This is a genomic window from Olleya namhaensis (assembly GCF_900114005.1).
Lineage (GTDB): Bacteria > Bacteroidota > Bacteroidia > Flavobacteriales > Flavobacteriaceae > Olleya > Olleya namhaensis.
The window spans coordinates 173,015-230,685 of sequence record NZ_FORM01000003.1 but is presented as its reverse complement, the minus strand read 5'-3'; the positions used below and the strand labels follow the sequence as shown (position 1 = coordinate 230,685).

Here is a 57,671-nt window from a genome sequence, read left to right as displayed (position 1 = left end):
TTATGGTGCCATCAAGAAAACAGACATACCAAGAACAGACTTTGTTTGTCCTACAACATTAAAATAATATTAAAGTTATTTTTAGTTAGTAAAAGCGCGTATTGCATAATTGTAATACGCGCTTTTTTTGTGTAACATTAGTTACCGTTTAAGATTTCAATTTGTAGTAAATTTATATATTACTTTAATACTTTGGCCTTACGGCGAAACAGTTTTACCAAAATTTAAAATAGAATTAAAAATGAACCGAGCATTTTAGCGAACACATTTTACCGAAATTTAAAATAGAATTAAAAATGAACACTTCAATAGTAGTACAAAACTTAAAATGTGGTGGTTGTGCAAACACTATCACTACAAAATTAGCCGAAATAGAAAACATCTCTGAGATAACAATAGATGTTGACAATAGTGTAGTAGCATTTAATCATAATAATCAAGCAGAAGCTTTAGTAGTAAAAGAGCGACTTAAAGCATTAGGTTACCCTTCAATAGATGATGATAATAATTTAGTATCTAAAGCTAAATCTTTTGTTAGTTGTGCTACTGGAAAGCTTTCACAATAAAAAAAAATCATGAAAAAGGTCTACTTACTTATAATAGTATCGTTGTTTTTGGTTAGCTGCAATAATTCTAAAAATAAAAAACGTTCTGCATTTGACACACAAATGGAGGCTAATAAGCATCCTGGAAAAAAGCTAATGGAGACAAACTGTTACACATGTCATAGTCCAGCAGCAAGTCAATCTGAAAGGATTGGACCGCCAATGATTGCTATCAAAAAGCATTATATAGATAAAAATACAACTAAAGCGCAATTTGTAGAAAATATGCAAGCATGGGTCAAAAATCCCAATGCACAAGACGCTAAAATGTTTGGAGCAGTAAAACGTTTTGGTGTTATGCCAAAGCAAGCATTTCCAGAAGAGACAATTGCTGAAATAGCAGACTATATGTTTGATTATGATATTGATCAACCAGATTGGTTTGAAGCCCATTTTAATGAAGAAAATGGTAACCATAAAGGAAATAGAAACAAAAATAGCGTTAACCAGCAGCAGACTGAAGTGAATTTTAAAGATTTACCATACGCGGAACGTGGATTAAAATATGCCTTAACAACTAAAGCTGTTTTAGGAAAAAACCTAATGGGAACTATCCAGAAAAAAGGGACGTTAGAAGCTTTGGCGTTTTGTAATGAAAAGGCTTATCCTTTAACAGATAGCATGTCTGTAGTACATAATGCAACCATAAAAAGAGTTTCAGACAAACCAAGAAATCAAAATAATTTAGCAAATAATAAAGAATTGACGTATATTAAATCTTTTAAAAACGACATCAAAAATAATACAGAACCAAAACCTATAGTTGATGTTTTAGATAGCAAAGTACTTGTATATTACCCTATAACAACAAACGCAATGTGCTTGCAATGTCATGGTAAACCAAATCAAGATATTAAAAGACCAACATTAAATAGTCTTGCTAATTTGTACCCTGAGGATAAGGCAACAGGTTATTCTATAAATCAGGTTAGAGGTATTTGGAGTGTTAGTTTTGATAAATAAATAAAATTAATAATGAGTAAATTTTCAGAAATAATAAATCAAGATTCACCAGTGTTGGTGGATTTTTATGCCGAGTGGTGTGGGCCTTGTAAAACAATGAGCCCTATTTTAAAAGATGTAAAAGATAATTTAAAAGAACGCGTTTCAATTATAAAAATTGATGTAGATAAAAACCAAGAATTAGCATCTAAATATCAAGTTAGAGGTGTGCCAACGTTATTGTTATTTAAAAATGGAAAACAAGTTTGGAGACAATCAGGTGTGCTACAAAAAAACGAATTGATTGATGTTATTACAGCAACGTATTAATGGATTTAAACGCAGGTTTTTGGGATGATAGATACCAATCTAATGATATTGGTTGGGATTTAGGAACCATTTCTCCGCCATTGCAAGCTTATTTTGATCAGTTAACTAATTTAGATTTAAAAATTTTAATTCCTGGTGGTGGTAATAGTTATGAAGCAGAATACCTTTATAATAAAGGCTTCAAGAATATCTTTGTTGTCGATTTATCTAAAACAGCTTTAGATAACTTAAAAGCTAGAGTGCCCGATTTTCCATCTTCAAATCTAATTTTGGATAATTTTTTTGATTTAAATATGATGTTTGATTTAATTATAGAGCAAACTTTTTTTTGTGCGATAGATCCAAGTTTAAGAAATGCTTACGCTAAAAAAGCTTCTGAGATTTTAAATTCAAAAGGCAGCGTTTCGGGATTACTATTTGATGCTGTGTTAAATACAACGCATCCACCTTTTGGAGGTAGTAAAACGGAGTATTTAGGCTATTTTAAGCCCTATTTTGATATTAAGATTATGGACGAGGCTTATAACTCAATAAAGCCAAGAGCAGGACGAGAATTGTTTTTTATCATTCAAAAAAAAGGATAACTAACAAAGGTTTGATAAAACTGATATTTGTCATATTAAATTTAAAAAGGCAATAGTAATTTTACACTATCAAATAACGACATAAATTTTATACTATGATATCTCAAAACATTGCATTATACAATTGGAACAACGGAGTAATAATGATTGCTATATTCGCGCTTGTTTGCTTAGGACTTATTGGTTTATTAGTAAGTTCAATGACAAACAGTGATAGAGATAAAGAAGAGCCAAAAGAAAGATAATTTAAAACACTACAGATAATAATTTAAAAAGCGCATATTATGCGCTTTTTTTATGCAATAAAGTGTTTGTTTTAGCTATTGTTAACACTTATAATAGGATAGGGAATACGTATGGTTTAAGTCACAAATGTTACAAACCAACTTGCACTTCTAGAGTAATTTTATACTATAAATAATTAAAACTCGATATACTATGAATACTCTAGAAACAACACCACAAGACACATTTGCAATGCCAAGAATTGGTGATAAAGCACCAGAATTTACAGCAGTAACGACGCAAGGAAATATTAATTATCCATCAGATTATAAAGGCAAATGGTCTATATTATTTAGTCATCCCGCAGATTTCACACCTGTTTGTACCTCTGAGTTTATGACATTTGCGCATTTAGAAGAAAAATTTGCAAAAGCAAACTGTAGTCTTATCGGTTTGTCAATTGATGGTCTATACAGTCACATTGCTTGGTTAAGAACTATTAAAGATAAAATTGAATTTAACGGAATGAAAAACATTGAGGTTAAATTTCCTTTAATTGAGGACATCTCGATGGAAGTTGCCAAAAAATATGGAATGATTCAACCCGGAGAAAGCAAAACACAAGCAGTTAGGGCTGTCTTTTTTGTAGATCCAAACGAAACCGTTAGAGCTATCATTTATTATCCATTAAGTTTAGGTCGTAATTTTGATGAACTTTACAGAGCTTTAATAGCTATGCAAACTTCAGATAAGTTTAATGTAGCTACTCCTGCAGATTGGAATCCTGGAGATGATGTAATTGTATCTCCTGCTGGATCATGTGGTGTTGCTGAAGAACGTATGACATCTACAGAAGATTTAGATTGTAAAGACTGGTTTTTCTGTACTAAAAAACTAGATAAAGACTTAGTCTTAGATGCAATCTTAAAAAAATAATTCAAACTAATTATAAATAACAAAAAAGCCTCATTTTTGAGGCTTTTTTGTGATAAAGGTTACACAGCGTTTAAGCGTTGTGTCGTATTTTTATAGTCTAAAAACTAGGATATGGAAGACATGCTCTTTTACGATAGGTTGCAGTTTGCATTTACTATCACATTTCATTATATATTTCCACAATTAACCATGGGATTATCATTATTGATAGTCTTTTTTAAGGGGAAGTATTTAATAAATAACATCGAAAAGTATAACAATGCAGCAAAATTTTTAATGAAAATTTTTGCTATCAATTTTACCATGGGAGTGGTTACCGGTATTCCAATGGAGTTTCAATTTGGTACCAATTGGGCAAAGTTTTCAGAACTCACAGGTGGTATTATCGGTCAGACTTTGGCTATGGAAGGGATGTTTTCTTTCTTTTTAGAATCCTCGTTTTTAGCACTCTTTATTTTTGGTGAAAAACTAATGGGACAAAAACTACACTTTCTAACAGGTTTTCTAGTCTTTTTAGGGTCTTGGGCAAGTGGATGGTTTATTCTAGCTACTAATGCTTGGATGCAACATCCTGTAGGTTATGAGGTTTTAGAAAACGGTAAATTTGTTTTAGAAAACTTTTCAGCACTCTTTACAAATCCTTGGCTATTACCAGCCTTTTTGCACAATCAAATAGCGTCGGTTGTTACGTCTTCGTTTGTTGTAGCAAGTATTGGTGCATTTTATGTATTAAGAAATAAGCAAACGGAATACGGGAAATTATTCTTAAAAACAGGTGTGATTTTCGGATTAATATCTAGTGTATTGGTTGCTTTTCCAACAGGTGATTGGAATGCTAAAAATGTTGCAGAATACCAACCAGCTTCTTTTGCTGCTATGGAAGGGATTTTTGAAACAGAAGAGGCTGGAGCCGAAATTGTTTTAGTTGGACAACCTAATATGGTAGAAAAGAAGCTAGATAATAAAATAGCAGTACCTAATATATTAAGCTTTTTAACCCATCAAGATTGGGATAAACAAATTCCGGGAATGGATCAATTTAAAGAAGAAGAATTGCCAAGTAATATTCCTGCACTTTATTATTCTTATCACATAATGGTTGGATTAGGAACTATTTTTATAGGTGTAATGGCATTGGCACTTTTCTTTTTATGGCGAAAAAAACTATACACATTAAAACCATTATTATGGATCATTATGTTTTTGGTGCCATTTCCTTATATCGCAAATCTTACAGGTTGGTATACTGCAGAACTAGGGCGTCAACCCTATCTAGTGTATGGTTTATTAAAAACTAGGGATGGGATTTCGCCAACAGTATCTTCAGGAAACACGTTATTTACATTGCTTGGTTTTGTTGCTTTATATATGCTTTTAGGCTTGTTATTTCTAGTCTTAGTTGGTAAAACTATTAATCAAGGTCCAAAACCTCAAACACATTAATTATGGAAGTATTTTGGTATATAGCAATCGCTATTGTTTTAGCAGTATTTTTTATTTTAGATGGTTACGACTTTGGTACAGGAATCATTCATTTGTTCTTTGCTAAAAAAGAAAAAGACAAAGAAGTCATCGCAAAATCGGCTGGATTATTTTGGGATTCTAACGAGGTTTGGTTAGTTGCAGCAGGAGGAATGCTTTTTATGGCGTTTCCAACATTTTATGCGTCTGTTTTTAGCGGATTTTATTTGCCATTAATTATAGTGCTTTGGCTAATTATTTTCAGAGCTATTGGTTTAGAGTTTAGAGGTCAATTTAAGTATCAAATGTGGAAAGACATTTGGGACACCTCATTTGGTGTGTCAAGTTTGTTATTAGCCTTGTTTTTTGGTATTGCTTTAGGTAATATTGTTAGAGGTGTAAACTTAGGAGGCGTTGAAAATGGAGTTTCAGCTTACGAAGGACATTATTTTTTCTTACCCTTATGGGATAGTAGTTTTAGTCCATTAAGTGATACGCCTGGAATTATAGATTGGTTTACAATTATTATAGGGTTAGTTTCTGTGATCACCTTAGCTATTCATGGTGCTAATTGGGTGATTTTAAAAACTAATTCTTCAATTAATACAAAACTTAAAGGTGTCATTTTTAAGTTGAATATCGCTCTAGCAATACTAACGGTGTTTTCCTTATTTATATGGCAAATTGTTAACCCTAACTCGCTAGATAACTTTATAAAAAGGCCTTATTTAATAGTCTTTCCTCTTATTTATCTTACAGGATTAATTGGATTGTTTTTTATCAACAAACTAAAGAAAGAAAGTCATGGTTTTATGTTTTCAACCTTATTAATTTTAGGAGGAATTACATCGTCATTGGCGTCATTATTTCCGGTTATATTACCGTCTATCAATAATACGCATGAGCATTTAACAATTTACAATACAGCTACAGAAAGTTATGGTTTGTCAGTCGCTTTTAATTGGGCAATTATTGGTTTTATTCTGATTGTTATTTACTTCATTATTCAAAAAAGACTAATGGCAGGAAAAGTTGATAAAATGGATTACGGACACTAGTGTAAACTTTCTATTATGACAGGGACTTTAATTTCACTAGTTAGTATTCTTATTGGCATTATTGCGGCTAATATCTTTGGTGTTTTTTATAAAAAGTACTCTTTTGGTTTCATAGGAAACACTTTAGTAGGTGTTTTTGGAAGTATTTTTTTAATCAAATCTTTTGGAAGATTAGGTTTTGATCCCTGGTCAATAATGCAAAATGAAAGTTTTAATATAACTTTATTCGTCGTCAATTGTTTTGTCTCTATTTTAGGAGGCGTTTTAGGACTTGTAGTTGCTAAATTAATCTATAAAAAACTGAATAAATAACAATGTATTAATCAGGTATGGTTTTGTTTCCAATCCAATAAAAAAGAGATAGAGAATGTTTAGATAGTTTTAAATAGCTTCTGAAGTTATAATATGTACACCCATAGCAACCATTTTAATCTTAATAGTTTCAAATACTTCTAGATCTAAAGATTTAGCAGCATCTTCAATAAAATAACATTCAAAACCTTCTTGAATAGCATCGCGAATAGAAAAGTAAACACAAATATCAGATGCTAGACCACAAAAATAGAGTTTTTTGGCCTCCTTTTCTTTTAAATAACCTGTTAACCCTGTTGCTTTTAAATGGTTGTTGTCATAAAAGGCGCTATAACTATCAATATTTATATCAGTACCTTTTCTAAAAATAGCTTCGTATTTTGTAGTGTCTAATTCTGGATGTAATTCGGCTCCTTTACTGCCTTGTACGCAATGTTCCGGCCATAAGGTTTGCAATTTCCCGCGCCATTCTATGCTATCAAAATTAGATTTATTATCATGGTTTACAGCAAAGCTAGAATGCGTTTTTGGATGCCAATCTTGCGTAGCTACAATCAAATCGAATTTATCTTGTATGCTATTTATTACGGGAACAATATTATCTCCATCGGGTACAGCAAGAGATCCGCTAGGCATAAAATCGTTTTGTACATCAATAACTAAAAGTGTTTTCATATTTAGATTATTTTTTAATATATAAAGCTAAGACTGACCTAACCATCTGAAGTATTGCTTTAGCTTTTATGTTTGTTAATTAGATCGTTTCGTTCCTTTTTAAGTTGACTACTTAGTCCTATTTTATAGGTGTGTGGATTTTGAAAACGTTTATATTCATCCGGAAGTTGTGCTAAACGCGATTGCGAATATTCTGCAATTTCGGTAACAGTTCTAGCAGGAATTATACGTTTACCATCTTCCATGACTAACTCTAACAAAGGTTCTTTTTTTAGTGCACTAATATCTATTTGCTTGGTAATATCAAAAGGATGTTCCATTTTATCAATCTCACCTTCGGTGTAAATAGCCACAGCATCTGCTCCATAAAACAATCCATCAGCATCAGTCATTCTGTACACTTGCTTTTTAAAAGGCAACGATACTTTTATAATGTTTTCAGAGAGTTTAATTCTTGGATCTCCATTGTATTCAGATAATTTATAAACACCATCTAACGCCGCATCTGGTCTTCCTGTAACCAGATTAGTTCCTACACCAAAAACATCAATAGGCGCATGTTGTTCTTTTAAACTTTTTATAACAAATTCGTCTAACTGATTAGAGACTACTATTTTTACATAACTTAAATCAGCAGCGTCCAAAATGGCTCTTGCTTTTTTAGAAAGATACGCTAAATCTCCACTGTCCAATCGGATTCCGAATAATTTTTCACCTTTGTCTTCCATTTCTTTTGCAACAATAATCGCATTTGGAAGTCCTAATTTTAGGGTATTATAAGTATCAATTAAAAGCACACAGTTTTTAGGTCGTACTTGCGCAAAATCACGAAAAGCGTCTAATTCATTATCATAACTCTGTATAAACGAATGTGCCATTGTTCCTGTTGATGCGATGTTGTAATCTTCTGCAGCTTTCACATTACTAGTACTGTCAAAACCACCAATAGCAGCAGCTCTTGACGCATAATAACCACCTGTAGCATGGGCACGACGTAATCCCATATCTAGTAGTATGGCATCTTTTGCACTATAGCGTATTCTGCTAGCTTTGGTTGCGATTAAGGTTTGAAAATTAAGAATATTTAGTAAAAGGGTTTCTATAATTTGTGCTTCTATAATATTGGCTTCAACCTGTAAAATGGGACGGTTAGGAAAAACAATATCACCTTCTTTACTAGAGCGTATACTACCTTTAAAGCTAAAGTTTTTTAAATACTCTAAAAACTCGTTCTCAAATCCTTTTTGCTTTAAATAAGAAATATCAGATTCTGAGAATTTAAGCGATTCTAGTATATCTAAAACATCTTCTAACCCCGCAAATATGGCATACCCATTATCAAAAGGATTACGACGGTAATAATAGTCAAATACAGCTTTACCATTTGGTTTAGTCACAAAATAGACTTGCGCCATTGTAATTTGATATAGATCCGTATATGCTGCAGTAATGTCCATAAATTTATAAGTTTAGTTTACAAGATATTTAAAATTTGAAAGATTTCCATTCTCAAATTCTAAAGAAATTAATAGTATGTAATAATTAGTCTAGTTGAAATTAAATAATGGTTTTTAAACCGAAATTAATTCCCTTTTAAGCGTTGCCAAAGTTCTGATAATAGCTTTTTACCATCATTAGAATCTTTAGGCGCCTCTATAAATGAAACTTTACCCGTTGGATCAACTTCTAATTTGTATTTAAAAACAAAATTGGTTGATTTTGGTTTTAGGCTTAATAATCCAAAGCGTAAATCGTTAAAGTAAATTGTGTTATTCTCTTTAGTAATAGTATACCAACCTTCACTAATAGCAATCATTTGTTTTACACTTTTATCCTCAACAAGACTACCTAATAAGTCGTGGTTTTTTGGATAGCTTTCAAAAGTGATGGGTTGGCTATCAAAAAACGAATAATTACCAAGTAAATAAGCATCTTCAGTTTGCACATTGGCACTCCAAAGTATCGTGTTTAAAGGTGATGGTCTTGTGTCAATATCTATATAGTCAATGTTTTGTGTTGCTAAAGCAGATTCGAATTTTGTATAAGCAGCCCATTTTAATAATAAAGTTAATGCTAAATAAGAGGTGCTTAAAATCAATCCCATGTTATTATAAAAGCGACGTTTTGCAGTAGTTCGTTTCTGGCGCATTGCCAAAATTAAAAACACTAGAAAAGGCACGGTGTATAATGGATCAACTACAAATATATTTTTGAAGGCTAATCGTAAATCAAAAGGCCAAAACAGTTGTGTTCCCCAAGTCGTATGTGCATCTAAAATAGGGTGTGTTACAAAGGCTAAAAAGAATAGCCAAGTCCAGTTTTTAAAGTTTTTATAGCTTTCGTACCGTGTCACAATCCATGCCAATATGGGCGAGAAAAGTAAAGAAAACACAATGGAATGCGTAAATCCACGATGCACATAAAGTGCAGTGACATTGTCTGTAAAAAAGGATGCTAGGACATCTAAATCAGGAATAGTTCCTGCAATAGCGCCATAAAGCATGGCTTTATTTCCAACTTTTCTGCCTAAAACAGCTTCGCCTACAGCTGCACCTAATACTATTTGTGTTAATGAATCCATATCAAATACAAAAGTAAGGGATACCAATATATTTATTACAATACTTATGTTTTAAGTTACTTTTTGGGCGCTTATTAAAAGGAGATTGTCAGCATTTTTTTTATTTGGTTTAATATAATTGTCTAATAATCAGTATTTTGAATGATAATTGTCAGTGTGTAGACTTTTTATTTATTATAAATTTAGAACTATTAATGATGTCTTGATTGCTATTACTTTTCTTAAGTAACCTATGTTACTGAGTAAAGTAAATTCCTGAACTATTTTTGTACTGTAAATTATTGATAAATGAAAAAACACATATATATAGTCGCTTTACTTTTTGTTTTCAGTATGTCTGTAAAAGCACAAGACTTGGTGCCCATAGCAAAATCTGATGTTTTGTCTAAGGTATCTGAAAATAATACTAGTATAAAAATTTCCGAACAAGATTTTAACGCAGCTAGAGCAGACTACAGACAAACTAATGCTGTGTTTTTGCCAAACATTACAGCAAGTCACACTGCAATGGCGACAACCAATCCTTTAATGGCTTTTGGTTCTAAATTAAATCAAGAGATTTTAACACAGAATGATTTTAGTCCTGCGTTGTTAAACGATCCTTCTCAAATTGAAAACTACGCAACCAAATTCGAAATTCAGCAACCATTAATAAATTTAGATGGTATTTACCAACGTAAAGCAGCCAAATCTAAAATGGAAGCTATGTCTTTAAAAACAGAACGTACACAAGAGTATTTAGTGTTTGAAGTTGATAAAGCCTACATGCAATTGCAGTTAGCATATAAAGCAGTTACTGTTTTAGAAAAAGCGTTAGTAGCTGCAAACGCTAATAAAAAATTAGCAGATGATAGTTTTAAACAAGGGTATTTACAACGCGCAGATGTTTTGAATATGGAAGTACGTGTTACTGAAGTTCAGAATCAGTTGCAAACCGCTAAAAGTAATGTGCAAAATGCGTCTAATTATTTGTCTTTTTTAATGAATGATGATGCTTATGTAGTTTACACACCAACAGATGAATTAACCATTGCCTCTTTTACTTTAGAAGATAAAATGGTGTCTGAAAATCGTTCTGACATTAAAGCCATGCAATTAGCAACCAATGCTTATGAAGCTATGAATAAAGCAGATAAAATGGCATTTTTACCACGTTTAAATGCGTTTGGGAGTTATGAGTTGTATGACGATAAAATTTTTCAAGGTGATGCAAATGGCTACTTATTTGGAGCACAGTTAAGTTGGGATATTTTTAAAGGCTCAAAACGTTTTGGAAAAGTACAAAAAAGTAAAGCCGAATTTGAAAAATCGAAACTAGAATACAAACAATACGTATCACAAAGTAATTTAGAATTAAACAAAGCAAAACGTACGTTTTTAGATGCTGATAATAAGTTGAAATTAACAACTCTAGCATTACAACAATCTGAAGAATCTTTAAGAATTAGAACCAACAGATTTAAAGAAGGTTTAGAGAAAACATCCGATTTACTAATTGCCGAAACACAATACGCACAGAAGCAATTGGAATACTACCAAACTATTTTTGAATACAATTACACACAAGCATATTTGCAATTTTTAACTAAAGAATAAAAAAGATACAAGAATATAGAACTAAGAATCAAGATTGATTTCCGAGAGTTTTTAATTATAAAAATATGTCACACTGAGCTTGTCGAAGTGTCTTAAATAAAAAATAACAACCATGAAAAATATATATACAATCCTAACACTTTCTGTAGCGCTATTAGTAGCAAGTTGTGGTAGCGAAGACAAAAAGCTTGTTGTAGATAATTCGCCAGCAATTAGCGTAAAAACGAGTCAAGTAGCAGCAAATGGGAATAGCCCTTTTTTATCTGTAAGCGGTAAAATACAGGCCACTAATAGTGCCGATTTAAGTACTAGAATGATGGGTTACGTTAATAAAGTACATGTAAACGTAGGAGACAAAGTGCGTAAAGGACAATTATTAGTCTCTATTAATAATAGCGATTTACAAGCTAAAAGAGCGCAAGTAAATGCGGGGATTACAGAAGCAAATGCAGCTTTAAGCAATGCTCAAAAAGATTACAACCGTTTTAAAAATTTATTTGCGGATAATAGTGCGTCTCAAAAAGAGATGGATGATATGACTGCAAATTACGAAATGGCAAAAGCTAGAGTAGAAGGCGCCAATCAAATGAAAAACGAAATTAACGCACAATTTGCTTACAGTAATATTACTGCACCTTTTAGCGGAACAGTAACTAGTAAAAATGTAGAAGCTGGTAACATGGCAAATCCTGGTGTATCATTAATAAGTATAGAAACACCTGGAAATTTTGAAGTGATGGCAATGGTACCGGAAACAGAAATTTCTGCTATAAAAAAAGGAGCTACTGTTGATGTGTTAGTTAAATCAATCAATAAAACCATAAAAGGAAAAGTAAAAGAAGTGAGTACTTCTGCTAAAAATACTGGAGGACAATATTTAGTGAAAATAGATTTAGATAAAACAGAGGCTAATATTTTATCAGGCATGTTTACAACGGTTCAATTTCCTGTAGAAAGAAAAGCAACGTCATCTATGGTTTTAATTCCAACTGAAGCGATTGTAACAAACGGACAATTATCTGGAGTCTATACAGTAAGCCAAAGCAATACAGCATTATTACGTTGGTTGCGTTTAGGTAGAATTTTTGGGGATCAAGTGGAAGTGTTATCTGGTTTAAATGCAGACGAAGCATACATTGTTTCTGCTGAAGGCAAACTGTTTAATGGCGCAAAAATTACAATTCAATAACTAATAAGTTGCGTTAAGGATAGAAACGGCATCCTTTTTTTTACTTAATAAATAAGTAGTCATTACGAGGAGTGCAACGACGTGGTAATCTCCCAATCGATTAAGAGATGGTCACAGTAAATAAAAAATTTACTGTCGTAATGACAGATAAAAAAGATACAGTGGATAGCCTGTTAAAACGCCCAAAATATAAAGATTTCCATTGTCATGGGAATGAAAAAAAGTAATAATTATGAAAGAAGGAATCGCAGGTAAAATTGCCAAAGTCTTTATGCAATCGAAGCTTACAGTGCTTTTGATGATTGTATTTATGGTGGTTGGTGTGTACAGTTCGTTTTTAATTCCGCGTGAAGAAGAACCGCAAATTGATGTGCCTATGGCAGACATTTTTGTAGGGTATCCAGGAGCAAGTCCAACGGAAGTAGAGTCACGTGTGATTAAGCCTTTAGAGCAATTAATTTCGAATATTAAAGGTGTGGAATACGTGTATTCTACGTCTATGAAGGAGCAAGGAATGGTCATCGTACAGTTTTATGTTGGCGAAGATATTGAGCGTTCTTTTGTGAAATTATACAACGAAATTAATAAGCACATGGACCAAATGCCTGAAGGTGTTACGTTTCCGTTAGTAAAAACACGTGCGATTGACGATGTGCCAATGTTGGGTTTAACGTTGTGGAGTGAAAATTATGACGATTACCAGTTAAACCAAATGGCTCAAGAGTTGGAAGCCGAAATTAAGAAGATAAACGATGTGGCTATTACACATAAAATTGGTGGTAGAGATCGCCAATTACGTGTGGTTTTAGATAAAGATAAATTGGCTGCAAGTGGTTTGGATTTCTTGTCGGTTTCGGAAATGATTAAAGCCAATAACAGCCAATTAAGTGCTGGAAGTTTTGATAAGAATGATACTGAGTTTTTAGTAAATACAGGTGCTTTTTTAGCTTCGGTTACTGATGTAGAAAATTTGGTGGTTGGTGTGCAACAGAATCAGCCTATTTATTTAAAGCAAGTCGCAAAAATTATTGATGGACCAGAAGTACCACAAAATTATGTGAGTTTAGGTTACGGAAAAGGAAGTATAAAATCGGCTGATTATAAGTCGGAATATCCTGCAGTAACTATTTCGGTAGCGAAACGTAAAGGTGCAGATGCCATGAAAATTGCTGATGTGATTATTGCTAAAGTAGATCATTTACGTAGTACTTTAATTCCAGATGATGTGCATGTGGAAGTTACTAGAAATTATGGTGAAACAGCGTCGCATAAAGTATCGGAATTACTGTGGCACCTTATTGGGTCTATCTTTGCAGTAACACTTGTAGTGATGCTAGCAATGGGTTGGCGTGGTGGATTGGTCGTGTTTTTATCGGTTCCAATTACGTTTGCTTTAACATTGTTGAGTTACTACATGATGGATTATACGCTAAACCGAATTACCTTATTCGCTTTGGTATTTGTTACAGGTATTGTTGTAGACGATTCCATTATTATTGCCGAAAATATGCACAGGCATTTTAAGATGAAACGTTTGCCTTTTAAACAAGCTGCTTTGTATGCTATAAATGAAGTTGGAAATCCAACCATTTTAGCAACATTTACAGTTATAGCATCTGTTTTACCTATGGCTTTTGTATCTGGATTAATGGGTCCTTATATGGCACCAATGCCAATTGGAGCATCCATTGCTATGATATTATCTTTATTTGTTGCCTTAACTATTACACCTTATTTAGGTTATATTTTCTTAAGAGAAAAAGATAAAAAAGGAGCAGAAGAGAAACTAGAAAAAGCAGTTGAAGACACGCTTATTTATAAGGTTTACAACAAGTTTGAACGTCCTTTATTAGAAAGCAAAGGTAAGCGTTGGTTGTTTTTGGGGATAACGTTTATGGTCTTAATAGCGACAATGGTGTTGTTTTTTACAAAATCGGTTGCTGTAAAAATGTTACCATTTGATAACAAGAATGAGTTCCAAGTAGTTATTGATATGCCTGAAGGCACAACGTTAGAACGAACAGGAGTTGTAGCACAAGAAGTGTCGCAATACTTAGCGACGCGACCAGAAGTGGTTAATTATCAAAATTACGTTGGTACATCTGCACCAATTACGTTTAACGGTTTGGTGCGTCATTACGATTTACGAGGAGGAAGCAATATGGCAGATATCCAAGTGAATTTAATTGATAAAGGCGAACGTGATATTCAAAGTCATGGTATAGCAAAATTAATGCGTCCAGATATTCAGAAAATTGCAGCAAAGTATAACGCTAATATTAAATTGGTAGAAGTACCACCAGGACCTCCAGTATTGTCAACGATTGTTGCAGAAGTGTATGGACCTGATTATAACGAGCAAATTAAAATCGCCAATGGCGTTCAAGAGATTTTAAAAAACACAGATGATGTGGTAGATATTGATTGGATGGTGGAAGCCGATCAAACCGAATATCAATTTAATATAAACAAAGAAAAAGCCATGCTGTATGGTGTTGCGCCACAACAAATTGCGTATACCATGAATATGGCATTGTCTAATAGAGCGATCACAAATTTATATGATGAAGATGCGGTTACTCAAGTAGGTTTGATATTGGCTTTAGATGAAAAAGAGAAATCTACAATTAGTGATATTTCGCAATTAAAAGTAAAATCGAAACAAGGAAATATGGTACCAATTGCAGATTTGGTAACTATTACGGAAACGATAGCTGCAAAAAGTATTTATCGTAAAAACCAGAAACGCGTGGTTTATGTGATGGCAGATATGGCTGGAGAATTAGAAAGTCCTGCTTATGCTATTTTAGGAATGGAAGAAAAGTTAAAAGAGATTCCGTTACCAAAAGGCTACGAGTTAAACGAAATGTATTTAGGTCAACCAGATTTTGAAGTTAATTATACTGTAAAATGGGATGGTGAATGGCAAATTACTTTAGAGGTATTTAGAGATTTAGGTATTGCCTTTTTAGGAGCCATTATTTTAATATACATTTTGATTGTAGGCTGGTTCCAAAACTTTAAAGCACCAATCGTTATGATGGTTGCGATACCATTATCGTTAATCGGAATTATATTAGGACACTGGATTATGGGAGCGTTTTTTACCGCAACGTCGTTTATTGGTATGATTGCTTTAGCAGGAATTATGGTTCGGAATTCGGTATTACTGATTGATTTTATTAATATAAGAACAGCAGAAGGTGTGCCACTAAAACAAGCGTGTATTGAAGCAGGCGCGGTGCGTACAACGCCAATTTTATTAACAGCAGGAACGGTTGTTATTGGAGCATTTGTGATACTTTTTGATCCGATTTTTCAAGGATTGGCGATATCATTAATGGGAGGGACTATTGTGTCTACAGTGTTGACTTTACTGGTTGTGCCTCTTGTTTATTATATGATAGAGAAGCAAAATTATAAATAATGGGTAATTGTGTTGTGAATGATGGGATTCTGAAATGAATTCAGAATGACGTGCGGTTTGCTGATAAGATTGGGTAATAAAAAGAAAGTTGAGTTGTGAATAATTAGGTTTTGAACGAGTTCAGAATGACGTGAATGTTAAGCTATAAATTTAAAAAAAAGAGTAAAGATGTTGAATACATATTTTAGAGTAATTGTTGGTGTAATGGTATTGTTAAGTGTGGTGCTATCTGTTTATGTAAGTCCAAAATGGATGTGGTTTACTGTGTTTATTGGCGTTAACTTAATACAGTCTGCATTTACAAAATGGTGTTTGTTAGAAACAATATTAGTAAAGTTAGGTGTGAGGAAAGAAGGTGCAGGTTGTAGTGTTAAATAACATTAGTTTTATAATAGGTTTATTCCTATAAAATTGGTGTTGTAAAATTCCATAAATTGATTTGTAGCATGTATTTTTGCGCAAATTTAATTTATGGATTTTTTATTTCAACCTTGGCATTGGTTTGTTTCAGGATTTTTAATTGCCTGTACAATGCTATTCTTATTATTAATGGGAAAGAAGTTTGGTATGTCATCAAACTTAAGAACTTTTTGTGCTGCTTGTGGTGCCGGAAAAGTCAATTCGTTTTTTAAATTTGATTGGAAATCGGATGTGTGGAATTTATTAGTCGTGATAGGAGCTATGCTTGGTGGGTTTATAGCATCACATTATTTGTCAGCTACAGATATGCCAGCCATTAGTGATGCTACAAAAGCATCGTTATCTAGTATAAATATTTCAACTGAAAACCAATACTTACCTGTCGAGTTATTTTCTATTTCCGCTTTAAGCGATATAAAAACCATTATAATTTTAGTTGTTGGTGGTATTTTGGTTGGTTTTGGAGCACGATATGCTGGAGGTTGTACTTCTGGTCACGCCATTTCTGGATTAAGTAATTTACAACTTCCGTCTTTAATTGCTGTTATAGGCTTTTTTATTGGTGGATTAGTAATGGTTCATTTATTATTCCCTTTAATTTTTTAATATGAAAAAACTACTTTTTATTTTTATAGGACTTTGTTTTGGGATTATAATGTACAAATCAGAAGCTGCTTCTTGGTTTAGAATTTATGAAATGTTTCGTTTTGAAGCATTTCACATGTATGGTATTATTGGTACAGCTTTAGCGTTTGGTATTTTGTTTGTTCAAATTATAAAAAGGTATAACGTCAAATCGTTTGATGGTAATCCAATTGTAATTGCACCAAAGGAAAAATCGTTTTCTAGATATTTACTTGGAGGTATTATTTTTGGACTTGGTTGGGCACTAGTTGGTGCATGTCCAGGACCAATATTTGTGCTTATAGGTGCGGGTTATCTGCCTATTATTATCGTGTTTTTGTCAGCAGCATTAGGGACATTTTTATATGGTGTTTTAAAGGGTAAATTGCCACATTAATTAAAAATATTTTTCAAACTCTGTAACATTTTTACAAATTATACGTCATATAGGTGTAAATCTAAAAAGCGAATTAAAGTAAAAATGAAAACAGACAGACAATTATTAGTATTAACCCATTTAAGTCAATTGGCATCTTTAGTTATAGGATGTGGTAGCTTAATCTTGCCATTAATAATATGGTTGACCCAAAAAGATAAAGTATACGACATGGATGCACATGGAAAGGCAATCGTTAACTTTCAGTTAAGTATTGTTGTTTTATACTTTGTATGTGTACCTTTAATACTGTTATTTGGATTAGGTTTTTTAGGATGGTTTGTTCTAGGCCTAGTATCTATTATATATCCAGTAATAAATGCTGTTAAAGTTAGTAATGGCGAAAACCCAGAATACCCTTTATCTTTTAATTTTATTAGTTAGTTATATTACTATGATAAAGAGAAAAACGCAACCTGTAAGGGTTGCGTTTTTAGGTTATATACTATGTTGTTTGCGTTTATTGTCTTATAAACTCTAAAGTCGAAAAATTTTCTAAAATTAGATTTCCATTTCCCAAAAATTGCACCGATGTTATGGTTTCTGTGCCATTTTGTTCGGTTATAATTAATTCAGCTTCGTTAAGTGTCCAAGTAAATGGGTTGGCACTAGATATTACTCCTGCTTGGGTGGTTAGTTTTTCTGTTATTAAGCCATTAGCATTATCTTCATAAAAAAACAATTTATATTCTGTAGATGTATCAACTAAGTAGTCACTTCTTAACCATTCTCCAATAATGGAATTGTTACTAGTTGTACTTGTTGTGTTGTTATCGTTTTGACAAGATAACTGTGTTAAACATACTAGAACTAAAAGTATTAGTTTAATGTTACTTTTCATACTTTGGATTAATTGTTTCAATAAAATGTAATTATAATAACTGAGGGAAATTAATAATATTGTTTTAAGCGCTAAAAGTACTAAAATAAGTAGCAATAACACATTGGTTATTTGTCAAAAAAAAAGCAACTCGTTAGAGTTGCCTTTTTTAATATTATTTAAGCGGTAGTTATTAGCTATTTAACATAACTGGCATAACTAACATTGTAACATGTTCTCCTTCTTCTAAATCGTCAATAGGCGTTAAGATACCTGCTCTGTTTGGCATACTTAATTCTAATTGTACATCGTTAGATCCTAGATTGTTTAACATCTCTGTTAAAAAACGCGAGTTAAATCCAATTTGCATGTCATCTCCTTGGTAATCGCAAGTCAAACGCTCTTCAGCTTTGTTAGAGTAGTCAATATCTTCTGCAGATATATTTAATTCTGCTCCAGCAATCTTTAATCTAATTTGGTGCGTTGTTTTGTTAGAGAAAATACTAACACGACGTACAGAGTTTAAAAATTGAGTTCTGTCTATTGTTAATTTATTTGGATTCTCTTTTGGTATTACAGCTTCGTAGTTTGGATATTTACCATCAATTAGACGACAGATTAATACTGTGTTTTCAAAAGTAAATTTCGCATTAGAATCATTATACTCGATAGTGATTTCTTCGTCGCTTGCTCCTAAAATTCCTTTTAATAAGTTTAAAGGTTTTTTAGGCATAATAAATTCTGCAACCTGAGACGCTTGTACATCAGCTCTAGTATACTTTACCAATTTATGAGCATCTGTAGCTACAAACGTTAAACCTTCAGTAGAAAACTGAAAGAAAACACCACTCATTACAGGTCTTAAATCATCATTACCAGCAGCAAAAATAGTTTTGTTAATTGCAGTTGCTAAAATATGACCCGGCATTTTTGTATTACTTGGATCCTCTAGGCTAATTGCTTTTGGAAACTCGTTACCATCCGCATAAGCTAAAGCGTATTTACCATGATTAGAGCTAATCTCTACTGTATTGTTTTCTTCAATTACAAACGTTAACGGTTGTTCTGGAAACGTTTTTAAAGTATCTAAAAGTAAACGTGCAGGAATAGCAACGCTACCTTCGTTATCACTTTCTACATCTAATACTGAAGACATAGTTGTTTCTAAATCACTTGCAGATACGGTTAGTTTTGTTCCGTCTAATTCGAATAAAAAATTATCCAAAATTGGCAGTGTATTCGAGCTGTTAATAACACCTCCTAAAACCTGTAATTGTTTTAGTAAGTAAGTACTTGATACAATAAATTTCATCTATATATGGAAATTAATACTATTAATAATTGGTCTTACAAATATATTGTTAATGTCTTAAATTAAGAAACAAACTTATCAACACTTACTTAGCGTATTTTTTCTTTCTTAAGTAGTTAAATGCAAATCCAAAAACACCTAATAAAACCAATGGTAATAAGATGTTTAAGAGTTGCCATTTTGTTTTTTCGGCACTTATTTTTTCAGGATTTAAAAAGGCAACCGCAATTTCTTTAGACCTAATGTTTATAAGTCCAGTGTCGTCTAAAAGATAATTAGCCACATTTATTAAAAATTCTTTATTCCCAAAAGTCTGCCCTGTATATTTATCAAAACCAAGCTCTTCTGGGCCAGTTCTGCCTACTTCATTTTTAATAATATCACCATCACTAATCACGACCATTTTGGTTGGTACACTTTCATTTTTGGTATTTGGTAGATTTACCGGTTTTACTCTATTATTATAAACAGATGTAAAGGTGCCTTCTAGCAAAACAGCAAGCGTTTGCGGACCTTTATTAAAGCTTTTAGGATCTAATTGGTCGTTTACCATATCCAAGCTTATTTCTCTTGGAGTCCCTTCTAGTTTGCTTAAAGGTGCACTTTGTAGCAATATAGTTTTCTTAGTGCTACTTTTTAAAACATCCATTGGATTTGCAAAGTCAAACTTTAAAAAGTCTAAATTATTTACAATTGGATGCTTCGTGTTTCCTTTTGCAAGCGGAGAATACGTCCAAGGGTAACTTTGAAACTGGCTATCACTACCTTCACCAGAGGCTAAAGTAATAGGAGCAGAGTACATAGAGCTTACAATTAATGGATTAATACGTACGCCATATTTAAAGAAAAAATCAGTTAATTTTAAATCCATTGGGATGGCCACATTTTTACCTAAGTCGTTGTAAAGGCTATCCTTGTCCATAGCGACTTGTTCTAGCAACCATAGGCTTTTTCCGCCATTCATGGTATATTGATCTAAAACAAATTTTTCTTTCTCTGTAAAAGCTTCTGTTGGCTTAGCCGAAATAATTAAATCGTATTCCTGAAGTTTTTTCAAGGTGTTTTCCGCCTGATTAGCAACGCTATCTAACGTAAAAGGGGCAATAAAATAGTAGTCTCTAATAGATTTTACATAATCCGCAATGTATTTGTTTTCTAGTTGTCCGTTACCTTTTAAAACTGCTATTTTACGACGTTTAGGATTAACTAATTTACTAATCCCATCAGCAAAGGCGTATTCTAATTGTTGTACAGAATTTGTAACTAATTGTTGTTGCGTTGCTCCAATGGTGTTTTTTACTAAAGGAATTTTTACGGTTGTATTATTAAAACTGGCTAATGCCCAAGGAAATATAACGGCTTGACTAGATTTTCCGTTTTCCTTTACATTTAATTGCATTGGTGTTAGTCCACGATCATTTAATTGCTGAATGGTTTGATCACGAGTTGCATCATTTTCAATAGGATTAATAAAACTGAAACTGATATTGTTGTTATAAGCCTTAAACTCTTCCAATAATTGTCTGGTCTCTAATTGTAGTTTTCTAAACTCTGAAGGAAATGCTTCCCCTTCTAAAAAGACATCAATTACAATGGGTGCGTCAGCTTTGTCTAATATCGCTAAAGCGGAAGGATTAAGCGTATAACGTTGATCTGTAGTTAAATCGAAGCGTTTATAAACAGTCTGTGAGAGTACGTTTAGTAGTATTAAACCAACGACTATAAGTGCGATATTTTTGATAAGTTTATTCAAATTTTTTCTCAAGTTTATAGGTTTTAACAGCAACTATGGTATCGTTTTTAAATTTAAACTCGACACACTCTTGTTGATTATTAAAAGCACCTGGTTTAAAGCCCATATTATAGTTCCATTGGTCTTTAGAGTTGGCTTTGATGCTATCATCCCAACCAAACCATTCTGCAGTACCAAAATCCGTAATTATCTGTGCTTTAGTTTTTCCAATTAACAGATTGTCTTTATTTAGCTGGTCCATCATTTCAAAACGCAGTTCAGGGTATTCTGCCCAGTTTTCAGCGTTAAAATATTTTTGATGATGGTAGCTAGAAAAGATATTTACTAAAGGGTAAAACATATAAAAATAGAGTAGAGGTGTCGCAATTAAAGTAATAAGTAAGCTTACCCATTTATTATCTCCAATGGTTTTTATAAATAACCAAGCCAAAACAAAAACAACAACAAACGATATAATTAAAGTAATAGTAATAACCATATTATTGTTTTTTGATATTGAATTTGGTTAGCGCAATAAACAGTATAGTTACACTTAAAAAGTAAATAATATCTCTAGTATCCAAAACACCACGACTCATACTTTTATAATGCGCATTCATCCCCAATTGCTCAATCATATTACTGGAAGCCACATCTGCAATCCCTTCAAAACCAATAAAAAAGAATAAGCATAAAAATACGGCAACAATAAAGGCTACAATTTGATTATCGGATAATGTAGATGCAAATACACCAATAGCAGTGTAAGCAGCCACTAAAAATAACAGTCCAAAATAAGACCCTAAAGTGCTTCCAAAATCTATATTTCCTGTTGGATTTCCCAATTGGTATACTGTATAGACGTATAATATTGTTGGTAATAATGCGATAATTATTAATACAAAAGCACCAAAGTATTTGCCTAATACTAACTGTAATGTGCTAATAGGTTTAGTTAAAAGTAACTCTAATGTTCCTTGTTTTTTCTCGTCACTAAAACTACGCATGGTTACCGCAGGAATCAAGAATATTAAAATCCAAGGCGCTAACAAAAAAAACGGAGACAAATCTGCAAATCCATTGTCTAGTATATTAAATTCGCCTTTAAACACCCATAAAAAGAGACCGTTTAATAGCAAAAATATAGCAATCACTAAATAGCCTATTGGCGAAGCGAAAAATGAATTTATTTCTTTTTTAAGTATGGCTAGCATGCTTTTTCTTGGTTTTTGTATTATTTATTACTTAAGTGATGCTAACTTATCAACACTCCAAGCTTCAGGTTTGGCATTAAACAACGGTTTTGTCTTTGCCCAAATACCTTTAAATAGTTCAGAGTTTCGGTAGTTTTCTAAGTCGCTCTCAGCATCCCAATAACTATACGTAAAAAACACATTACTATTGTGTTTGTCGCGATACAATTCTAATAATTGGTTGCCTTCAAAGTTTCTTATTTTAAACTTTATGATTTCAAAATTAGCTAAAAAGGTGTCAATATTTTCTTCAGCAAAACTTAATTTTACAATTCTTACAAACATGATTTTTACCTTTTTCAATTTCCGCTTAAGCGAAATAATTACTCTTTAAAAAAATTAATAGTAACAGTATCTCTTATTCCTAATCCCATTAAGCTACTTGCGCTACCAACGGTTTGGTTGTTGCTTTTATAGATTGCTATTTCTAGGTAGTTAGAGCTGTTAAAAACCACCAGACCACGTCCTTCGTCATTACGTTTGTCTTCGGGCGTTTCAAAATTAACAATATCACTATATTTATTTTGTATTTTTTTAAACTTATAGTTTCTAGCAGAGACCTCATAAGGGCGTCCTTTTTGAAGTGTTTCAAAAAAGTTTTTTCTAATATTAGTCACTACATTACCGTAATTGTCAATATATATAATACTTCCAATAATTTGGGTTTGTTCCTCATTAACGTAAGGGACTAAGTTTTTAATTGGCTTTATATTGCTAATCGCTTTTCCAATAACTTCTAATGTACCACCTCGCGCAATATGACAGGCCACTTTTACAAAAACATCTAATACCGGAAAACTAGTTTCTATCTTGTCGTGTATATTAATTTCGACTAATTTAGAAGGTGCAATTTCATTGGCAATCATACTCATTATTCCATTGTTTGCACAGATAAAATAATGCTCGTCCAATTCTACAGCAATATGTTTGTTTTCAGGGTTTATTTCTGAATCAATTCCAATAACATGAATAGTTCCTTTTGGAAAGCTACTGTATGCATTTTGAATAATGTATGCAGCTTCTGCACTATTAAATGGTGAGACAGAATGAGAGATATCAACAATTCTTACTTCAGGTAATTCACTATAAATAGCTCCTTTTATTGCGCCAGCAAAGTGATCTTTCTCTCCAAAATCTGTGGTAAGCGTTATAATTGGCATGTAGTATTGTTGATATTTTTTTAACCTTAAACACACAAAAATTGTGTAAGTTTGTTAGATACACAAAACTAATAAAATTGTACAGACTAATTTAATAAATCCACGCTTTTGAAAGAAATAATTATTGAACTAGAGGAGATCTCTCCAAAAGAGTTTTTTGGAACAGGAAACGAGAACATAACACTTTTAAAAAAATACTTTCCAAAACTTAAAATAATTGCGCGCGGAAGCAAAATTAAAGCCATTGGTGATGCGGAGCTTTTAGAAGAATTTGATCGTAGAATGACTATGTTGATTAAGCATTTTTCTAAATATAATGCTATTGATGAAAACGTTATTGAACGTGTATTAACCAGTCAAAGTAGTGACGATTATAAGACTTCAGAAAAAAGTGGAGAAGTTTTAGTACATGGTGCTAACGGAAAACCAATTAAAGCTATTACAGCCAACCAACGTAAAATGGTGGAGCTGATGCGTAAAAACGATATGGTTTTTGCTATTGGACCAGCCGGTACAGGAAAAACATATACAGGTGTTGCATTAGCTGTTAAAGCCTTAAAAAATAAAGAAGTTAAACGTATCATATTAACTAGACCTGCAGTAGAAGCAGGAGAAAATTTAGGGTTTTTGCCAGGAGATTTGCAAGAAAAATTAGACCCTTACATGCAGCCTATTTATGATGCTTTGCGAGATATGATACCTGCGGAAAAATTAGCACATTATATAGATAACGGAACCATACAAATTGCACCATTAGCATTTATGCGTGGACGTACATTGGATAACGCATTTGTTATTTTGGACGAAGGTCAAAACACAACACATGCACAAATGAAGATGTTTTTAACCAGAATGGGTAAAAATGCTAAGTTTTTGCTAACCGGTGATCCAGGACAGATAGATTTACCACGTCGTACCATTTCTGGTTTAAAAGAAGCGTTGCTTATTTTAAAAGGGGTAGAAGGTGTTGGAATGGTTTTTCTTGATGATAAAGATGTTGTACGTCATAAATTAGTTAAGAAAATTATTGAAGCATACAAGAACATCGAGAATGTAGATTAGATTTTTAAAAAATATAAAATAAATAAATTACCAGATTAAGTAATGAGTAATACAATAATAGATACCAATTTTAACTTCCCGAATCAGAAAAGCCTTTACAAAGGAAAAGTTAGAGCAGTTTATAATATTAATGACGAAGAATTGGTCATGATTGCAACAGATAGACTTAGTGCGTTTGATGTGGTAATGCCAAAAGGAATTCCGTATAAAGGACAAATCCTTAATCAGATTGCGACTAGCATGATGAAAGCGACTGAAGATTTGGTGCCAAACTGGTTAACGGGTACTCCGGATCCAAACGTTGCTGTTGGGCATTTATGCGAGCCTTTTAAAGTAGAAATGGTAATACGTGGTTACATGTCTGGTCATGCTGCACGCGAGTATAAAGCCGGAAAACGTATGCTTTGTGGCGTTGCAATGCCAGAAGGGATGAAGGAAAACGATAAGTTTCCTGAGCCTATTATTACGCCTGCAACTAAAGCAGAAATGGGTGATCATGATGAAGATATCTCTAGAGAAGAGATTTTGAAAAAAGGAATTGTTAGTGAAGCCGACTATATTGTTTTAGAAGATTATACACGTAAATTATTCCAAAGAGGTACTGAAATAGCTGCTTCACGAGGATTAATTTTAGTAGATACTAAATATGAATTTGGTAAAACTAAAGACGGAAAAATTGTTTTAATTGACGAAATCCATACGCCAGATTCTTCTCGTTATTTTTATGCAGAAGGTTACCAAGAGCGTCAGGATAATAACGAAGCACAAAAACAACTGTCTAAAGAGTTTGTAAGACAATGGTTAATTGCTAATAATTTTCAAGGTTTAGAAGGGCAAACTGTACCTGTTATGTCTGATGCGTATATTGAAACGGTATCAGAACGCTATATTGAATTATACGAAAATATTATGGGGGAACCTTTTGTAAAAGCAGAGGTATCTAACATACAAGAACGTATTGAAGCTAATGTTTTAGCCTATTTGAAATAAGACTTAATTATTTAAGTTTAATAATAGCTGATATCCTTATTTATAAGAAATAAGAATATCAGCTATTTTATTTAAGTCTGGTTCGTTTATTTCTGTTTGTGGAGCTAACGGAAATGTTTGCTGTCCTGGACGACTTACAAAAGCAGCTCTCCAGCCCGCCCAAAGTGCGCCTGCAACATCCCAACCATGTGCAGCAATAAGCATACACTCTTCTGGTTTTACATTCATTTTTGTTGAAGCCCAATTATAAACATCTGTAAAAGGTTTAAATTTTCCCACAGATTCAATGCTTAATAGCGCGTCAAAATAAGAAGTTAAACCAACGTTTTCAAATTTGTTTTTTAAGCTTTCTTTATTAGAGTTAGTTAATGCAACTAAAGTATAACCTTCTTTTTTTAATTCAGCTAAGGCTTCTTTAACTTCTGGATGTGGTGGTAAATTTTGCATCGCATTTACAATAATATCTCGTGCTTTGTCTTCTGGAATAGTAATATCCTGATTGGCAGCTACCATTTGTAATGCAGCAGCACCAATATGTCCAAAAGGCTCATAACGCCCACTAGCAGATACCACTAATGAATACTGTAGCATTGTAGTAAACCATAATGATAACAACGCTTCGTTTCCGCCTAAAGCGTCACCGACTTGTTTTTTCATTATCGTCAAATCTAATAAGGTTTCGTTTACATCAAAAAACAAAACTTTAGGTCTGGTTAAGCTATTCATAACTATTGTTTTTTTAATGCAGTTACTATTTCAGAAACTTCTGCACGTTTGGTATAATCAGCATCTAAAAACGCATATTGTATAATTCCATTTGTATCTATAACGTAGGTTGCTGCTAGTGGTAATTGGTTACTAGCGTCTCCATTTTTTTCATTTAAACCAAAACCATTATTATAAATAGTGGCTACTTCTGGGGTTAATTCAAATACAACACCATAATTTTTACCAATAACATTACCAACATCACTTAATACAGAAAATTCTAAATTGTTTTTTTCAGAAGTATTTAATGAGTTGTCCGGTAATTCTGGTGTTAATGCCAAAAGTGTAGCACCTGCAGTTTTAATTTCAGGTAATTTATCTTGTAAATAGTGTAAAGTAATATTACAATACGGGCACCAACCACCTCTATACCATGTTAACACAACAGGACCATCTTTTAATTGATCATATAAAGATACGGTCTGATTTAGTTGATTTTTTAATGAAAAGTCTAGTGCTTTATCACCAACGTTTAAAGCGGTATCTAGGATTCCTGAATCGGAAACACTAGCAATACCATCAGCGTAAATTTTCTTTTTCTCCTCAGTAAATTTTGAAGCACCGTCTTGACGCTTAACATCTAATAAGGCATCTAAAGTACCTGTGTTTTTTGTGGTATCCATAGTATTGTGATTTTATAATTAAATATTATTGTTCAGCGATTAATTCTGAAAGCACTTGTTTAAAGGTATCCACAGGTTGTGCGCCTGTAACTGCACTTTTTCTATTAAAAACAATAGTTGGCACAGAATTTACGCCCATGTTTTTCCAATAGTCTTGTTTTGTTCTTACTTCTAAGCGTGCGTCTTCATTGTCTAATTTAGCTAAAGCTTCGTCAGCATCTAAACCAATTTCTAACAATGCAGCTCTTAAAACATCATGTTTAGAGACATCTTTTCGATCACTAAAAAACGCTTTAGTAAGTGTCATTTTTAGTTCTGTTTGCTTACCAAAACCTTTAGCATATTCTAATAAAACGTGTGCGTCAAAAGTATTGACCATACGCATATCATCAAAATAATCGAAAGTAAACCCTAATTCCGCCCCAACTTCCGTCATGTGTTGTTTGGACTGATTTTGTTGTTCTATTGTAGAGCCATATTTTTCTGTAATATGTTCGTTTACATTTTGACCTTCGGCAGGCATGTTTGGATTTAACTCAAACGGTTGCCATTCTATTTCTACTTGATCTTCAACACCAAGTTCTTTTATTGCTTTTTCTAAGCGTTTGTATCCAATAGTACACCAAGGACATACAACGTCAGAAACGATATCTATTTTAAGTTTTTTTGTCATAATTAAAAAGTTACTAGGTTACTAATTTGAAGTTGTCCCTCAACGTTACTATAATTTTTGACATCATCAGCAAACGTTTTTGCATGAGGTCCAAAAGCAGCTTGAAAAGCAGCAACATCATCAAATTTTAAATGTGCAATAGCGACATAAGGAGCAGGCTCTCCCGGAACTCTGCTAGCAATACCTAAGTCTAGTTCTAAACCTTTTAAGGCATCACCAAGTGCATTAACAATCATTGGTAAATGACTGTTAGTGTAGTAATCAGAATCAAACGTGACGTCTTTACCGTTTGGGTACATTACAGATACTTTTATCATAATATGTTTTTTATAAAATTAGTAAACCTTCTGTAGAAGTAACAGAAGGTTTACAGCTATTTATTAGTAATAAAAGGGATTACCTTATTTTTTCCAAGTAAAAGCTTTGAAAGCATCATCAACAGGTGTGTTGGCAATGTGGTTTGTATAGTTACTAATTACTTTTTGAGATAACCCTAAAATAATTTCTAATACTTGTTGCTCACCATATCCAGCAGCATAAAAAGTAGTTAAATCGTCTTGCGTTACATTACCACGGTTTCTAACAATTGTTAATGCCATTGTGCGTAAAGCTTCTAGTTTAGGATTTTCTAAAGCTGTTTCGTTACGTAAAGCTTCTGTGATTGCATCATCAACTTTCATCATTTTTGCAATTCCTGTGTGTGCAGGGACACAATAATGACATCCGTGTTCAACATTTATTGCTTGCCATACCACAGTCAATTCTTCTTCATTAAAAGATGTTTGTGTAAATAACTCGTGTAATTGTTGGTATGCGTCTAATAATTGAGGTGCTCCAGCTAATACGCCATGTAACCCAGGAATCATTCCGTAAGCCTTTTGAGACTTTTCTAATAATGGTTTTGCTTGTTCAGGAGCAGAGGCAATGTTGTGAATTTTTAAAGTTGTCATAATTATTTTTATTAATTGTTTGTTAATTTTTCTAAACGTTCGTTTAGTTATTGTTTAAAAAAAATGATTTTAAATTGTTTTAAAAATCATTTCTATATAATCTTCTATTTCTTGTTTTGTATTTACCCTTGACGCAGCAGCTAATCCGTGCTTTGCTAAAAGTAAAAAGTTAGCTTGTTTTAATATTGTTGCTTCGTCTTTACTGCTATCCAATGCTAACTTTTGGATAATAATATCTTTTAGATTAGCCATAAAAGCAGTCATTTGTGCTTTCACTAATTCATCTTCAGTTTCAGAAAACTCATTATACGTATTTGTTACTAAACAGCCTTTTATATTGTCGCTTATAAAACTAGAACTTACAGAATCGTAAAAAAATTGTTTGATGTCTTCAACACCTTGTGTTCCGTTTTTTAACTTTTCTAAAGTCACACTGACTTTTGCTTTGTATTGTTTTAGGCTTTCTAAAAATAAACCATGTTTACTTTCAAAGCTAGAGTAGATGGAAAACTTATTAATGCCCATTGCTTTTTCAAGCATCTGCATAGATGTGTTTTCGTAGCCATTACGCCAAAACAACTGCATTGCTTTGTCAACAACTTCCTCCTCTATATATTGCTTTTTTCTAGCCATTATTTTTAATTACACAACAAAACTAACTAATCGGTTAGATATAATAATACACTTTAACATTTATTTAGTTTTTAGCTTTTTATAAAAGCGTCTTATCTTATTGTAAATATAAGTATTGGTTTTTACGTAATAAAATGAAATAAAGCAAACAACCACTATAAACACTATCGCTCCAAGGATGGCTTGGGTTGGATTTAAACTCTTGTATAAAAAGTGTTTTAAGCTTAAGCCCGTAAAACTACCGTAGATAATCATAAAATGAATCACATAAATAGACAATGTTTTTTGTCCTATTTTAGTAATTATAGCTTGTTTAAGGTACGTTTCAAAAGTGTAGAATATGCCAAAGATCACTAATACATTACCTAATCTACTAAACAAATAATTGTAGTTAGCACTTTTATTAAATAACGGAATATCAAACAGATTATCTATAAGTTTTAAACCCGCACTGGAAAAGAATATTGATGCCAAACCAACAACCAGAAAACCAATAATTTTTAAAGGTTTGTAGTTGTTTTTATGTCCAAACTTGAAAAATAATACCGCAATAAAGCCACCAAAAGCAACAAAGCCAAACCATGGAATAATAGTAAACACAGAGCCATTTTGCTGGCTTATATAATTAACAAAAAGGATTGGTGCATCCGCTAGATTTAAAGTACGGTACAACGGTTCCGAAACAAAAATGCTACACCCTAGAATTAAGAAGAGTAGTGCTAAAACCCATTCGTTTTTAAAACTAATTTTATATAATAAGATTAAAATTAATAGCGATAACCCTATGCATTGCAGGACATCCACTTGTAGGAAATTCATGTTAACTTTACCATACATCAAGCTTAAAAACGAGAATCGTAAGGCATAACCTATTATAATAAGCAATAGCCCGCGATTAATTCCTTTTTTAATTCGCTCGCGTTCTGTGCCTTTTTCTTTAGCTTTTAATAATAAAAACACAAAGACTAATCCTGTAATTGTAAAAAAGGTAGGTGCGGTAATCCCTCTAAAATAGGCCCATACATTGTAAACCGTATTAGAGGTGTCTCTATAAATCGGGTTTAAAAGCGAATCTATAAAATGACCTTGTAGCATCATTAGTATAGCAAAAGCTCTAACAGCATCAAGAAAAAATAGTCTGGTTGGTTTCAAGTAGTAATATTTGTTAGTCATGTAAAGATAATAGTTATATTTAAAGTCTAAAACTTTAGAATAATATGTACGATAAAATAAATGAGTGGGTTGGAGATTTTGCTTCTTTTGTTTGGGGTCTACCTTTACTAATTTTATTAATTGGAGGTGGATTATATCTATTGATATTATCTAAATTTTTACCATTTAGGTATTTGGGACATGCCATACAAGTCCTTCGTGGTAAGTATGATAACCCAGAAGACACTGGAGAAATCACTCATTTTCAAGCCTTGACAACTGCGTTATCCTCGACCATTGGTATGGGGAATATTGCAGGAGTAGCAGTGGCAATTTCTATTGGAGGACCAGGCGCTGTATTTTGGATGTGGATTAGTGCAATAGTAGGGATGTCTACCAAGTTTTTTACCTCAAGTTTAGCTATAATGTATCGTGGTAAGGATAGTGAAGGTAATACCCAAGGTGGTCCAATGTACTTTATAATGGAAGGATTAGGTAAAAACTGGAAACCGTTAGCTATGTTTTTTAGCGCCTGTGGATTAATAGGGGCATTACCCGTTTTTAATGTCAATCAATTAACGCAAGCCATCAACGATATTGTCTTAAAACCTAACGGAATTACTGTAAATTTTACCTCAAATTTAATCATAGGATTGGTATTAGTAACTATTACTTCAGTGGTTATTTTAGGGGGGTTAAACCGAATAAGCAAGGTGGCATCTAAACTAGTACCTAGTATGGTATTACTATATTTTGTATTGATACTTATTATTTTGTTCGCTAATGCGGAAGTCGTGCCAACTTATTTTAAATTGATTTTCACAGATGCTTTTGCAGCAGAAAATTATAAAGGAGATGCTTTTTTAGGAGGTCTTTTAGGTGGATTGATAGTTTTAGGTATCCGACGTGGTGCATTTTCAAACGAAGCAGGTATAGGTACAGCGCCTTTAGCGCATGGTGCAGCAAAAACTAACGAGCCTATTCGCGAAGGTTTAGTAGCCATGTTAGGACCTGCGATAGATACATTAATTGTATGTACACTTACTGCTTTAGCTATTTTAGTAACTGGTGTTTGGGAAACCACAGATGCTAATGGAGTTAGCTTAACAGCAAAAGCATTTAGTAGTGCAATGCCACTTTATGGTAAGTATCTATTGTTAATATGTATTGTTGTGTTTAGTGTATCGTCACTGTTTTCGTATTCTTATTACGGAAGTAAATGTTTATCCTTTTTAATAGGAGATAAAAACAAACACTACTACAATTACTTTTATATAGTCAGTATTATTTTAGGAGCAACAACATCTTTAGCTTTAATGATTAATTTAATTGATGGTGTTTTTGCATTAATGGCAATTCCGACAATGACAGCAACTTTAATCTTATCGCCAAGAGTAATAAAAGCAGCAAAAGATTATTTTAAGAGGATGAAAGAGGCAAAACAAGTTTAAGCTTTATTAACGGACGCCTTAAATTGTTGAGGCGTCATTAGTTCCATTTTTTTAAATTGTCTATTAAAGTAACTGGTATTATTAAAACCAGATTTAAAGGCAATTTCAGACATTCTAAAATCTTTAGATTCTTTAATTAGCTTTTTAGAAAATTTAATCTTTTCAGAATTTATATAATCAATTGGAGAGATGCCTAAGGTGTTTTTAAACTGTTTATGGAAGTGCGATGTGCTCATGTAAGCTTTTTTAGCCAGCAGATCAACACTAATATCTTTATCAGTTAAGTTGTCTTTTATATATTTAATAACGGTGCCTATTCTAGTGTCGTTAAAAACCTGATTAGGATCATTAATAATTAAAGACTTGGCTTTGGTTTGTAATAGCCTAACAATTAATTCCTGAATCATTAAATCCAACAACACATCCTTAGATTTATTATTGTTTGTAAAAGTGTAAGTCAGGCGTTCTATTAAATGATTAACATCTGTGTTATTTATTAAGTGTGATGTGGTTTTATTTAAATCCCAACTGTTATTTTCATTTTCAATAGCCACTTGTTGGTTAAATTTTTCTACAACCTCATCAATTTTAAAAGCATCAATGCCTAAGGCTAAACATTGTGTTGGTTGTTCTTTTGTGGCAATAGGAAAATCAATTACCATTTCTTTATTGGTTGGCATCACTACAGATTCACCTGGAAAAAAATCAAAAGGGTCAAAACCATCTAAATGCATAACTTTCTGTCCAGTTAACATACTTGCAATAATTGGGAAGTTAAACGTCAACGAGACTTTTTCCGCGAAAGCGTGTGTTTCATATATATTAAGCTCTGCATAATCTGCATTATACGTTGTTCTGTTTTCCACTAAGGTGGTCAGTTTTCTGTTGCTTTTATGATTGTTTAATAAGGACTGCATAATCAATACTACAATAAAATTTGAACATAAATTTGTTAATAATAGATATGTTCAAGATTATGATAATTCTGTTCAATAGAATTAGAATATGATAAAATAACTTTATCAAAACTAAAGATAATCTATTTTTTAAACTAATAAATTATCTATTTACTAATTTAACATGAAATTACATGAGTTATTCTAAACCTGAATTTAAAGAGAAATACGGCAATTTTATAAACGGTAAATTTGTAGAACCTTTAGGTGGACAATATTTTGAGAACACCTCTCCAATAGATAATAGTTTAATAGCAAAATATCCGCGTTCTCAGAAAGAGGATGTCGAGCTGGCTTTAGATGCTGCCAATGCTGCCAAAGAAGCTTGGGGAAATACCTCAGCAACGGAGAGAGCCACGTTATTAAATAAAGTAGCCGATATTATTGAAGCCAATTTAGAAGAGTTTGCAGTTATGGAAACCTGCGATAATGGTAAGCCTATCCGTGAAACTTTAAATGCAGATGTCCCTTTAGCAATAGACCATTGGCGTTATTTTGCAGCGTGTATTAGATCTGAAGAAGGAAGTGCAACCGAGTTAGATCAAAATACATTATCCATGAATATTAAGGAGCCTTTAGGTGTTATTGGTCAAATTATACCATGGAATTTTCCGCTATTAATGTTGTCTTGGAAATTACCGCCAGCATTAGTAACAGGTAATTGTGTGGTTTTAAAACCTGCAGAACAAACACCCTCTACAGCAACATTATTAATGGAGAAAATTGCAGATGTCTTCCCTCCAGGTGTTATAAATATAGTGCATGGTTTTGGACCAGAAGCCGGAAAACCATTAGCGTCAAGCGCGAAAGTGGATAAAGTAGCCTTTACAGGGGAAACAACAACAGGGCAATTAATTATGCAATATGCTTCTAAAAACTTGAATCCTGTAACTATGGAATTAGGTGGTAAGTCTCCAAATGTTTTCTTTAACTCTGTTATGGATCATGACGATGCCTTTTTAGATAAAGCTATTGAAGGTGCCGTATTATTTGCTTTTAATCAAGGAGAAGTTTGTACTGCACCTTCTAGAATATTGGTTCAAGAAGATATCTATGAAGCGTTTATGAAACGCGTTGTGGCGCGCACAAATGCCATTATACAAGATAACCCATACGATGTAAATACAATGGTTGGGGCACAAGCTTCTAAAGATCAGCATGAGAAAATACAATCGTATTTTAAAATAGGTAAAGACGAAGGTGCTAAAGTATTATCCGGGGGATCTGCAAATAATCTAAGTGGTAATCTAGCAAATGGGTTTTACATAAAACCAACCTTATTAGAAGGTCATAATAAAATGAGAGTCTTCCAAGAAGAAATTTTTGGACCGGTAGCTTGTGTGACTAAATTTAAAGATGAGGCTGAAGCGATTGAAATTGCTAACGATACGCTTTACGGACTTGGAGCAGGCGTTTGGACTAGAGATGCACACCAATTATATCAAATTCCGCGTGCAATAAAAGCGGGTCGTGTTTGGGTAAACTGTTACCACGCGTATCCTGCGCATGCACCATTTGGAGGTTATAAAAAATCTGGATTTGGTAGAGAAAATCATGTGATGATGCTAAACTACTATCGTCAAACTAAAAACATGTTAATCTCTTATGATAAAAACAAGTTAGGGTTCTTTTAGTAGTTATTTAGAAACGTCTTATTAATAGTACAAAAGGCTGAGTTTAGTTAATTCCGCCTTTTTTAATACATTTAAGTTATGGAAAGAGTAGCAATTACAGAAGCAGCAATAACGGTTTTGGAACAACTAAAAGCAAAACATGGCGATTTAATTTTTCATCAAAGTGGTGGGTGTTGTGACGGGTCTGCGCCTATGGTTTTTGAAAAAGGGGATATGTATCTGGATGAAAGCGATGTGTTGTTAGGGACGCTAAAAGGCGTTAATTTTTATATGAATCAAGATCAATTTGAATATTGGAAGCACACACATCTTACTGTGGACATAACAGAAGGTCGTGGTGCTAGCTTTTCTTTAGAAATCCCTTTAGGACTTCGGTTTTTAATTCATTCTAGATTATTAACTACAGAAGAGGAGGCTTTTTTTAATAGCTGATTTTAAACAGGTATTCCTATTTTAATAATATAAGCTCTAAAAATCAATGATATTGTTGGTTTTAGGGCTTTTTTTTAGGGTAATAATTAATTATTTAACAATTTGGCTTTTATTTTATTGCTAAATTGATATATTTATGCTAAATTAATATACATGACTGTAGATTTATGTCCCAATTGTGGATCAGACCATTACATTAAAAGCGGAATTGTTAACGATAGACAGCGTTATAAGTGTAAAAAATGCAACTATTTTTTCTCTGTTAATAAGATAGGTAAGAAGATAGATGACTACTACGTTAACAAGTCGCTGCAATTATACTTAGAAGGATTGACTTATCGAGAAATCGAACGCATTTTAGGTATCTCTCACGTCAGTATCATGAATTGGGTGAAAAAATACAATATTAAACGCCCTTACAATTCTAATTACCATCCAACCTATAAGATTTTAAACGCTACAGAACTGGGTGTTTATTTTAGTAATGCTCAAAATATTAAAGGCGCAGGTGTTGTTGTTACTGAACTAGGGGATAAATTTATGTTGATTAAATGGGAGCGTTTTAAAGATTAGTATAATAAATTAACAGATAAATATATTAATTTTCTGTTAACACATTGTTTTTAAGAGCTTAGTAGTGCACACAAAACCAATTAACTACTAATTAATCCTTTAAACAATGAAAAAACAAACCCTATTATTGGCAGGACTCTTTATAATGTCCTTTCAATTAATGACCGCTCAAGGCTCTCCCGATTATGATGGAGGTCTTAAGTTTAAGTTTAACGAAGATGGTTCTAAATATCTTCGGCTTATTTCTTGGGCGCAAGTCCAAGCTAACTATAATACAGACGATACATTTGATGCAAACGGAAACGAGAACAGTAAATTAAATTTTAATTTACGTCGTGCTCGTATTTTAATGTTTGCACAAATTAATAAAGACTTTTTAATCGTAACACACTTTGGATTAAACAGTTTAACAAGTTCTACATTAAGTCCAACGGGAAAAGGAGATGGTTCTCAACTCTTTTTTCATGATGTTTGGGCACAATACAATTTAGGTAAAGACCATACTGTTGGTGGTGGTTTACATTATTTTAATGGTATTTCAAGACTAAATAATCAAAGTACACTTAATATGATGACGTTGGATAACAACCGTCAATCTTGGGCAACCATTGGTTTATCCGATCAATTTGCGCGTCATTTAGGTGTTTTTGCAAAAGGTAAATTTGATAAGCTTCAATATCGTGTCGCTATTAATGACGCTGCGGTATCAACATTGGACGGTCGCACAGCAGTTGCTGGTGGAGACGCAGTTTATAATGGTCGTGCTACTTTAGGATCTAAAGATGCGGGTAAAACATACGCAGGTTATTTTGATTATAATTTCTTAGATCAAGAATCTAATTTTCTGCCGTACAAAGTAGGAAGTTATTTAGGAGGAAAAAAGATTTTTAATGTTGGAGCAGGGTTCTTCTTGCATCCAAAAGGATCTGTGATTGATACTGGTACAGCATTAACACCAAACTTAGAAGGTGAAGATGTTTCAATCTTTGCAGTAGATGCTTTTTATGATGCGCCACTTGGTGATAATGGAAGCGCAATAACGGCTTATGCGGTCTATCAAAATAGCGATTACGGTAAAGATTACTTATACAGTGCTTATGGTACTGGAAGTATGATTTATGGCCATGTTGGTTATGTCTTTAAAGGCGATGTTACAAAAACAAGATTTCAACCTTATGTAAGTTACGGTACGCATAGTTATGATGCTGTAGGTGATGACAGATCTATATTAGGTGTTGGTGTTAACGCTTATATGAGTGGACATAATTCAAAATTAACTTTAGAATATAAAAACCAAGAATTTGGGGCTTTGGATGCAAATACTATTTCGCTTCAAGCTATGATTTATCTATAAAAACTAACAACTATGAGTGATAAACAAAAACACGCGTCAGCGTATTGGAAAGAAAATATTAAATATTTGGCAATACTTCTTGTCATATGGTTTGTGGTATCCTTTGGATGTGGCATTTTATTTAGAGAAGAGTTAGATCAATTTAGACTTGGAGGCTTTAAACTCGGTTTTTGGTTTGCCCAACAAGGATCTATATATGTATTCGTGATTTTAATTTTCGTATACGTAAGATTAATGAACAAATTAGATAAAAAATACGGTTTTGACGAGTAGTCTAAACTAATAACTTAAAAAATAAGATATTATGAGTGTACAATTTTGGACATGGTTATTAGTAGGAATTACTTTTGCCTTATATTTTGGAATAGCAATTTGGGCCCGAGCAGGCTCAACTAAAGAGTTTTATGTTGCTGGTGGAGGTGTTTCTCCGTTAGCAAATGGTATGGCTACCGCAGCCGATTGGATGAGTGCAGCCTCCTTTATTAGTATGGCTGGTATTATCTCCTTTTCAGGATATGATGGCTCAGTTTATCTTATGGGATGGACTGGTGGTTATGTACTGTTAGCGTTATTATTAGCACCTTACCTGCGTAAATTTGGTAAGTTTACAGTGCCAGATTTTATTGGAGATAGATATTACTCAAACACAGCAAGAACAGTAGCGGTAATTTGTGCGTTAATTGTATCATTTACATATGTTGCAGGTCAAATGCGTGGTGTAGGTATTGTATTTTCTCAATTTTTACAAGTAGATATTAATATAGGTGTTATCATTGGGATGACGGTTGTTTTAACTTTTGCGTTATTAGGAGGAATGAAAGGAATCACATACACACAAGTCGCACAATATTGTGTCTTGATTTTCGCTTTTATGGTGCCTGCATTTTTTATCTCTTTACAAATGACAGGAAACATTATTCCTCAAATTGGAATGGGAGGTAAGGTTGAAGGTGGTGCCTTTCTATTAGATAAATTAGATTTATTACATACAGAACTTGGATTTAACGAGTATACCAGCGGAACAAAATCTACTTGGGATGTTTTTGCAATTACATTAGCATTAATGACTGGTACTGCAGGATTACCGCACGTAATTGTACGTTTCTTTACAGTGCCAAAAGTAAAAGATGCCCGTAAATCTGCGGGTTATGCCTTATTTTTAATTGCTATTTTATATACAACAGCACCTGCAATTGCAGTATTTTCAAGAACTAATTTAATTGAAACGGTTAGTAATAAAGAATATAAAGAAATTCCAGAATGGTTTAAAAACTGGGAAAACACTGGGTTAATAGCGTGGTCTGATAAAAATGGAGATGGAAAAATCCAATATGTTGCAGGTGATGCTTTATCAAGTAAAAAACCAATATATACGGATGCTAGAGGTGCAAGTGGAGAACGTATCGTGTCTAATGTTAGTGATGCTTCAAACGAGCTTTATGTGGATAGAGATATTATGGTATTGGCAAATCCAGAGATTGCAAACCTACCCAATTGGGTTATTGGATTAGTGGCAGCCGGAGGATTGGCAGCAGCACTATCTACAGCAGCAGGATTGTTGTTAGTAATTTCGACATCTGTGTCTCACGATTTAGTTAAAAAACAATTAAAGCCGGATATTTCTGATAAAGACGAATTGAAAGTCGCAAGATTAGCAATTTTTGTAGCCATCTTAATTGCTGGGTACTTTGGTATTAATCCGCCGGGATTTGTCGCAGCGGTCGTCGCACTAGCATTTGGTCTAGCAGCAGCGTCCTTTTTTCCAGCTATTATTTTAGGAATATTTGATAAGCGTATGAATAGCGAAGGTGCTATTTCAGGAATGGTTGTCGGTATTGTTTTAATGTTATTCTACATGATGAAATTTAAACTCGACATGTTTGGTGGTGGTACAAAAGAAGATTGGTGGTTTGGTACATCTCCAGAAGGATTTGGTACTATAGCAATGATTTTAAATGTTGTTGTATCACTTGTGGTATCGCGCTTAACACCTGCGCCACCTCAGAATGTACAAGATATGGTTGAAAGTATAAGAATCCCTTCAGGAGCTGGAGAAGCTCAAGATCATTAAGGCATTGAGTTCGGTCTTTAATCGTTTTTAGCTTTCGCTAAAAATTAAAGAACTTAATTTTAATTTAGTTAGTATGCAAATCAGCATTACATTTATGTAGTGCTGATTTCTTATATTAGTAGAATAAACTAAATTCTGTTGCTCAAATCATGTCAGACTGAGCTAGGTGAAGTCTAATCAATAAATCTATTTAGATAATAATTTCCAATGAAAAAACGCCACGAACAAAAGCTAGTTGTATTATCAATAGCATTATGTTTAATTTTTAATGTCCCATTTATCTTAGTCTTTAATTTTGAAGGCGCTATTTTTGGTATTCCAACCTTATATTTTTCAATATTTTCAATTTGGTTAGTATCTATCGTTATTTCATATATCGTATTAAAACGTCACTATGAATAACTACGCACTAATTGCCATAATTGTAATTTATTTAGCGGTGTTATTTTACATTGCTTTTCTTGGTGAAAAAAAGAAACAAAGCAAATGGGTTAACAATCCTTATGTGTATACGCTGTCTTTAGCGGTGTATTGCTCTGCATGGACGTATTACGGAAGTGTTGGTATTGCAGCAAATTCAGGAATTAATTTTTTACCAATCTATTTAGGGCCAGTTATAGCAGCGCCTTTGTGGATTGTTGTGCTTCGGAAGATTATTAGGATTTCTAAACAACATAAAATTTCAACTATTGCCGATTTTATTTCCCTACGTTACGGAAATAGTCGATTTCTTGGAGCGTTAGTAACCATAGTCTGTTTGTTTGGAACCTTGCCGTATATTTCATTACAATTAAAAGCAGTATCCGAAACGTTTGAGATTATGTCTGACGATACTAGTTATGTTTCTACAACTGTAATTGACGATTCTACTTTTTATGTCGCTTTGTTGTTAGCGATATTCGCTACTTTTTTCGGGACACAAAATGCGGATGCTTCCGAAAAACATAAAGGAATTATTGCTACTGTGGCTTTTGAGTCGGTTTTAAAACTAGTATTCTTTTTGGCTATTGGCGTTTATGTGACCTATTACTTGTTTGATGGGACTACAGATATTTATAATCAGATTTCAAAAACTGAAAATTTTAAACAACTCACCACGCTTAGTGGTGTGGAGGATGGTTTTAACTGGTTTTTCTTAATAGGATTGTCTTTTATGGCAATATTTTTATTACCGAGACAATTTCAGGTTTCGGTTTTGGAAAATAACAGAGAAAAACATCTTAAAAAGGCTATTTGGTTGTTCCCGTTGTATTTGTTATTATTTAATCTGTTTGTTATTTTTATAGCTTGGGCAGGTAAAATCACGTTTGGATCGACTCAGAATGCAGAATATTACTCGTTATTATTGCCATTAGAAAATGGGAATTCGTTTTTAGCAACATTAGTTTTTCTAGGTGGTTTTTCCGCCGTAATATCAATGGTTATTGTGTCCACTTTGGCGTTGTCTACTATGGTGAGTAATAACTTGATTATTCCTTATGGGTTTTTAGATAAGTTTATAAAAAACCAACCAGAACGAAACTCTAAGTACATTAAGAATATTAGACGTATTTCTATATTCACAATCATTATTACAGCTTATTTTTTCTATGTGTTATTCTCAAAAGAATTATCGTTGTATTCTATTGGATTAATATCGTTTGTTATTATTTCGCAATTAGCGCCTTCCTTTTTTATAGGATTATATTGGAATCGAGGGGCTTCTAAAGCAGCAATTATAGGGATATTAGTCGGTTTTTTTATAGCGGTGTATACATTAGTGTTACCATTTACACTGCAAGCTTACACAGGTACGGATGATTTTACGCAACTTGGTTTGTTCGGTATTTCAGCTTTAAAACCTTATGCGTTATTTGGTATTGATTTTTTAAGTCCGCCTGCGCATGCTTTTTTCTGGAGTATTACTTTTAACATGTTATGTTATGCGGTGTTTTCATTAACCTCAAAAGGAAATTACAGAGAGCGTAATTATGCTGAGATGTTTGTGGATAGTAATAACTTTACGACACTTCAGGATAATGCGTTGGTTTGGAAAGGAGAAGCTTACGTCTCTGATATTAAAAGTGTATTAATTCGGTTTTTAGGTGAAAAAAGAGCCACTCGTGCGCTGACTATATTCTTCACTAAATACAAATTACCTCAAGACACACAATTAGCGGATGCTAGATTAATTAATTTTTCAGAAAAATTGTTAACAGGAAGTATTGGTTCGGCTTCAGCCAAAATATTAATTGCCAGCGTAGTCAAGGAAGAGCAAATTAGTTTAGTCGAAGTTTTAAAGATTTTAGAAGAGTCTAAAGAAAATATCGTCAGTAATAAAGTATTAATAGAAAAATCAAATGAATTATCTCAGCTATCTTCAAAGTTAAAAGATGCTAATGATGAATTAATAAGTAAAGACAAGCAAAAAGACGAATTTTTAGACACTGTTGCGCATGAGTTAAAAACACCAATTACTGGTATTAGAGCTGCAACAGAGTTGTTAATGGATGAAGACGATGATATGCCACAAGACATTAAGGCACAGTTTTTAAAAAATATCCTTCAAGATTCCGATCGTTTAGGACGCTTAATACATAATATCCTTGATTTTGAAAAGTTGGAGACAGGACGTTTGCACTTGGATTTACAATATCAAGATATCCAGAAAACAATACACAAAGCTACTAGTAGTATTTCTCAGATTGCAGCTAAAAAAGACGTTAAAATAGTTAATAAAAACCCACATGCGTTTAGTACTAACTATGACGAGGATCGTATTCTGCAGGTATTAACCAATTTACTGTCTAATGCCATCAAGTTTTGTAATCCAAAAACAGGAGTTATTGAAATAGATTATAAGCTAGGAAATCAAATGGTAGAAATCTCTGTAACAGACAATGGTAAAGGGATTCCGGAAGAAGATCATAAGTTTATTTTTGATAAATTTTACCAGTCAAAACATCAAAACACCATCAAACCACAAGGCAGTGGATTAGGTTTAGCAATTACAAAACAAATTGTAGAAAAGCATAACGGTAAAATTTGGGCAAAAAAAGACGTTAAAAATGGCGCAACGCTTGTTTTTACCATACCTTTTAAGTAAATTGTTGTCGTAAAGTATGAAGAAGAAAATTTTAATTGTTGACGACGAGCCAAATATTGTCATGTCGTTAGAATACACTTTCAAAAAACAAGGTTTTGAAGTGTTTATTGCAAGAGATGGAAGTGAGGCTTTAGAGATATTAAAACATCATATTCCTAACGTGGTTTTGTTAGATATTATGATGCCAAACGTTGATGGTTTTCAAACCTTAACGCAAATTAAAAATACAGATAGTTTAAAGGATACCAAAGTGGTATTTTTAACTGCAAAAAATAAAGCTTCAGATATTGAAAAAGGTTTAAAACTTGGAGCAGATAAGTATTTAACAAAACCTTTTTCAGTAAAAAAAATAGTTTCAGAAATATTGGAACTAGTGACTTAAAACAGTTTTTTAAGTTTATTTAAAATTGGTTTTGTGTGCAAACAAACTAAGTTTAATTAAAGTTTAAAGACATGAAATTTCACATCAACCCATTAGCGTCAGATATTATAATTAGTATTTATATTATCGCTACGCTTTATCTTAGGTTTAAATTTGAAAGTCAAACCTATACAAGTCCAATGCTCTCAATTGTTTTGGGACTCTGTTTTGTGCTTATAATCTATGCACTTGTCAAATTAAAAGTACTTAATCCCAACTGGTTCGGCTTATTTAATTCTAAAAAAGCCTAGCTATGTATTATCAAGAATTTTATAGAAAAAGTATAGACCAACCAACGCAATTTTGGCAAGAACAAGCTATGCAATTGGAGTGGTTTAAAGTGCCAAAAACCATATTGTCTAAGGATAAATATGACTATGATCAATGGTTTGAAGATGGGCAACTTAACTTAAGTTATCTGTGTATTGATAAACATATCAAGGAGGGTTTTGGCGATCAGAATGCTATTATTTACGACTCTCCTGTAACTAATGTAAAGCAACATATTACTTTTAATCAATTACATCACGAAGTGTCAAAACTTGCAGGTGGATTGCAAAGTTTAGGATTGCAAAAAGGGGATACATGTATTATTTACATGCCAATGATTCCGCAAGCGTTATATGCTATGTTAGCTTGTGCTAGAATAGGCGTAATACATTCGGTAGTATTTGGTGGTTTTGCACCACATGAGTTGGCTATCAGGATAGACGATTGTAAACCAAAAGCAATTATAACAGCATCCAACGGAGTAGAGATTCAGAAAATAATACCTTATAAACCATTTGTAGATCAAGCCATCACTAAAGCCAAAAACAAACCAGAACACGTTATCGTTTTTGATAGAGCCTTAGGTGTTGAGATTCCGAAGAAAAGCTACGATATAGATTATACAACTTTAGTAGAGGCATCGCCCTCCATTGCTGCTGTTGCTATAGAGTCTACACACCCGTCATATATTTTATACACATCAGGAACAACAGGCACACCAAAAGGAATTATAAGAGATACAGGTGGTTATGCAACCGCTTTAAAATTCGCTATGAAATACATTTATGGCGTAAACGAAGGCGAAACATTTTGGGCTGCAAGTGATGTTGGATGGGTTGTAGGACATAGTTTTATTGCTTACGGACCATTATTAAATCGAAACACATCCATTCTGTTTGAAGGAAAACCCATCAAAACTCCAGATGCGTCTACATTTTGGCGTGTCATTAGCGAGCATAATGTAAAAGCAATGTTTACAGCGCCTACAGCTATTAGAGCAATACGAAAAGAAGACCCAAATGGGCATATGTTAAAGCGTTTTGATTTGTCGTGCTTAAAATATCAGTTTTTGGCAGGAGAACGTTGTGATGTGGCTACTTTAAAATGGGCTGAAGAAAAATTGAATGTACCAGTAATTGACCATTGGTGGCAAACAGAAAGTGGTTGGCCAATGATTTCTAATATGGTCGGTGTAGGACTACAGGAGATAAAACCAGGATCAGCAAGTTTGCCTGTAAGTGGTTATGATATCCAGATTTTAAATGAAGAAGGAGAAGAGGTACAGTCTAGTGTAGAAGGTTACGTTACTGTAAAACTACCTTTACCTCCAGGAACATTAAGTAACCTATGGGGGAATCCAGAGCGTTTTAAATCTGGGTACTTAGAGCGTTTTCCTGGCTATTATTTTTCAGGAGATGGTGGTTATAAAGACGAAGATGGTTATGTATTTATAACCGGTCGTGTAGATGATGTTATTAATGTGGCGGGGCACCGATTATCGACTGCAGAAATGGAAGAAATTGTGTCCTCGCATAAATCGGTAGCAGAATGTGCTGTATTTGGTGTCCATTGCGAGCTTAAGGGGCAAAAACCATTAGGGTTAGTGGTTTTAAAAACAGAAACAGCTTTAGATAACGATGCGATTCAAAACCAAATTATACAGGCTGTGCGTCAAGAAATTGGTGCAGTCGCTTCTTTTAGAGAGGTGTTAGTTGTAAACCGATTGCCAAAGACACGAAGTGGAAAAATTCTTCGTAAATTGTTGCGTAATATCGCAGACGAGCAACAGTATAATATACCATCAACCATTGATGATGTTACAATTATAGACGAAATAAAAATAGTATATAAAACCCATAGTATTGGGATTCATAAATAAACTGTAAATAAAATATCATATGATTTTTGAGAAACAATACTTTTTAACAAAAAACATAACTAGTAATTGACACACTGAGCGCAGCCGATATATCATCAAGATAGATAAGTATTGTTTGTCAGATTGAGCGGAGTCGAAGTGTCTAGAGAAAAAAACTAAATTAATAATATAAATATCCCACTAAACACAATCAACGTGTTTAATAAATTAAACTAATTATGAGTAATTATCACATAAAACATTTAGAAGAGTACTACCAAGTTTATCGTAAATCCGTCAGAAACCCAGAAAGCTTTTGGGAAGAAATCGCAGAAGAGCATTTTATGTGGCGTAAAAAATGGGACAACGTTTTAAGTTGGGATTTTTCTAAACCTGAAGTCAAATGGTTTGAAGGCGCTAAATTAAACATTACAGAAAACTGTCTGGATAGGCATTTATATACAAGAGGAGATAAAACAGCAATTATTTTTGAGCCTAACAGTCCAAAAGAAAAAGCGCTTCATATTACATATAGAGAATTACATGAGCGTGTTTGTAGATTCGCCAATGTACTTAAAGAAAATGGAGTAGGTAAAGGCGATCGTGTTTGTATTTACTTACCAATGATTCCAGAATTAGCAGTCTCTGTTTTAGCATGTGCTCGTATAGGTGCAATACACTCTGTAGTTTTTGCAGGATTTTCTTCAACAGCATTAGCAACCAGAATTAATGATAGTGATTGTAAAATGGTAATCACATCAGATGGGTCTTATCGTGGCGCAAAAACAATCGACTTAAAAGGGATTGTAGACGAAGCTTTAGAGGACTGTCCAGATGTAAAAACAGTATTGGTAGCAAAACGTATCAATTCAGATATAAACATGCAAGAAGGTCGTGACCAATGGTTACAACCACTATTGGATGAAGCCTATCACGATTGTGATCCAGAAATTATGGATGCAGAAGATCCATTATTTATTTTATATACCTCAGGATCTACCGGAAAACCAAAAGGAATGGTACATACCACAGCAGGATATATGGTATATACTGCGTATACGTTTAAAAATGTATTTCAATACAGAGAGGAAGATGTGTATTGGTGTACAGCAGATATAGGTTGGATTACAGGACACAGTTATATTGTTTATGGACCATTATGTAATGGAGCAACAACCGTTATGTTTGAAGGCGTACCAAGTTATCCCGATTTTGGACGTTTCTGGGAGATTGTAGAAAAACATAAAGTAAGCCAGTTTTATACAGCGCCAACCGCTATTAGAGCACTGGCAAAAGAAGGAGTAGAGCATCTAGAAAAACACGATTTATCGTCTCTAAAAGTCTTAGGTACCGTCGGAGAACCTATAAACGAGGAAGCTTGGCACTGGTATGATGACAATGTTGGGAAGAAAAAAGCACCAATTGTAGATACTTGGTGGCAAACCGAAACTGGAGGTATCATGATTACACCAATCGCATTTGCAACACCAACAAAACCAACCTATGCAACATTGCCTTTTATCGGGATTCAACCAGCATTAATGGATGAGCATGGACAAGAAATTAAAGGGAATCAAGTGGATGGACGTTTATGTATAAAATTCCCTTGGCCAAGTATAGCTAGAACCATTTGGGGGAATCACCAACGCTATAAAGACACGTATTTCTCCGCTTATGATAATATGTATTTTACAGGAGATGGTGCCTTACGTGATGAGGTTGGGTATTATCGTATTACAGGTCGTGTAGATGATGTGATTATCGTATCGGGACATAATTTAGGAACTGCACCAATCGAAGATGCTATTAACGAGCATCCAGCGGTATCCGAAAGTGCAATTGTAGGCTTCCCGCACGATATTAAAGGAAACGCATTGTATGGTTACGTAACGCTTAAAGAAACAGGAGAAAGTAGAGATCATGTCAACCTGCGTAAAGAAATAAACCAAATTATTACAGAGCAAATAGGACCTATCGCTAAGTTGGATAAAATCCAATTTACAAACGGATTACCTAAAACACGAAGCGGAAAAATTATGCGACGTATTTTACGTAAAATTGCTAGTAATGAAACCGAAAATTTAGGTGATACAAGTACATTGCTTAATCCAGAATGTGTGCAAGATATTATGGATAATGTATTGTAATGTCCTTGCCAGAAGGTATGACGATGCAATCCTGAATAAAACTATTATTTGGGCATTACACTTTTCCGCTTAAGCTACAAAGTGTCGGGCTATCCGTTATATCTTTTGCTAAAAGGCAAAAGGATGCCACTACTATCCCTAATGCAAAAAACGCAACCTCAAAAAGGTTGCGTTTTTTTTTTATAATTTAAAAAAGAGTTTAGAGTTAAGTAAGCCCACAACAGTAAGTATTCCTTCCCTTTTTTTAGGGAAGGTGTATTCATGCTTTCTAAAAAGCATGAATTCGGAAGGGTTTTCTCGGTAGTAAAAACAACCAACTCTTTCTTTAAAATTCCTTTTTGCGGGAATTTAAAATTCATTCTCCTCCTAAAAAAAAGGAGGAGAGTTTTACTCGGCTGTTCTTAGGATTCTCTTTTTATGTAATTGTAATAATTGTTGTATTTTCTCAATATTAGTTTAATTTAACCACAACGGTAAGCATTAGGAAGGGTTTGACATAAGAGTAATCAAACCTCAATATGCTCAAAACAGGAAGTATTTCTTCCCTTTTTTCAGGGAAGGAGGATTCATGCTTTCTAAAAAGCATGGATTCGGAAGGGTTTTTCTTAGTCGTAATAAAGACCACCTCTTTATTTAAAATTCTTTTAAGGGAATTTTAAATTCATTCTCCTCCTTAAAAAAAAGGAGGAGAATTTTACTCGGCTGTTCTTAGGAGTCTCTTTTTATGTGATTTTAATAATTGTTGTATTTTCTAAATATTAGTTTAATTTAACCACAACAGTAGATGTTAGAAAGGGTTTGACATAGGAGTAATCAAACCTTAGTAAGCCACAACAGTAAGTTTTCCTTCCCTTTTTTCAGGGAAGGTGGATTCATGCTTTTTAAAAAGCATGGGTTCGGAAGGGTTAAACATAAGAGTAATCAAACACAAGTCAATCACAAACCCCTTAAAATATATTTTCATAACTTTAGTTATTCAATAGATGTAAAAATGAAACCCATACATAATCGTAATTACTTAGAAGATAAAAGAAAAGCACTCCGTAAAGATTTGACGTCTGCTGAGGCAACACTATGGAATCATTTAAAACAAAAACAGTTAGAAGGACGTAAATTTAGAAGGCAACATAGTATATTAAATTATATCGTTGATTTTTATTGTCCAAAAGAAAAGTTGATCATTGAGTTGGATGGTGGCTATCATTTGCGTTTTGAACAACAATTAAAAGATTACGAACGTGATGAGGTTTTAAATAATTTAGGATTTACTATTTTCAGAATTGAGAACAAATTTATTTTTGAGGATTTGGATTATGTACTTAATGGTATAAAAGCTTGTTTTAAATAGTAGTAAGCAATAACCACCTCTTTCTTTAAAATTCTTTTAAGGGAATTTTAAATTCATTCTCCTCCTTAAAAAATAGGAGGAGAATTTTACTCGACTGTTCTTACTTTTCTTTTTTATTTTTAACTATTACACAAAAATAATTAAACCTCAGTAAGCCCCAAGAGTATGTAAATCCTTCCCTTTTTTTCAGGGAAGGTGGATTCATGCTTTCTAAAAAGCATGGATTCGGAAGGGTTTTTCTTAGTAGTAATGAAGACCACCTCTTTCTTTAAAATTCTTTTAAGGGAATTTTAAATTCATTCTCCTCCTTAAAAAATAGGAGGAGAATTTTACTCGGCTGTTCTTGTTTTTCTGTTTTATTTTTAACTATTACACAAAAATAATTAAACCTCAGTAAGCCCCAAGAGTATGTAAATCCTTCCCTTTTTTTCAGGGAAGGTGGATTCATGCTTTCTAAAAAGCATGGATTCGGAAGGGTTTTTCTTAGTAGTAATGAAGACCACCTCTTTCTTTAAAATTCTTTTAAGGGAATTTTAAATTCATTCTCCTCCTTAAAAAAAAGGAGGAGAGTTTTACTCGGCTGTTCTTGCTTTTCTGTTTTATTTTGAACTATTAGTTACCTAAAAACTCAGAAGTAATGTGTTTAATTATGATATCGATCATATATAATCAAACTACGATGGTATTTAAGTCAATTTTAATATAACTCTTAAATTATATAGCGATATTTGCAGTGACAAGCAAATATGATAAACATTAGAGAGTATATAGAAAAAACAGTTGCCGTTTCTGATGCAGATTGGCAGTTATTTTCTTCTAAATTAAAAGTCAGAACGTTTAAAAAGAAAACGACTATTCTTGGGGTAGGAGAGACTGAAAACTATATCTCGTTTATTGAGGAAGGTATCGCACGCTTTTTAATTCCGAAGGAAGATGAAGAAAAAGATTTAACCTTTGGGTTTTGTTTCAAAAACGAATTTGTCAGTGCTTATGATTCTTTTTTGACAAGAAAACCATCACTTTATAAGTTGCAAGCGTTATCGGACATTATAATGTGGAGTATCTCTCATGAAGATTTACAAGAAGTGTATGAGAAAAGTTTTGCAGGTAATGTTATTGGACGTTTATCCTCAGAGCGTCTATTTTTAATCAAATCAAAACGTGAGCAATCCCTGTTAAACGAATCAGCAGAAGAGCGTTATCTTAATTTGTTTACAGAACGTCCTAATTTGATAAAAGAGATTCCGTTAAAGTATGTAGCATCTTACATTGGGGTTACACCACAAGCGTTAAGCAGAATTAGGAAACGTATTTCTTAACTTAGGTTCATTTTTATTCAACCTATTATTATAGACCTTTGCAAAATTAAAGCAAGGACTATGACTATTATTATATTTATTATCATTTTATGGTATACAGGTTTGTTCTTTCAAACCTTCTTTTTACACAGATACGCAGCACACCAAACGTTTACAATGTCTAAATTTACAGAGCGCGTTTGCTTTGTGCTAACATGGGTATTTCAGGGATCTAATTATTTAAGCGCTTATGGATATGGAGTAATGCACAGGATGCACCATGCCTATGCGGATACAGAGAAAGACCCACACTCACCTAAATATGATAGTAACTTATTTACTATGATGTGGCGTACTAAAAATATTTATCAGGATATTAATAAAAAACGTATTGCAGTAGCAGATAAGTTTACTAAAAACGTACCACAATGGAAAGCGTTTGACAAAATAGCAAGCTCTAGAATTTCAAGATTATCCTGGGCTACAGCTTATATTGTGTTTTTTATTGTTTTTGCAACAGCTTGGTGGCAATGGTTATTTTTACCTGTAGCCTTTTTTATGGCTCCAATCCATGGTGTTATTATTAACTGGTTTGCTCATATTTACGGATACCGTAACTTTAAAGTTAGCGATACTTCAAAAAATTTATTACCAATAGATATTTTAATGATGGGAGAAGGCTATCATAACAACCACCACTCGCATAGTGGACGCGCTAATTTTGGTGTACGTTGGTTTGAAATTGATTTCACTTATTTAATAATGGTGGTTTTAGATAAACTACATATTATTAAAATCAAGAAAACAGTAAACGTCTAGACTCTTGGTCTTAAATGATTTAAAATAAACACTATATTTTTTGTTAAACAGTTTAAACTAACTAAAAATTAGTTGCTATTTTAGAGGAATGAAATTTATAAAATATTCATTCCTCTTTTTTGTGTTCTTATTTGTTGTAAACAAAGGGTTTGCACAAGAAAAAACAGATAGCATAGCTTATTATGTGACTAAAATAAGTCAAGTAAATACTAGTAATGACTTAGAAAAAGCTTACCAGTTTTTTCAAAATAATAAATTGAATGCTTTAAAAAACAAGCACAAAGTACAAGTCGTTTATAATCTTTTTCAATTATCTAAAATAGACTATAAATTTGGGTTTTATAATACAAGCGAAGCAAATGCTGTAGAGGCATTATCTATTTTAGATCAGATAAAAAAAACAACATATAATAACACACTTAGGCGATCGCTTTACAATCATTTAGGAAAAGTTTACAAAGAAAAAAACATGTATACTTTGGCTTATGATAAGTATAATCAAGCTTTAGCATTGACTAAAAGTGCATTGGATAGTTTAATTGTCTACAATAATATCTCTAATATATTAAAAGATAAAACAGATTTTGTAGCTGCAGAACAGTTGTTATCTAATACAGTAAATATGTTTAATCGTGTTGAAAGTCCTATTGAAAAAGCTAGACTACTAGATAATTTAGGTTTAGTTCAGCTTAAGCTGAATAAAGAGAGTGCTTTTAACACATTAAGTCAAGCCTTAGCACTTAGAGAGGCTTCTAAAAGTACGTTAAGCTTATACCCAAGTTATAAAAGTTTTTCTAAATATTATTTAGCACATAAAGATACTGCACAAGCTAAGGTTTTTGCGCTCAAAGCATATAATGTCGCAAATCAGGTTAATAGTTTGTCTTATAAGTTAGATGCAATAAAACTAAGATTACAATTAGGGGATTATGAGTTGTCTAATCAGTATTTTAAATGGAATGATAGTTTGGAGTTAGTTAAGCAGCATAACCAAAACAAGTTTGCATTGTTAAAGTACAATGTTGGGCAAAGCGAGTTAAAGTCGCAAGTAGAAAAGACCAAAAAGCAGCAGTTTCAATTTATAGCACTGTTAATATTAGTTGTTGCTATTTCTCTCTTTTTTATATTACAATCAAAGCATAAAAAAGAAAAGCTACAAGAAGTGTATGCTACTGAAACTCGGATTTCCAAAAAAGTCCATGATGAGGTTGCTAATGATGTGTATCAAGTAATGACAAAACTACAAGGTCAAACTATAGAGAAAGAAGTTGTTTTAGACGATTTAGAGCATATTTATATAAAAACTAGAGATATTTCTAGAGAAAATAGCACAATTGATGTAAACCAAGATTTTGAAGATTTACTGATAGATTTATTACAAAGCTATAAGAGTGAATCTGTTAATATCATCACCAAAGACATCTCTAAAATAGATTGGAAAACAGTTTCTGAAATCAAAAAAACAACTATTTATAGGGTGTTACAAGAATTGATGACTAATATGAAGAAGCACAGTCAAGCATCCATCGTCGTTTTGGTGTTCAATAAAAAAAATAAAAAAATAGAAGTAAATTATAAGGATAATGGCGTTGGAAGCGCAGAAAAAAAACAAAATGGTTTGCAAAATGCGGAAAACCGTATTCAAAGCATAAATGGAACAATTACATTTGACTCAGATATTAACCAAGGCTTTAAAGCCTTTTTTATTGTGTAGCGTATGTTTGAAAAAGTATTGATTTCTGATGATTTAGGAAGTATTAATCAAGGTGTAGTAACGGTATTAGATAGTTTAGCAATTAAAAACGTGCATCAAGTCCAGTATTGTGACGATGCGTATCTTAAAATTAAGAAGGCTAGCATGGATCAGGAGCCTTTTGATTTACTAATTACAGATTTATCCTTTGTGTCAGATCATAGGGATCAAATATATAGTTCTGGTGAAGCATTAGTAAAAGCGCTGAAGCAAGAATATCCAGAGTTAAAAATCATTGTATATTCCGTAGAAGACCGCTTACAACGCGTCAGAACGTTAATAAATAACTACAATGCTAATGCTTATGTTTGTAAAGGTAGACGTGGATTGATCGAGCTAGGTAAAGCTATTACGTCTGTATATGACAATCATAGCTATTTATCTCCTCAGGTGGAGCGTGCGTTAAGTCCAAAATCCAATTTAGAAATAGACGATTACGATGTAGAACTGATACGTCTGCTATCTCTAGGATTATCTCAAGAACAGATAGGCACTCATTTAAAATCTAAAAACATATCTCCAAACAGTTTAAGTTCTATAGAAAAGCGCTTAAATAAACTTAGAATACAGTTTAAGGCAAATAATGCTATTCATTTAGTGGCTATTGTCAAGGATTTAGGACTAATTTGAAAATAAAAACACCTGTTTACGGGAAACCGTAAAACACAAACTAAGAGAATGCTTAAAATTGCATGTTATTAGTTAATAATTTTTTTAAAAGGGAAAATTAGAGGCCGACAGTAATGTTTGCCTCTTTTTTTATGGTTTGCGGTTTTCCGTAAAGAATACCGTTTTAATCGTTTTATTTTTGAGCAGACTTTTATTAAAATCTTGATAGGAATCCTTTTAGTACTACTCTAAACTATAGATAACGTACTAATAAAAGGATTGAGTTAATAGAGGTAAAATAGCTATTAATCAATGTTGTTCATTTATTTTAAAGCCTTACGTAATAACCAGTAAGGCTTTTTTTTAGGACTATAATTTAAAAAATCAACCGCTTTATGTGGTGTTACTCTGTCTTTCTAATTTAATGATTAATCTAATAAAATGATTATTACCGTGTTTGTATTATCATTTTCACTACATTTAAATCACAATTGTAAAATTAATTTATAAAACATAAAGTCATGGCTAAGTCTCAAGATTCAAAAAAGAATGTAAAAAAAGAAGCAACATTAACACCTAAAGAAAAAAAAGCAGCAAAATTAGCTAAAAAGGCGGCTCGTAAATAATAGCTTAATTATAGAATAACAAAAACCACTCTAATTTAGAGTGGTTTTTTCCTTTAAACACTATATCTTTAGTGTTGTAAAAGGATATCAATTTAAAAAGAATTAAAACGCTTAAAACTATGGATATAAAATTAGCAGTACTTATTGATGGAGACAATATACCATCCGCTTACGTAAAAGAAATGATGGAAGAGATTGCTAAATACGGTAACCCTACTATAAAACGTATTTATGGCGATTGGACCAAGCCAAATCTTAACAAGTGGAAAAGTTTATTGTTAGAAAATGCAATAACGCCAATACAACAGTACGGGTATACCACAGGTAAGAATGCGACGGATTCTGCTATGATTATCGATGCTATGGATATATTATATTCTCAAAAGGTAGATGGTTTTTGTTTAGTGTCTAGTGATAGCGATTTTACGCGTCTTGCAACGCGTTTACGTGAAGCTGGCATGAAAGTATATGGGATTGGAGAAAAGAAGACACCAAATCCTTTTATAGTGGCTTGTGATAAGTTTATTTACATCGAAATACTTAAAAATCTATCTGAAGACACAACATCTGAAGCAACCACTAAGTCTGCGACACCAAAAAACAACTACGATACCATTACTGCAAAAGAAATTAAATTTATAACCTCTACCATTGATGATGTTGCAGATGATGATGGATGGGCTTTTTTAGGAGATGTTGGAAGTTTGTTACAGAAGAAACAGCCTAATTTTGACTCAAGAAACTATGGCTTTCAAAAATTAACACCGTTAATTAAATCGATTCCTGCAATTGAGATTGAAAGGAGAGAAGCGTCAAAAGGACGTACAAAATTAATTTACGTTAGAATAAAAGAGGTCAAGTCTAAAGTTAAAAGTCGTAAATAGTATAACTAATAAATGATTATCTAAAACATAATACAACGACTATTGTCACTATAGAGATAAGTGTCGTGTTAATTTAAAAATCGCGTAATTTTAATTCGCGATTTTTTTTGGTTTTAAGTAAAGCGGACAATTTAAGAAATAAAATAGCGGTTAAATAAGCATCACCAGAAGCTGTATGTCGGTCATGCATAGTAATATTAAACAAATGGCATAATGCGTCTAAGCTATAGTGTTTTTGATTTTTAACGTACTTTGTTTTTTTATAGAGTTGTCCGGTATCAATAACCTTGTTTTTTAACTTAGGTAACGCCATCTGTTTTAAAGCTTGATTTATCATAGCGACATCAAAAGCAGCATGATGTGCTACTAAAACGGCATTTTTTATGTAATCTAAAAACTGAATAATAGCGTCGTGTTGATTTATTTTTACGATTGTTCCGTTTTTTAAAATCCCATGTATTTTTACAGTGTCTGCGTTAAATTGAGTTTGGATTATGTAACGTTCAAAACTATCAGCAACGTCAATAGCACCGTTTGTAATGGCAACGCAACCAATGGATAGTATTTTATCTGTTTTTGGCTGTAAACCCGTAGTTTCTGTGTCAAAAACAACAAATCTAGTGGTGTCTAAGCTGTTGTTTGGATGTGTAAAAGTTTCCGCGTAAGCGTTATAAAAATCGGGATATATATGACGCTTAAACCAACCCATTATAAGATTTGAGACAGTTTAAAACGCACGTTTAATAGCTCTTGAATATCTTTGATAGGTTTAAAACAGCCTTTTAGTTTTAGTTTATTGGATTTACTTAGATTTTTGACATCTATATAACGTCCAGAATCACCATGTTTTAGGCCTTGTTTTGTTCTAAAACGTAATAATATTCTGAAAGCATAAATACAAGACTCATACAACTCTTTATTTTGTGGTTCTAGTTCAATTAACTTCTGGTAGCGGGCAATAGTACTATTAAAATCTTTGACATTATGTGATAAAATAATAACTCGGGCGGCGTCAACTAATGGCATTATTGCTCGAGATTTGATATCAAATTGATCTTTATGTTCTCCTGTATCTTCCACCAAGAAACTTCTAAAAAAGCTTAAAGGTGGTGGGTTTTTTAAGGCATTGCGACCCATAAAATTTAAGAAAATAGTATAGTTATCAATTGCCTGAAAGATGCTGTCCGACATTTGACTAACCAAACTTGGTTTTCCGTAAACGATATTGTAGTCAAAAAAGATGTTGCAAAGCATCATTTTGTCTTCGTTAGGATGCGTAATCCAATTGGTGAATTGTGATTGCCAGTCCGATACAGATAAGCACCATTTGGGATTGCTAGCCATCATATTTGCAGGACATAATTCAAAACCGACTATCGCTAATTTATCATTTACTGCTTTTGCTAATTTTAAAAAATAGGCTTTGGTTTTGGTTTCTTCAATACCATCTTCGTACACCAAAGCATTGTCTTGATCTGTGTATAATAATTGTTCTTTTCTACCTTGACTTCCAATAGCTAGCCAAGCAAAACCTACTGGTGGTTGTTTATCTAATTCTGCAATTGACAAATCAATAACACGTTTGGTTATGGCGTCGTTTATTGCTGATATTATCTTGGAAACAAAGCTTATAGGGATATTTTGTTTAAGATACCCTTTAAGCAGTTCTTGAGCTTTTTCTCTGATAAATTTTAATGATTTTGCAGTGGTTGCACGTTTGATTTCTTTAATTAAAACCGATGGGTTGTTACCATGTATTACTATAATATCGTGCTCTGATAAGATGCCAATTAATTCAGAATGTATTGTACCATCTCTAGTGATGCATAAATGCGAAATATCATTTTTTAGCATCGCAATTTGTGCTTCTGCGACAGATATGTTTTCTGGAAAAGTAATTACGGGTGAAGACATGATAGCTTCAACGTCTTCCGTAATTGAATGTAATCCAGTGGCTATTTTATTGCGTAAATCTTTATCTGTAATTATACCAATTGGTAATTTGTCTTCTGTAATAATTATGGAGCCAACTTTATTCTGACTCATAATTAAAGAGGCTTCTTTTATGCTAATTTGTGTATTACAAACTATTGGGTTTTTAGAATATTTGGCAGATTGTACTTCTGTAAAAGCAGACGTTTCGGGTTTTAAAATGGCTTCGTTAGCAAATAGTGTCCCTTTGTCTTCATTACTGTAAGGGTTACGCGTATTGGTTGCAAAACTGGCTATTAAAAACTGATTTGCTTTGGGATTATTATTAATTATGTCTTCTAATAATTTTGAAGAAATACTATACAATATACTTTCTTCAATAGTTTTAGCGTCTAATAAGTAGTGGTCTTTACGGATTACTGCGCGTAAACCAAAAATATCACCTTCGTCACATTCGTCCACCAATTTTGTGCCTCTAAATACGCCAACAGCACCATCCTTTACAACGTAAAAGGAATCATGTAATTCTTCATTTTGTCTAAAAACAAAACTATCCTTTTCTAGGTATAACACTTTGACTTGAGACGCAATAGCAAACAATTGATCATGAGTTAAGGCGTCAAAAGGAGGGAAGTTTTTAAGGAAATCTAAAATACGTTCAGCAATGGTGTTCTTCATCTTACTAATTTATGCAAAATTAATATGAAAAATGCTGAGTATTATCATGAATTTTTTAAAGTCTGTGATTGGCTTTTTATTTTCTTTAAAAGGAAGGCTATTTAGTATAATTTTATAGCTATTATTTTGAAGTAACCTAAAGTAATAGGCTACTTCAAATAAAGATAACCGGCTTTTATAGTGGTTGTTTTAATGTGTTAATTTTAGGAACGTCCGTTAAAGTTTCTAGGTAAGCTATAATGGCTTGTTGCTCCGTTTCTGTCAGGTTTAAATTATCAAATGGAAGGGTTTGGTGTTCTAAATCAAATCCTAATCCACCACCGCCACCAAGGTTGTAAAAATTAAGAACGTCTTCTAAAGTATTATAAACGCCATTATGCATGTATGGTCCTGTAATGGCTATATTTCTTACAGTTGGTGTTTTAAACATACCTTTATGTAGGTCTTCTTTATATTTATAATAGAAACCAGAATCGTCATCTAGTTTATTATTTTTTGCTGTTTTTGGTACACCAATAACTTCTTTTTCGGTTTCAGTAAAAAAAGGAGGTACAGTTCCGCTAGTTAGTGGCATAAAATGGCATGTAGCGCATAAAGCCTTTCCCATAAATAGGTTATAACCTAAGGTTTCTTCATCTGTAAAATTATCAAGTTCTCCTCTAATATTTTTATCAAATTTAGAGTCAAAACCGTTTAATGTAGATATGTAAGAAGATAGTGCTTTTATAACATTGGTGTTGTTTTTTGGAACTTGTCCATAGGCTTCTTTAAATAATTTAATGTAGGTAGTGTCTTGCAGAATAGCTTCAGAAAACGTGTGAACATTAGTATTAAACTCTTTGTCATTTAAAAATACAGATGAAATTTGTTCAATCATCGTTTCTGAGCGACCATCCCAAAAAAAGCTTTTTTGAAAGGCGCTGTTTATTAAAGTAGGTGTGTT

Annotated in this window: 58 protein-coding genes (2 of these 58 running past the window's edge); 37 read left to right on the top strand and 21 right to left on the bottom strand. The window is 32.9% G+C overall.

Annotated elements, in window-relative coordinates:
- The 10 genes from BMZ09_RS06695 to BMZ09_RS06655 form a co-directional block, all read left to right on the top strand.
- Positions 1-67, top strand: the end of a protein-coding gene (locus BMZ09_RS06695) for an MBL fold metallo-hydrolase (protein ID WP_090838773.1). 1,349 nt of this gene lie to the left of the window's left edge; only the last 67 of its 1,416 coding nucleotides appear in the window; its start codon lies off the left edge, out of view; the stop codon is at positions 65-67.
- Between the two features lie 229 nt (positions 68-296).
- Positions 297-566 (top strand): heavy-metal-associated domain-containing protein, encoded by a 270-nt coding sequence (locus tag BMZ09_RS06690; RefSeq protein WP_090838771.1) that lies wholly within the window; start codon positions 297-299, stop codon positions 564-566.
- 9 nt (positions 567-575) lie between these two features.
- Complete coding sequence (locus tag BMZ09_RS06685) at positions 576-1,568, top strand: c-type heme family protein (RefSeq protein ID WP_090838769.1); 993 nt, start codon at positions 576-578, stop codon at positions 1,566-1,568.
- 12 nt (positions 1,569-1,580) lie between these two features.
- Complete coding sequence (gene trxA, locus BMZ09_RS06680) at positions 1,581-1,877, top strand: thioredoxin (protein ID WP_090838767.1); 297 nt, start codon at positions 1,581-1,583, stop codon at positions 1,875-1,877.
- The gene (locus tag BMZ09_RS06675) at positions 1,877-2,461 is read left to right on the top strand and encodes a class I SAM-dependent methyltransferase (RefSeq protein ID WP_090838764.1); all 585 of its coding nucleotides are present in this window, start codon (positions 1,877-1,879) and stop codon (positions 2,459-2,461) included. Before trxA ends, BMZ09_RS06675 begins: the two co-directional genes overlap by 1 nt.
- A gap of 95 nt (positions 2,462-2,556) precedes the next feature.
- Entirely contained in the window at positions 2,557-2,706 is a 150-nt protein-coding gene (locus BMZ09_RS16155; protein WP_168800759.1) for a hypothetical protein, read from the top strand.
- Between the two features lie 193 nt (positions 2,707-2,899).
- Positions 2,900-3,622, top strand: coding sequence for a peroxiredoxin (locus BMZ09_RS06670; protein ID WP_090838762.1), 723 nt, complete (start codon positions 2,900-2,902; stop codon positions 3,620-3,622).
- Between the two features lie 111 nt (positions 3,623-3,733).
- Positions 3,734-5,065 (top strand): cytochrome ubiquinol oxidase subunit I, encoded by a 1,332-nt coding sequence (locus BMZ09_RS06665; protein WP_090838760.1) that lies wholly within the window; start codon positions 3,734-3,736, stop codon positions 5,063-5,065.
- Positions 5,066-5,067: 2 nt separating this feature from the next.
- The gene (gene cydB, locus BMZ09_RS06660; protein ID WP_090838758.1) at positions 5,068-6,141 is read left to right on the top strand and encodes a cytochrome d ubiquinol oxidase subunit II; all 1,074 of its coding nucleotides are present in this window, start codon (positions 5,068-5,070) and stop codon (positions 6,139-6,141) included.
- A gap of 15 nt (positions 6,142-6,156) precedes the next feature.
- The gene (locus BMZ09_RS06655; protein ID WP_090838756.1) at positions 6,157-6,453 is read left to right on the top strand and encodes a hypothetical protein; all 297 of its coding nucleotides are present in this window, start codon (positions 6,157-6,159) and stop codon (positions 6,451-6,453) included.
- Between the two features lie 69 nt (positions 6,454-6,522).
- Here the strand turns inward: BMZ09_RS06655 and pncA are convergent, their stop codons facing one another.
- The 3 genes from pncA to BMZ09_RS06640 all read right to left on the bottom strand — a co-directional run bounded on the left by pncA (position 6,523) and on the right by BMZ09_RS06640 (position 9,709).
- Entirely contained in the window at positions 6,523-7,128 is a 606-nt protein-coding gene (pncA, locus tag BMZ09_RS06650; protein WP_090838754.1) for a bifunctional nicotinamidase/pyrazinamidase, read from the bottom strand.
- Between the two features lie 59 nt (positions 7,129-7,187).
- On the bottom strand, positions 7,188-8,585 hold the full coding sequence (locus BMZ09_RS06645; protein ID WP_090838752.1) for a nicotinate phosphoribosyltransferase: 1,398 nt from the start codon (positions 8,583-8,585) through the stop codon (positions 7,188-7,190).
- Positions 8,586-8,710: 125 nt separating this feature from the next.
- Entirely contained in the window at positions 8,711-9,709 is a 999-nt protein-coding gene (locus BMZ09_RS06640) for a metal-dependent hydrolase (RefSeq protein ID WP_090838750.1), read from the bottom strand.
- 288 nt (positions 9,710-9,997) lie between these two features.
- Here BMZ09_RS06640 and BMZ09_RS06635 point away from each other — a divergent pair, with 288 nt between their 5' ends.
- The 7 genes from BMZ09_RS06635 to BMZ09_RS06605 all read left to right on the top strand — a co-directional run bounded on the left by BMZ09_RS06635 (position 9,998) and on the right by BMZ09_RS06605 (position 17,785).
- A complete protein-coding gene (locus tag BMZ09_RS06635; protein WP_090838748.1) occupies positions 9,998-11,305 on the top strand; it encodes a TolC family protein in 1,308 nt (435 codons plus the stop codon).
- Positions 11,306-11,417: 112 nt separating this feature from the next.
- Positions 11,418-12,494 carry an efflux RND transporter periplasmic adaptor subunit gene (locus BMZ09_RS06630; protein WP_090838746.1) on the top strand — a complete coding sequence of 359 codons (1,077 nt, stop codon included), beginning with the start codon at positions 11,418-11,420 and terminating at the stop codon, positions 12,492-12,494.
- Between the two features lie 232 nt (positions 12,495-12,726).
- Positions 12,727-15,921, top strand: a complete 3,195-nt coding sequence (locus tag BMZ09_RS06625) for an efflux RND transporter permease subunit (RefSeq protein ID WP_090838744.1) — start codon at positions 12,727-12,729, stop codon at positions 15,919-15,921.
- Positions 15,922-16,089: 168 nt separating this feature from the next.
- The gene (locus BMZ09_RS06620) at positions 16,090-16,299 is read left to right on the top strand and encodes a YgaP family membrane protein (RefSeq protein ID WP_090838743.1); all 210 of its coding nucleotides are present in this window, start codon (positions 16,090-16,092) and stop codon (positions 16,297-16,299) included.
- 93 nt (positions 16,300-16,392) lie between these two features.
- Positions 16,393-16,947: a YeeE/YedE family protein gene (locus BMZ09_RS06615; RefSeq protein ID WP_090838741.1), complete on the top strand. Its 555-nt coding sequence runs from the start codon at positions 16,393-16,395 to the stop codon at positions 16,945-16,947.
- A 1-nt stretch (position 16,948) separates the two neighbouring features.
- The gene (locus BMZ09_RS06610) at positions 16,949-17,362 is read left to right on the top strand and encodes a DUF6691 family protein (RefSeq protein WP_090838739.1); all 414 of its coding nucleotides are present in this window, start codon (positions 16,949-16,951) and stop codon (positions 17,360-17,362) included.
- Between the two features lie 84 nt (positions 17,363-17,446).
- The gene (locus tag BMZ09_RS06605) at positions 17,447-17,785 is read left to right on the top strand and encodes a DUF4870 domain-containing protein (RefSeq protein WP_090838737.1); all 339 of its coding nucleotides are present in this window, start codon (positions 17,447-17,449) and stop codon (positions 17,783-17,785) included.
- 76 nt (positions 17,786-17,861) lie between these two features.
- On the opposite strand, the gene BMZ09_RS06600 is transcribed toward BMZ09_RS06605, so the two are convergent.
- The 7 genes from BMZ09_RS06600 to BMZ09_RS06570 all read right to left on the bottom strand — a co-directional run bounded on the left by BMZ09_RS06600 (position 17,862) and on the right by BMZ09_RS06570 (position 23,678).
- The gene (locus BMZ09_RS06600) at positions 17,862-18,242 is read right to left on the bottom strand and encodes a hypothetical protein (RefSeq protein ID WP_090838735.1); all 381 of its coding nucleotides are present in this window, start codon (positions 18,240-18,242) and stop codon (positions 17,862-17,864) included.
- A gap of 172 nt (positions 18,243-18,414) precedes the next feature.
- Positions 18,415-19,533: a DNA polymerase III subunit beta gene (gene dnaN, locus BMZ09_RS06595; protein ID WP_090838733.1), complete on the bottom strand. Its 1,119-nt coding sequence runs from the start codon at positions 19,531-19,533 to the stop codon at positions 18,415-18,417.
- A gap of 85 nt (positions 19,534-19,618) precedes the next feature.
- Positions 19,619-21,286: a gliding motility-associated ABC transporter substrate-binding protein GldG gene (gene gldG, locus BMZ09_RS06590; protein ID WP_090838951.1), complete on the bottom strand. Its 1,668-nt coding sequence runs from the start codon at positions 21,284-21,286 to the stop codon at positions 19,619-19,621.
- The gene (locus BMZ09_RS06585) at positions 21,279-21,764 is read right to left on the bottom strand and encodes a hypothetical protein (RefSeq protein WP_090838731.1); all 486 of its coding nucleotides are present in this window, start codon (positions 21,762-21,764) and stop codon (positions 21,279-21,281) included. The genes gldG and BMZ09_RS06585 overlap by 8 nt, the downstream gene beginning before the upstream one ends.
- A gap of 1 nt (position 21,765) precedes the next feature.
- Positions 21,766-22,479: a gliding motility-associated ABC transporter permease subunit GldF gene (gene gldF, locus BMZ09_RS06580; protein WP_090838729.1), complete on the bottom strand. Its 714-nt coding sequence runs from the start codon at positions 22,477-22,479 to the stop codon at positions 21,766-21,768.
- Positions 22,480-22,506: 27 nt separating this feature from the next.
- Positions 22,507-22,803, bottom strand: coding sequence for a putative quinol monooxygenase (locus BMZ09_RS06575; RefSeq protein ID WP_090838727.1), 297 nt, complete (start codon positions 22,801-22,803; stop codon positions 22,507-22,509).
- A 38-nt stretch (positions 22,804-22,841) separates the two neighbouring features.
- Positions 22,842-23,678, bottom strand: coding sequence for an SAM hydrolase/SAM-dependent halogenase family protein (locus BMZ09_RS06570; RefSeq protein WP_090838724.1), 837 nt, complete (start codon positions 23,676-23,678; stop codon positions 22,842-22,844).
- Positions 23,679-23,786: 108 nt separating this feature from the next.
- Between BMZ09_RS06570 and BMZ09_RS06565 the strand changes: the two genes are divergently transcribed.
- Positions 23,787-24,740, top strand: coding sequence for a PhoH family protein (locus BMZ09_RS06565; protein ID WP_090838722.1), 954 nt, complete (start codon positions 23,787-23,789; stop codon positions 24,738-24,740).
- A 42-nt stretch (positions 24,741-24,782) separates the two neighbouring features.
- Positions 24,783-25,730 carry a phosphoribosylaminoimidazolesuccinocarboxamide synthase gene (locus tag BMZ09_RS06560; RefSeq protein ID WP_090838720.1) on the top strand — a complete coding sequence of 316 codons (948 nt, stop codon included), beginning with the start codon at positions 24,783-24,785 and terminating at the stop codon, positions 25,728-25,730.
- A 36-nt stretch (positions 25,731-25,766) separates the two neighbouring features.
- Here the strand turns inward: BMZ09_RS06560 and BMZ09_RS06555 are convergent, their stop codons facing one another.
- From BMZ09_RS06555 to BMZ09_RS06525, 7 genes are all read right to left on the bottom strand, one after another.
- Positions 25,767-26,456 carry a haloacid dehalogenase type II gene (locus tag BMZ09_RS06555; RefSeq protein WP_090838718.1) on the bottom strand — a complete coding sequence of 230 codons (690 nt, stop codon included), beginning with the start codon at positions 26,454-26,456 and terminating at the stop codon, positions 25,767-25,769.
- 2 nt (positions 26,457-26,458) lie between these two features.
- The gene (locus tag BMZ09_RS06550; protein WP_090838716.1) at positions 26,459-27,121 is read right to left on the bottom strand and encodes a peroxiredoxin-like family protein; all 663 of its coding nucleotides are present in this window, start codon (positions 27,119-27,121) and stop codon (positions 26,459-26,461) included.
- A 25-nt stretch (positions 27,122-27,146) separates the two neighbouring features.
- Positions 27,147-27,794: a DsbA family oxidoreductase gene (locus BMZ09_RS06545; RefSeq protein WP_090838714.1), complete on the bottom strand. Its 648-nt coding sequence runs from the start codon at positions 27,792-27,794 to the stop codon at positions 27,147-27,149.
- Between the two features lie 2 nt (positions 27,795-27,796).
- Entirely contained in the window at positions 27,797-28,111 is a 315-nt protein-coding gene (locus BMZ09_RS06540) for an EthD family reductase (protein ID WP_090838712.1), read from the bottom strand.
- Between the two features lie 84 nt (positions 28,112-28,195).
- Positions 28,196-28,744, bottom strand: coding sequence for a carboxymuconolactone decarboxylase family protein (locus BMZ09_RS06535; RefSeq protein ID WP_090838710.1), 549 nt, complete (start codon positions 28,742-28,744; stop codon positions 28,196-28,198).
- Between the two features lie 69 nt (positions 28,745-28,813).
- A complete protein-coding gene (locus BMZ09_RS06530; RefSeq protein ID WP_090838708.1) occupies positions 28,814-29,377 on the bottom strand; it encodes a TetR/AcrR family transcriptional regulator in 564 nt (187 codons plus the stop codon).
- A gap of 60 nt (positions 29,378-29,437) precedes the next feature.
- Complete coding sequence (locus BMZ09_RS06525; RefSeq protein WP_090838950.1) at positions 29,438-30,529, bottom strand: heparan-alpha-glucosaminide N-acetyltransferase domain-containing protein; 1,092 nt, start codon at positions 30,527-30,529, stop codon at positions 29,438-29,440.
- A gap of 65 nt (positions 30,530-30,594) precedes the next feature.
- Here BMZ09_RS06525 and BMZ09_RS06520 point away from each other — a divergent pair, with 65 nt between their 5' ends.
- Positions 30,595-31,980, top strand: coding sequence for an alanine/glycine:cation symporter family protein (locus BMZ09_RS06520; RefSeq protein ID WP_090838706.1), 1,386 nt, complete (start codon positions 30,595-30,597; stop codon positions 31,978-31,980).
- On the opposite strand, the gene BMZ09_RS06515 is transcribed toward BMZ09_RS06520, so the two are convergent.
- Positions 31,977-32,897, bottom strand: a complete 921-nt coding sequence (locus BMZ09_RS06515) for an AraC family transcriptional regulator (protein ID WP_090838704.1) — start codon at positions 32,895-32,897, stop codon at positions 31,977-31,979. The two genes, BMZ09_RS06520 and BMZ09_RS06515, sit on opposite strands and share 4 nt — an antisense overlap.
- Positions 32,898-33,070: 173 nt before the next feature.
- Between BMZ09_RS06515 and BMZ09_RS06510 the strand changes: the two genes are divergently transcribed.
- The 17 genes from BMZ09_RS06510 (at position 33,071) to BMZ09_RS06415 (ending at position 54,118) form a co-directional block, all read left to right on the top strand.
- On the top strand, positions 33,071-34,570 hold the full coding sequence (locus BMZ09_RS06510; protein WP_090838702.1) for an aldehyde dehydrogenase family protein: 1,500 nt from the start codon (positions 33,071-33,073) through the stop codon (positions 34,568-34,570).
- A 78-nt stretch (positions 34,571-34,648) separates the two neighbouring features.
- Positions 34,649-35,002: a DUF779 domain-containing protein gene (locus BMZ09_RS06505; RefSeq protein ID WP_090838700.1), complete on the top strand. Its 354-nt coding sequence runs from the start codon at positions 34,649-34,651 to the stop codon at positions 35,000-35,002.
- Between the two features lie 153 nt (positions 35,003-35,155).
- Positions 35,156-35,575: a transposase-like zinc-binding domain-containing protein gene (locus BMZ09_RS06500; protein ID WP_090838698.1), complete on the top strand. Its 420-nt coding sequence runs from the start codon at positions 35,156-35,158 to the stop codon at positions 35,573-35,575.
- 106 nt (positions 35,576-35,681) lie between these two features.
- A complete protein-coding gene (locus BMZ09_RS06495; RefSeq protein ID WP_090838696.1) occupies positions 35,682-36,929 on the top strand; it encodes a hypothetical protein in 1,248 nt (415 codons plus the stop codon).
- Between the two features lie 12 nt (positions 36,930-36,941).
- Complete coding sequence (locus BMZ09_RS06490) at positions 36,942-37,202, top strand: DUF4212 domain-containing protein (protein WP_090838695.1); 261 nt, start codon at positions 36,942-36,944, stop codon at positions 37,200-37,202.
- A 31-nt stretch (positions 37,203-37,233) separates the two neighbouring features.
- Complete coding sequence (locus BMZ09_RS06485; protein ID WP_090838693.1) at positions 37,234-39,000, top strand: sodium:solute symporter family protein; 1,767 nt, start codon at positions 37,234-37,236, stop codon at positions 38,998-39,000.
- 207 nt (positions 39,001-39,207) lie between these two features.
- Entirely contained in the window at positions 39,208-39,402 is a 195-nt protein-coding gene (locus tag BMZ09_RS06480; protein ID WP_090838691.1) for a hypothetical protein, read from the top strand.
- On the top strand, positions 39,395-42,085 hold the full coding sequence (locus BMZ09_RS06475; RefSeq protein WP_090838689.1) for a sensor histidine kinase: 2,691 nt from the start codon (positions 39,395-39,397) through the stop codon (positions 42,083-42,085). The genes BMZ09_RS06480 and BMZ09_RS06475 overlap by 8 nt, the downstream gene beginning before the upstream one ends.
- A 16-nt stretch (positions 42,086-42,101) precedes the next feature.
- Positions 42,102-42,467 (top strand): response regulator transcription factor, encoded by a 366-nt coding sequence (locus BMZ09_RS06470; protein ID WP_028283086.1) that lies wholly within the window; start codon positions 42,102-42,104, stop codon positions 42,465-42,467.
- A gap of 292 nt (positions 42,468-42,759) precedes the next feature.
- A complete protein-coding gene (locus BMZ09_RS06460; RefSeq protein ID WP_090838685.1) occupies positions 42,760-44,655 on the top strand; it encodes an acetate--CoA ligase in 1,896 nt (631 codons plus the stop codon).
- A 218-nt stretch (positions 44,656-44,873) separates the two neighbouring features.
- A complete protein-coding gene (acs, locus tag BMZ09_RS06455) occupies positions 44,874-46,781 on the top strand; it encodes an acetate--CoA ligase (protein WP_090838683.1) in 1,908 nt (635 codons plus the stop codon).
- A gap of 991 nt (positions 46,782-47,772) precedes the next feature.
- On the top strand, positions 47,773-48,129 hold the full coding sequence (locus tag BMZ09_RS06445) for an endonuclease domain-containing protein (protein WP_090838948.1): 357 nt from the start codon (positions 47,773-47,775) through the stop codon (positions 48,127-48,129).
- A gap of 746 nt (positions 48,130-48,875) precedes the next feature.
- Entirely contained in the window at positions 48,876-49,448 is a 573-nt protein-coding gene (locus BMZ09_RS06435) for a Crp/Fnr family transcriptional regulator (protein WP_090838677.1), read from the top strand.
- A gap of 60 nt (positions 49,449-49,508) precedes the next feature.
- A complete protein-coding gene (locus BMZ09_RS06430) occupies positions 49,509-50,246 on the top strand; it encodes an acyl-CoA desaturase (protein ID WP_090838675.1) in 738 nt (245 codons plus the stop codon).
- Positions 50,247-50,334: 88 nt separating this feature from the next.
- Complete coding sequence (locus BMZ09_RS06425) at positions 50,335-51,960, top strand: tetratricopeptide repeat-containing sensor histidine kinase (protein ID WP_143067790.1); 1,626 nt, start codon at positions 50,335-50,337, stop codon at positions 51,958-51,960.
- Positions 51,961-51,963: 3 nt separating this feature from the next.
- Positions 51,964-52,629: a response regulator transcription factor gene (locus tag BMZ09_RS06420; protein WP_090838670.1), complete on the top strand. Its 666-nt coding sequence runs from the start codon at positions 51,964-51,966 to the stop codon at positions 52,627-52,629.
- A 724-nt stretch (positions 52,630-53,353) separates the two neighbouring features.
- A complete protein-coding gene (locus BMZ09_RS06415; RefSeq protein ID WP_090838668.1) occupies positions 53,354-54,118 on the top strand; it encodes an NYN domain-containing protein in 765 nt (254 codons plus the stop codon).
- Positions 54,119-54,191: 73 nt separating this feature from the next.
- On the opposite strand, the gene BMZ09_RS06410 is transcribed toward BMZ09_RS06415, so the two are convergent.
- The 3 genes from BMZ09_RS06410 to BMZ09_RS06400 form a co-directional block, all read right to left on the bottom strand.
- Complete coding sequence (locus BMZ09_RS06410; protein ID WP_090838665.1) at positions 54,192-54,827, bottom strand: 3'-5' exonuclease; 636 nt, start codon at positions 54,825-54,827, stop codon at positions 54,192-54,194.
- Positions 54,827-56,728, bottom strand: a complete 1,902-nt coding sequence (locus BMZ09_RS06405; RefSeq protein ID WP_090838664.1) for a DUF294 nucleotidyltransferase-like domain-containing protein — start codon at positions 56,726-56,728, stop codon at positions 54,827-54,829. The genes BMZ09_RS06410 and BMZ09_RS06405 overlap by 1 nt, the downstream gene beginning before the upstream one ends.
- A 175-nt stretch (positions 56,729-56,903) precedes the next feature.
- On the bottom strand, positions 56,904-57,671 hold the end of the coding sequence (locus tag BMZ09_RS06400; RefSeq protein ID WP_090838663.1) for a cytochrome-c peroxidase. The gene runs 1,059 nt beyond the window's last position; only the last 768 of its 1,827 coding nucleotides appear in the window; its start codon lies beyond the right edge, outside the window — the gene reads right to left on this strand; it ends in the stop codon at positions 56,904-56,906.

What these genes read in the sequence shown, in the direction of transcription:
- BMZ09_RS06690 (WP_090838771.1), top strand. Translation starts at nt 297, where the DNA reads ATGAACACTTCAATAGTAGTACAAAACTTAAAATGTGGTGGTTGTGCA.
- BMZ09_RS06685 (WP_090838769.1), top strand. Translation starts at nt 576, where the DNA reads ATGAAAAAGGTCTACTTACTTATAATAGTATCGTTGTTTTTGGTTAGC.
- trxA (WP_090838767.1), top strand. Translation starts at nt 1,581, where the DNA reads ATGAGTAAATTTTCAGAAATAATAAATCAAGATTCACCAGTGTTGGTG.
- BMZ09_RS06675 (WP_090838764.1), top strand. Translation starts at nt 1,877, where the DNA reads ATGGATTTAAACGCAGGTTTTTGGGATGATAGATACCAATCTAATGAT.
- BMZ09_RS16155 (WP_168800759.1), top strand. Translation starts at nt 2,557, where the DNA reads ATGATATCTCAAAACATTGCATTATACAATTGGAACAACGGAGTAATA.
- BMZ09_RS06670 (WP_090838762.1), top strand. Translation starts at nt 2,900, where the DNA reads ATGAATACTCTAGAAACAACACCACAAGACACATTTGCAATGCCAAGA.
- BMZ09_RS06665 (WP_090838760.1), top strand. Translation starts at nt 3,734, where the DNA reads ATGGAAGACATGCTCTTTTACGATAGGTTGCAGTTTGCATTTACTATC.
- cydB (WP_090838758.1), top strand. Translation starts at nt 5,068, where the DNA reads ATGGAAGTATTTTGGTATATAGCAATCGCTATTGTTTTAGCAGTATTT.
- BMZ09_RS06655 (WP_090838756.1), top strand. Translation starts at nt 6,157, where the DNA reads ATGACAGGGACTTTAATTTCACTAGTTAGTATTCTTATTGGCATTATT.
- pncA (WP_090838754.1), bottom strand. Translation starts at nt 7,128, where the DNA reads ATGAAAACACTTTTAGTTATTGATGTACAAAACGATTTTATGCCTAGC.
- BMZ09_RS06645 (WP_090838752.1), bottom strand. Translation starts at nt 8,585, where the DNA reads ATGGACATTACTGCAGCATATACGGATCTATATCAAATTACAATGGCG.
- BMZ09_RS06640 (WP_090838750.1), bottom strand. Translation starts at nt 9,709, where the DNA reads ATGGATTCATTAACACAAATAGTATTAGGTGCAGCTGTAGGCGAAGCT.
- BMZ09_RS06635 (WP_090838748.1), top strand. Translation starts at nt 9,998, where the DNA reads ATGAAAAAACACATATATATAGTCGCTTTACTTTTTGTTTTCAGTATG.
- BMZ09_RS06630 (WP_090838746.1), top strand. Translation starts at nt 11,418, where the DNA reads ATGAAAAATATATATACAATCCTAACACTTTCTGTAGCGCTATTAGTA.
- BMZ09_RS06625 (WP_090838744.1), top strand. Translation starts at nt 12,727, where the DNA reads ATGAAAGAAGGAATCGCAGGTAAAATTGCCAAAGTCTTTATGCAATCG.
- BMZ09_RS06620 (WP_090838743.1), top strand. Translation starts at nt 16,090, where the DNA reads ATGTTGAATACATATTTTAGAGTAATTGTTGGTGTAATGGTATTGTTA.
- BMZ09_RS06615 (WP_090838741.1), top strand. Translation starts at nt 16,393, where the DNA reads ATGGATTTTTTATTTCAACCTTGGCATTGGTTTGTTTCAGGATTTTTA.
- BMZ09_RS06610 (WP_090838739.1), top strand. Translation starts at nt 16,949, where the DNA reads ATGAAAAAACTACTTTTTATTTTTATAGGACTTTGTTTTGGGATTATA.
- BMZ09_RS06605 (WP_090838737.1), top strand. Translation starts at nt 17,447, where the DNA reads ATGAAAACAGACAGACAATTATTAGTATTAACCCATTTAAGTCAATTG.
- BMZ09_RS06600 (WP_090838735.1), bottom strand. Translation starts at nt 18,242, where the DNA reads ATGAAAAGTAACATTAAACTAATACTTTTAGTTCTAGTATGTTTAACA.
- dnaN (WP_090838733.1), bottom strand. Translation starts at nt 19,533, where the DNA reads ATGAAATTTATTGTATCAAGTACTTACTTACTAAAACAATTACAGGTT.
- BMZ09_RS06585 (WP_090838731.1), bottom strand. Translation starts at nt 21,764, where the DNA reads ATGGTTATTACTATTACTTTAATTATATCGTTTGTTGTTGTTTTTGTT.
- gldF (WP_090838729.1), bottom strand. Translation starts at nt 22,479, where the DNA reads ATGCTAGCCATACTTAAAAAAGAAATAAATTCATTTTTCGCTTCGCCA.
- BMZ09_RS06575 (WP_090838727.1), bottom strand. Translation starts at nt 22,803, where the DNA reads ATGTTTGTAAGAATTGTAAAATTAAGTTTTGCTGAAGAAAATATTGAC.
- BMZ09_RS06570 (WP_090838724.1), bottom strand. Translation starts at nt 23,678, where the DNA reads ATGCCAATTATAACGCTTACCACAGATTTTGGAGAGAAAGATCACTTT.
- BMZ09_RS06560 (WP_090838720.1), top strand. Translation starts at nt 24,783, where the DNA reads ATGAGTAATACAATAATAGATACCAATTTTAACTTCCCGAATCAGAAA.
- BMZ09_RS06555 (WP_090838718.1), bottom strand. Translation starts at nt 26,456, where the DNA reads ATGAATAGCTTAACCAGACCTAAAGTTTTGTTTTTTGATGTAAACGAA.
- BMZ09_RS06550 (WP_090838716.1), bottom strand. Translation starts at nt 27,121, where the DNA reads ATGGATACCACAAAAAACACAGGTACTTTAGATGCCTTATTAGATGTT.
- BMZ09_RS06545 (WP_090838714.1), bottom strand. Translation starts at nt 27,794, where the DNA reads ATGACAAAAAAACTTAAAATAGATATCGTTTCTGACGTTGTATGTCCT.
- BMZ09_RS06540 (WP_090838712.1), bottom strand. Translation starts at nt 28,111, where the DNA reads ATGATAAAAGTATCTGTAATGTACCCAAACGGTAAAGACGTCACGTTT.
- BMZ09_RS06535 (WP_090838710.1), bottom strand. Translation starts at nt 28,744, where the DNA reads ATGACAACTTTAAAAATTCACAACATTGCCTCTGCTCCTGAACAAGCA.
- BMZ09_RS06530 (WP_090838708.1), bottom strand. Translation starts at nt 29,377, where the DNA reads ATGGCTAGAAAAAAGCAATATATAGAGGAGGAAGTTGTTGACAAAGCA.
- BMZ09_RS06520 (WP_090838706.1), top strand. Translation starts at nt 30,595, where the DNA reads ATGTACGATAAAATAAATGAGTGGGTTGGAGATTTTGCTTCTTTTGTT.
- BMZ09_RS06515 (WP_090838704.1), bottom strand. Translation starts at nt 32,897, where the DNA reads ATGCAGTCCTTATTAAACAATCATAAAAGCAACAGAAAACTGACCACC.
- BMZ09_RS06510 (WP_090838702.1), top strand. Translation starts at nt 33,071, where the DNA reads ATGAGTTATTCTAAACCTGAATTTAAAGAGAAATACGGCAATTTTATA.
- BMZ09_RS06505 (WP_090838700.1), top strand. Translation starts at nt 34,649, where the DNA reads ATGGAAAGAGTAGCAATTACAGAAGCAGCAATAACGGTTTTGGAACAA.
- BMZ09_RS06500 (WP_090838698.1), top strand. Translation starts at nt 35,156, where the DNA reads ATGACTGTAGATTTATGTCCCAATTGTGGATCAGACCATTACATTAAA.
- BMZ09_RS06495 (WP_090838696.1), top strand. Translation starts at nt 35,682, where the DNA reads ATGAAAAAACAAACCCTATTATTGGCAGGACTCTTTATAATGTCCTTT.
- BMZ09_RS06490 (WP_090838695.1), top strand. Translation starts at nt 36,942, where the DNA reads ATGAGTGATAAACAAAAACACGCGTCAGCGTATTGGAAAGAAAATATT.
- BMZ09_RS06485 (WP_090838693.1), top strand. Translation starts at nt 37,234, where the DNA reads ATGAGTGTACAATTTTGGACATGGTTATTAGTAGGAATTACTTTTGCC.
- BMZ09_RS06480 (WP_090838691.1), top strand. Translation starts at nt 39,208, where the DNA reads ATGAAAAAACGCCACGAACAAAAGCTAGTTGTATTATCAATAGCATTA.
- BMZ09_RS06475 (WP_090838689.1), top strand. Translation starts at nt 39,395, where the DNA reads ATGAATAACTACGCACTAATTGCCATAATTGTAATTTATTTAGCGGTG.
- BMZ09_RS06470 (WP_028283086.1), top strand. Translation starts at nt 42,102, where the DNA reads ATGAAGAAGAAAATTTTAATTGTTGACGACGAGCCAAATATTGTCATG.
- BMZ09_RS06460 (WP_090838685.1), top strand. Translation starts at nt 42,760, where the DNA reads ATGTATTATCAAGAATTTTATAGAAAAAGTATAGACCAACCAACGCAA.
- acs (WP_090838683.1), top strand. Translation starts at nt 44,874, where the DNA reads ATGAGTAATTATCACATAAAACATTTAGAAGAGTACTACCAAGTTTAT.
- BMZ09_RS06445 (WP_090838948.1), top strand. Translation starts at nt 47,773, where the DNA reads ATGAAACCCATACATAATCGTAATTACTTAGAAGATAAAAGAAAAGCA.
- BMZ09_RS06435 (WP_090838677.1), top strand. Translation starts at nt 48,876, where the DNA reads ATGATAAACATTAGAGAGTATATAGAAAAAACAGTTGCCGTTTCTGAT.
- BMZ09_RS06430 (WP_090838675.1), top strand. Translation starts at nt 49,509, where the DNA reads ATGACTATTATTATATTTATTATCATTTTATGGTATACAGGTTTGTTC.
- BMZ09_RS06425 (WP_143067790.1), top strand. Translation starts at nt 50,335, where the DNA reads ATGAAATTTATAAAATATTCATTCCTCTTTTTTGTGTTCTTATTTGTT.
- BMZ09_RS06420 (WP_090838670.1), top strand. Translation starts at nt 51,964, where the DNA reads ATGTTTGAAAAAGTATTGATTTCTGATGATTTAGGAAGTATTAATCAA.
- BMZ09_RS06415 (WP_090838668.1), top strand. Translation starts at nt 53,354, where the DNA reads ATGGATATAAAATTAGCAGTACTTATTGATGGAGACAATATACCATCC.
- BMZ09_RS06410 (WP_090838665.1), bottom strand. Translation starts at nt 54,827, where the DNA reads ATGGGTTGGTTTAAGCGTCATATATATCCCGATTTTTATAACGCTTAC.
- BMZ09_RS06405 (WP_090838664.1), bottom strand. Translation starts at nt 56,728, where the DNA reads ATGAAGAACACCATTGCTGAACGTATTTTAGATTTCCTTAAAAACTTC.